This is a genomic window from Sphingomonas panaciterrae (assembly GCF_036890205.1).
Lineage (GTDB): Bacteria > Pseudomonadota > Alphaproteobacteria > Sphingomonadales > Sphingomonadaceae > Sphingomonas > Sphingomonas panaciterrae.
Genome location: NZ_JAKNQR010000001.1, coordinates 897,512 through 952,006, shown reverse-complemented (window position 1 = coordinate 952,006; position 54,495 = coordinate 897,512). Strand labels below are relative to the sequence as shown.

General features: G+C 67.7%; 59 protein-coding genes and 1 tRNA gene (2 of these 60 only partly in view). 41 read left to right on the top strand and 19 right to left on the bottom strand.

The window, feature by feature from the left end; translation table 11 throughout:
- The 3 genes from L8F96_RS04710 to L8F96_RS04700 form a co-directional block, all read left to right on the top strand.
- Positions 1–223, top strand: the final stretch of a protein-coding gene (locus L8F96_RS04710; RefSeq protein WP_082102724.1) for a sigma-70 family RNA polymerase sigma factor. Its footprint begins 515 nt before the window's first position; only the last 223 of its 738 coding nucleotides appear in the window; the start codon falls outside the window, past its left edge; its stop codon occupies positions 221–223.
- An 87-nt stretch (positions 224–310) separates the two neighbouring features.
- On the top strand, positions 311–1,018 hold the full coding sequence (gntA, locus tag L8F96_RS04705) for a guanitoxin biosynthesis heme-dependent pre-guanitoxin N-hydroxylase GntA (protein WP_334655274.1): 708 nt from the start codon (positions 311–313) through the stop codon (positions 1,016–1,018).
- Complete coding sequence (locus L8F96_RS04700) at positions 1,011–1,607, top strand: urea carboxylase-associated family protein (RefSeq protein WP_334655272.1); 597 nt, start codon at positions 1,011–1,013, stop codon at positions 1,605–1,607. The genes gntA and L8F96_RS04700 overlap by 8 nt, the downstream gene beginning before the upstream one ends.
- Positions 1,608–1,893: 286 nt before the next feature.
- Here the strand turns inward: L8F96_RS04700 and L8F96_RS04695 are convergent, their stop codons facing one another.
- On the bottom strand, positions 1,894–2,769 hold the full coding sequence (locus L8F96_RS04695) for a flagellin N-terminal helical domain-containing protein (protein ID WP_334655271.1): 876 nt from the start codon (positions 2,767–2,769) through the stop codon (positions 1,894–1,896).
- A gap of 398 nt (positions 2,770–3,167) precedes the next feature.
- On the opposite strand from L8F96_RS04695, the gene L8F96_RS04690 reads away from it, so the two are divergent.
- The 18 genes from L8F96_RS04690 (at position 3,168) to fliS (ending at position 19,214) form a co-directional block, all read left to right on the top strand.
- The gene (locus tag L8F96_RS04690) at positions 3,168–4,448 is read left to right on the top strand and encodes a sigma-54 interaction domain-containing protein (RefSeq protein ID WP_145118195.1); all 1,281 of its coding nucleotides are present in this window, start codon (positions 3,168–3,170) and stop codon (positions 4,446–4,448) included.
- A complete protein-coding gene (gene fliE / locus L8F96_RS04685) occupies positions 4,445–4,807 on the top strand; it encodes a flagellar hook-basal body complex protein FliE (protein WP_125944169.1) in 363 nt (120 codons plus the stop codon). Before L8F96_RS04690 ends, fliE begins: the two co-directional genes overlap by 4 nt.
- Before the next feature lies 1 nt (position 4,808).
- Positions 4,809–6,527 (top strand): flagellar basal-body MS-ring/collar protein FliF, encoded by a 1,719-nt coding sequence (fliF, locus tag L8F96_RS04680; RefSeq protein WP_046407797.1) that lies wholly within the window; start codon positions 4,809–4,811, stop codon positions 6,525–6,527.
- The gene (fliG, locus tag L8F96_RS04675) at positions 6,524–7,534 is read left to right on the top strand and encodes a flagellar motor switch protein FliG (RefSeq protein ID WP_125944170.1); all 1,011 of its coding nucleotides are present in this window, start codon (positions 6,524–6,526) and stop codon (positions 7,532–7,534) included. The genes fliF and fliG overlap by 4 nt, the downstream gene beginning before the upstream one ends.
- A 73-nt stretch (positions 7,535–7,607) precedes the next feature.
- The gene (locus L8F96_RS04670) at positions 7,608–8,345 is read left to right on the top strand and encodes a FliH/SctL family protein (protein ID WP_334655267.1); all 738 of its coding nucleotides are present in this window, start codon (positions 7,608–7,610) and stop codon (positions 8,343–8,345) included.
- Between the two features lie 57 nt (positions 8,346–8,402).
- Entirely contained in the window at positions 8,403–9,731 is a 1,329-nt protein-coding gene (locus L8F96_RS04665; protein WP_334655265.1) for a FliI/YscN family ATPase, read from the top strand.
- Positions 9,724–10,140: a hypothetical protein gene (locus L8F96_RS04660; RefSeq protein WP_046407803.1), complete on the top strand. Its 417-nt coding sequence runs from the start codon at positions 9,724–9,726 to the stop codon at positions 10,138–10,140. Before L8F96_RS04665 ends, L8F96_RS04660 begins: the two co-directional genes overlap by 8 nt.
- A gap of 41 nt (positions 10,141–10,181) precedes the next feature.
- On the top strand, positions 10,182–11,957 hold the full coding sequence (locus tag L8F96_RS04655) for a flagellar hook-length control protein FliK (protein ID WP_334655263.1): 1,776 nt from the start codon (positions 10,182–10,184) through the stop codon (positions 11,955–11,957).
- Positions 11,958–11,977: 20 nt separating this feature from the next.
- Positions 11,978–12,568, top strand: a complete 591-nt coding sequence (locus L8F96_RS04650) for a flagellar basal body-associated FliL family protein (RefSeq protein ID WP_046407807.1) — start codon at positions 11,978–11,980, stop codon at positions 12,566–12,568.
- Between the two features lie 78 nt (positions 12,569–12,646).
- On the top strand, positions 12,647–13,513 hold the full coding sequence (locus L8F96_RS04645) for a flagellar motor switch protein FliM (RefSeq protein ID WP_314471631.1): 867 nt from the start codon (positions 12,647–12,649) through the stop codon (positions 13,511–13,513).
- Positions 13,510–13,812 (top strand): flagellar motor switch protein FliN, encoded by a 303-nt coding sequence (gene fliN / locus L8F96_RS04640; RefSeq protein WP_046407812.1) that lies wholly within the window; start codon positions 13,510–13,512, stop codon positions 13,810–13,812. The genes L8F96_RS04645 and fliN overlap by 4 nt, the downstream gene beginning before the upstream one ends.
- Positions 13,813–13,821: 9 nt before the next feature.
- Positions 13,822–14,091, top strand: coding sequence for a FliO/MopB family protein (locus tag L8F96_RS04635; RefSeq protein WP_046407814.1), 270 nt, complete (start codon positions 13,822–13,824; stop codon positions 14,089–14,091).
- Between the two features lie 2 nt (positions 14,092–14,093).
- A complete protein-coding gene (fliP, locus tag L8F96_RS04630) occupies positions 14,094–14,960 on the top strand; it encodes a flagellar type III secretion system pore protein FliP (RefSeq protein WP_417158943.1) in 867 nt (288 codons plus the stop codon).
- A 61-nt stretch (positions 14,961–15,021) separates the two neighbouring features.
- Positions 15,022–15,294: a flagellar biosynthesis protein FliQ gene (gene fliQ, locus L8F96_RS04625; protein WP_046407818.1), complete on the top strand. Its 273-nt coding sequence runs from the start codon at positions 15,022–15,024 to the stop codon at positions 15,292–15,294.
- A 60-nt stretch (positions 15,295–15,354) separates the two neighbouring features.
- Positions 15,355–16,128 carry a flagellar biosynthetic protein FliR gene (gene fliR / locus L8F96_RS04620; RefSeq protein ID WP_136450736.1) on the top strand — a complete coding sequence of 258 codons (774 nt, stop codon included), beginning with the start codon at positions 15,355–15,357 and terminating at the stop codon, positions 16,126–16,128.
- Positions 16,121–17,245 (top strand): EscU/YscU/HrcU family type III secretion system export apparatus switch protein, encoded by a 1,125-nt coding sequence (locus tag L8F96_RS04615; RefSeq protein ID WP_334655254.1) that lies wholly within the window; start codon positions 16,121–16,123, stop codon positions 17,243–17,245. Before fliR ends, L8F96_RS04615 begins: the two co-directional genes overlap by 8 nt.
- Positions 17,246–17,316: 71 nt before the next feature.
- On the top strand, positions 17,317–18,816 hold the full coding sequence (gene fliD, locus L8F96_RS04610; protein WP_334655252.1) for a flagellar filament capping protein FliD: 1,500 nt from the start codon (positions 17,317–17,319) through the stop codon (positions 18,814–18,816).
- Complete coding sequence (gene fliS, locus L8F96_RS04605; RefSeq protein ID WP_334655251.1) at positions 18,816–19,214, top strand: flagellar export chaperone FliS; 399 nt, start codon at positions 18,816–18,818, stop codon at positions 19,212–19,214. The genes fliD and fliS overlap by 1 nt, the downstream gene beginning before the upstream one ends.
- A 16-nt stretch (positions 19,215–19,230) precedes the next feature.
- Here fliS and L8F96_RS04600 read toward each other — a convergent pair whose 3' ends face one another.
- From L8F96_RS04600 to argH, 5 genes are read right to left on the bottom strand one after another with little or no spacing between them, the layout of a single operon-like run.
- Positions 19,231–20,181 carry a CorA family divalent cation transporter gene (locus tag L8F96_RS04600; RefSeq protein WP_334655250.1) on the bottom strand — a complete coding sequence of 317 codons (951 nt, stop codon included), beginning with the start codon at positions 20,179–20,181 and terminating at the stop codon, positions 19,231–19,233.
- Positions 20,178–20,954 (bottom strand): precorrin-2 dehydrogenase/sirohydrochlorin ferrochelatase family protein, encoded by a 777-nt coding sequence (locus tag L8F96_RS04595; protein ID WP_334655249.1) that lies wholly within the window; start codon positions 20,952–20,954, stop codon positions 20,178–20,180. Before L8F96_RS04595 ends, L8F96_RS04600 begins: the two co-directional genes overlap by 4 nt.
- Positions 20,951–22,207 (bottom strand): diaminopimelate decarboxylase, encoded by a 1,257-nt coding sequence (gene lysA / locus L8F96_RS04590; protein WP_046407831.1) that lies wholly within the window; start codon positions 22,205–22,207, stop codon positions 20,951–20,953. Before lysA ends, L8F96_RS04595 begins: the two co-directional genes overlap by 4 nt.
- Before the next feature lie 3 nt (positions 22,208–22,210).
- On the bottom strand, positions 22,211–22,447 hold the full coding sequence (locus L8F96_RS04585) for a hypothetical protein (RefSeq protein ID WP_046407832.1): 237 nt from the start codon (positions 22,445–22,447) through the stop codon (positions 22,211–22,213).
- Positions 22,444–23,811: an argininosuccinate lyase gene (gene argH / locus L8F96_RS04580; RefSeq protein WP_334655635.1), complete on the bottom strand. Its 1,368-nt coding sequence runs from the start codon at positions 23,809–23,811 to the stop codon at positions 22,444–22,446. Before argH ends, L8F96_RS04585 begins: the two co-directional genes overlap by 4 nt.
- A gap of 184 nt (positions 23,812–23,995) precedes the next feature.
- On the opposite strand from argH, the gene L8F96_RS04575 reads away from it, so the two are divergent.
- Positions 23,996–24,433: a TlpA family protein disulfide reductase gene (locus L8F96_RS04575; protein ID WP_334655248.1), complete on the top strand. Its 438-nt coding sequence runs from the start codon at positions 23,996–23,998 to the stop codon at positions 24,431–24,433.
- A gap of 12 nt (positions 24,434–24,445) precedes the next feature.
- On the opposite strand, the gene queA is transcribed toward L8F96_RS04575, so the two are convergent.
- The 4 genes from queA to L8F96_RS04555 form a co-directional block, all read right to left on the bottom strand.
- Positions 24,446–25,471 (bottom strand): tRNA preQ1(34) S-adenosylmethionine ribosyltransferase-isomerase QueA, encoded by a 1,026-nt coding sequence (queA, locus tag L8F96_RS04570; RefSeq protein ID WP_334655247.1) that lies wholly within the window; start codon positions 25,469–25,471, stop codon positions 24,446–24,448.
- Positions 25,472–25,605: 134 nt separating this feature from the next.
- The gene (locus tag L8F96_RS04565) at positions 25,606–27,351 is read right to left on the bottom strand and encodes an N-acyl-D-amino-acid deacylase family protein (protein ID WP_334655245.1); all 1,746 of its coding nucleotides are present in this window, start codon (positions 27,349–27,351) and stop codon (positions 25,606–25,608) included.
- A 101-nt stretch (positions 27,352–27,452) separates the two neighbouring features.
- Positions 27,453–28,337: a beta-keto acid cleavage family enzyme gene (locus L8F96_RS04560; protein ID WP_334655244.1), complete on the bottom strand. Its 885-nt coding sequence runs from the start codon at positions 28,335–28,337 to the stop codon at positions 27,453–27,455.
- A gap of 1 nt (position 28,338) precedes the next feature.
- Positions 28,339–30,090, bottom strand: coding sequence for an N-acyl-D-amino-acid deacylase family protein (locus L8F96_RS04555; protein ID WP_334655243.1), 1,752 nt, complete (start codon positions 30,088–30,090; stop codon positions 28,339–28,341).
- 94 nt (positions 30,091–30,184) lie between these two features.
- On the opposite strand from L8F96_RS04555, the gene L8F96_RS04550 reads away from it, so the two are divergent.
- The 13 genes from L8F96_RS04550 to L8F96_RS04490 all read left to right on the top strand — a co-directional run bounded on the left by L8F96_RS04550 (position 30,185) and on the right by L8F96_RS04490 (position 41,917).
- Complete coding sequence (locus tag L8F96_RS04550; protein ID WP_082102720.1) at positions 30,185–30,910, top strand: nitroreductase family protein; 726 nt, start codon at positions 30,185–30,187, stop codon at positions 30,908–30,910.
- A 113-nt stretch (positions 30,911–31,023) separates the two neighbouring features.
- Complete coding sequence (locus L8F96_RS04545) at positions 31,024–31,923, top strand: heme o synthase (RefSeq protein ID WP_125944185.1); 900 nt, start codon at positions 31,024–31,026, stop codon at positions 31,921–31,923.
- Positions 31,920–32,054, top strand: a complete 135-nt coding sequence (locus L8F96_RS04540; protein ID WP_269430559.1) for a hypothetical protein — start codon at positions 31,920–31,922, stop codon at positions 32,052–32,054. Before L8F96_RS04545 ends, L8F96_RS04540 begins: the two co-directional genes overlap by 4 nt.
- Positions 32,054–32,599: a cytochrome c oxidase assembly protein gene (locus L8F96_RS04535; protein WP_046407844.1), complete on the top strand. Its 546-nt coding sequence runs from the start codon at positions 32,054–32,056 to the stop codon at positions 32,597–32,599. The genes L8F96_RS04540 and L8F96_RS04535 overlap by 1 nt, the downstream gene beginning before the upstream one ends.
- 40 nt (positions 32,600–32,639) lie before the next feature.
- Complete coding sequence (locus L8F96_RS04530) at positions 32,640–33,560, top strand: cytochrome c oxidase subunit 3 (RefSeq protein WP_046407846.1); 921 nt, start codon at positions 32,640–32,642, stop codon at positions 33,558–33,560.
- Between the two features lie 142 nt (positions 33,561–33,702).
- The gene (locus tag L8F96_RS04525) at positions 33,703–34,311 is read left to right on the top strand and encodes an SURF1 family cytochrome oxidase biogenesis protein (protein ID WP_136450725.1); all 609 of its coding nucleotides are present in this window, start codon (positions 33,703–33,705) and stop codon (positions 34,309–34,311) included.
- Positions 34,312–34,410: 99 nt separating this feature from the next.
- Positions 34,411–35,808 carry a threonine synthase gene (gene thrC, locus L8F96_RS04520; protein ID WP_334655242.1) on the top strand — a complete coding sequence of 466 codons (1,398 nt, stop codon included), beginning with the start codon at positions 34,411–34,413 and terminating at the stop codon, positions 35,806–35,808.
- A 120-nt stretch (positions 35,809–35,928) separates the two neighbouring features.
- The gene (locus tag L8F96_RS04515) at positions 35,929–37,455 is read left to right on the top strand and encodes a peptide chain release factor 3 (RefSeq protein WP_046407851.1); all 1,527 of its coding nucleotides are present in this window, start codon (positions 35,929–35,931) and stop codon (positions 37,453–37,455) included.
- Between the two features lie 59 nt (positions 37,456–37,514).
- A complete protein-coding gene (locus tag L8F96_RS04510; RefSeq protein ID WP_046407892.1) occupies positions 37,515–37,694 on the top strand; it encodes a hypothetical protein in 180 nt (59 codons plus the stop codon).
- Positions 37,695–37,754: 60 nt separating this feature from the next.
- Positions 37,755–38,891, top strand: a complete 1,137-nt coding sequence (locus L8F96_RS04505; RefSeq protein WP_417158942.1) for a BaiN/RdsA family NAD(P)/FAD-dependent oxidoreductase — start codon at positions 37,755–37,757, stop codon at positions 38,889–38,891.
- 133 nt (positions 38,892–39,024) lie between these two features.
- Positions 39,025–40,899: a signal peptide peptidase SppA gene (gene sppA, locus L8F96_RS04500; protein ID WP_334655240.1), complete on the top strand. Its 1,875-nt coding sequence runs from the start codon at positions 39,025–39,027 to the stop codon at positions 40,897–40,899.
- Positions 40,896–41,342: a hypothetical protein gene (locus L8F96_RS04495; protein WP_334655239.1), complete on the top strand. Its 447-nt coding sequence runs from the start codon at positions 40,896–40,898 to the stop codon at positions 41,340–41,342. Before sppA ends, L8F96_RS04495 begins: the two co-directional genes overlap by 4 nt.
- Positions 41,339–41,917: a GNAT family N-acetyltransferase gene (locus L8F96_RS04490; RefSeq protein ID WP_334655237.1), complete on the top strand. Its 579-nt coding sequence runs from the start codon at positions 41,339–41,341 to the stop codon at positions 41,915–41,917. Before L8F96_RS04495 ends, L8F96_RS04490 begins: the two co-directional genes overlap by 4 nt.
- A 3-nt stretch (positions 41,918–41,920) precedes the next feature.
- Here the strand turns inward: L8F96_RS04490 and L8F96_RS04485 are convergent, their stop codons facing one another.
- Together L8F96_RS04485 and L8F96_RS04480 are read right to left on the bottom strand one after the other, a co-directional pair.
- A complete protein-coding gene (locus tag L8F96_RS04485) occupies positions 41,921–42,547 on the bottom strand; it encodes a trimeric intracellular cation channel family protein (RefSeq protein WP_046407856.1) in 627 nt (208 codons plus the stop codon).
- 75 nt (positions 42,548–42,622) lie between these two features.
- Positions 42,623–43,207 (bottom strand): hypothetical protein, encoded by a 585-nt coding sequence (locus tag L8F96_RS04480; protein WP_136450719.1) that lies wholly within the window; start codon positions 43,205–43,207, stop codon positions 42,623–42,625.
- A 108-nt stretch (positions 43,208–43,315) separates the two neighbouring features.
- Between L8F96_RS04480 and glpX the strand changes: the two genes are divergently transcribed.
- Entirely contained in the window at positions 43,316–44,287 is a 972-nt protein-coding gene (gene glpX, locus L8F96_RS04475; RefSeq protein WP_046407859.1) for a class II fructose-bisphosphatase, read from the top strand.
- A 41-nt stretch (positions 44,288–44,328) separates the two neighbouring features.
- The gene (locus L8F96_RS04470; RefSeq protein WP_334655234.1) at positions 44,329–45,096 is read left to right on the top strand and encodes a CPBP family intramembrane glutamic endopeptidase; all 768 of its coding nucleotides are present in this window, start codon (positions 44,329–44,331) and stop codon (positions 45,094–45,096) included.
- Between the two features lie 88 nt (positions 45,097–45,184).
- Here the strand turns inward: L8F96_RS04470 and nusG are convergent, their stop codons facing one another.
- The 5 genes from nusG to L8F96_RS04445 all read right to left on the bottom strand — a co-directional run bounded on the left by nusG (position 45,185) and on the right by L8F96_RS04445 (position 49,661).
- The gene (gene nusG, locus L8F96_RS04465; RefSeq protein WP_046407860.1) at positions 45,185–45,721 is read right to left on the bottom strand and encodes a transcription termination/antitermination protein NusG; all 537 of its coding nucleotides are present in this window, start codon (positions 45,719–45,721) and stop codon (positions 45,185–45,187) included.
- A 21-nt stretch (positions 45,722–45,742) separates the two neighbouring features.
- Positions 45,743–45,940, bottom strand: a complete 198-nt coding sequence (gene secE / locus L8F96_RS04460; protein ID WP_046407863.1) for a preprotein translocase subunit SecE — start codon at positions 45,938–45,940, stop codon at positions 45,743–45,745.
- Between the two features lie 252 nt (positions 45,941–46,192).
- Positions 46,193–46,269: transfer RNA gene (locus L8F96_RS04455), tRNA-Trp, on the bottom strand.
- A gap of 37 nt (positions 46,270–46,306) precedes the next feature.
- Entirely contained in the window at positions 46,307–48,622 is a 2,316-nt protein-coding gene (locus L8F96_RS04450; RefSeq protein WP_334655230.1) for a putative bifunctional diguanylate cyclase/phosphodiesterase, read from the bottom strand.
- A 127-nt stretch (positions 48,623–48,749) separates the two neighbouring features.
- Positions 48,750–49,661: a glutathione S-transferase family protein gene (locus tag L8F96_RS04445; RefSeq protein ID WP_334655228.1), complete on the bottom strand. Its 912-nt coding sequence runs from the start codon at positions 49,659–49,661 to the stop codon at positions 48,750–48,752.
- A 120-nt stretch (positions 49,662–49,781) separates the two neighbouring features.
- Here L8F96_RS04445 and L8F96_RS04440 point away from each other — a divergent pair, with 120 nt between their 5' ends.
- Positions 49,782–50,942 (top strand): serine hydrolase domain-containing protein, encoded by a 1,161-nt coding sequence (locus L8F96_RS04440; protein WP_334655227.1) that lies wholly within the window; start codon positions 49,782–49,784, stop codon positions 50,940–50,942.
- 4 nt (positions 50,943–50,946) lie between these two features.
- Here L8F96_RS04440 and L8F96_RS04435 read toward each other — a convergent pair whose 3' ends face one another.
- The gene (locus L8F96_RS04435; RefSeq protein ID WP_334655226.1) at positions 50,947–52,014 is read right to left on the bottom strand and encodes a phosphotransferase family protein; all 1,068 of its coding nucleotides are present in this window, start codon (positions 52,012–52,014) and stop codon (positions 50,947–50,949) included.
- Between the two features lie 132 nt (positions 52,015–52,146).
- On the opposite strand from L8F96_RS04435, the gene L8F96_RS04430 reads away from it, so the two are divergent.
- Positions 52,147–52,854 carry a TetR/AcrR family transcriptional regulator gene (locus L8F96_RS04430; RefSeq protein WP_222119801.1) on the top strand — a complete coding sequence of 236 codons (708 nt, stop codon included), beginning with the start codon at positions 52,147–52,149 and terminating at the stop codon, positions 52,852–52,854.
- On the opposite strand, the gene L8F96_RS04425 is transcribed toward L8F96_RS04430, so the two are convergent.
- On the bottom strand, positions 52,829–53,905 hold the full coding sequence (locus tag L8F96_RS04425; RefSeq protein ID WP_334655225.1) for a GNAT family N-acetyltransferase: 1,077 nt from the start codon (positions 53,903–53,905) through the stop codon (positions 52,829–52,831). The two genes, L8F96_RS04430 and L8F96_RS04425, sit on opposite strands and share 26 nt — an antisense overlap.
- An 80-nt stretch (positions 53,906–53,985) precedes the next feature.
- Here L8F96_RS04425 and L8F96_RS04420 point away from each other — a divergent pair, with 80 nt between their 5' ends.
- Together L8F96_RS04420 and L8F96_RS04415 are read left to right on the top strand one after the other, a co-directional pair.
- A complete protein-coding gene (locus L8F96_RS04420; RefSeq protein WP_186314001.1) occupies positions 53,986–54,435 on the top strand; it encodes a DUF2721 domain-containing protein in 450 nt (149 codons plus the stop codon).
- A 21-nt stretch (positions 54,436–54,456) separates the two neighbouring features.
- Positions 54,457–54,495, top strand: the 5' portion of a protein-coding gene (locus L8F96_RS04415; protein WP_334655634.1) for an MBL fold metallo-hydrolase. The gene runs 1,122 nt beyond the window's last position; the window shows 39 of its 1,161 coding nt (coding positions 1–39); its start codon is at positions 54,457–54,459; the stop codon falls past the right edge of the window.

The window sequence follows — 54,495 nt, the reverse complement described above, 5'->3', positions numbered from 1 at the left end:
GCCCAACGCGTTCGACCAGCTCGCCGAGGGGCAGCAGCGCGAGCGGCTGATTGCGGCGATCGCGGCGTTGCCGGAACGCGAACAGCTGGTGATCCAGCTTTATCATGTCGAGGAATTGAACCTCGACGAGATCGGCGAAGTGCTCGGTGTCGGCGCCGCGCGGGTGTGCCAGATCAAGAGCGCGGCACACGCGCGGCTGAAGAAGACGCTGCTGCGCGGCTGAGGGAAGGAGCCGCCACGAGGCGGATCTTGATCGATATCAAGCGGTTCGCCGGGAACACTCCCGCCGGGCTGAGCGTATCTCGGGCCCATGCCTCAGCCCGCTACACCGTTGTTTCCCTGGCGCCACGAGGATCAGGATCGATTCGAGCGCCTGCTTCAGGTCCATGTCGAGGATCGGCTATTTCCCTGCGTCGGTGCCAAGGCGGCGCTGGCCAAGGGGACGCTGAACGTCCTGGCCTGCAACCGCATCGACAGCGGGTGGGACGACCTGCGCATCCATGATGGTCTGTTGCGCTTTGCCTCCGCCTATCGCGAGGAGCCGGCACTGTTCCGCAGCTTTGCCGTGGTGTTCAACGGCCCCGAGGATCTCGACGAGCCGGCGTTCGAGCAGGCGCTGTGGGATCGCGTGCAATCCTTGTCTGACAAGGACGTGTGGCGCGGCCAGGAATATGACCATCGCGTCAGCCATGATCCGGAGGACCCGCATTTCTCGCTGAGCTTCGGCGGCGAGGCGTTCTTCGTCGTCGGACTTCACCCCCATGCCAGCCGCCCCGCCCGCCGCTTTGCCAAGCCGGCGCTGGTGTTCAACCTGCACGACCAGTTCGAGATCCTGCGCGCCGAGGGCCGGTACGAGGGGATGCGCGAGAAGATCCTGGTGCGCGACGAGGCGCTGGCCGGATCGCGCAACCCGATGCTGGCGCGCCACGGCACCGCCAGCGAGGCGCGGCAATATAGCGGGCGGGTGGTCGATGACGCCTGGGCCTGCCCTTTCCACTATCGCGGTGCTGATGACTGAAGCGACACGGATTCCCGAACGAAGCGGCACGGCCTTTCGCCTCGACAAGGGCGCCATCCTCGAAGTGATCGACCCGATGGGAGTGCAGGTGTCCGACCTGCTCGCCTTCAACGCCGATGACGTGGGGGAGGCGATCTCGTCCGGGCGGACGTTCGATTATGCCGAGACGATCTATCTGACGACCGGCCACACGCTCTATTCGAACCGTTCGCGGCCCATGCTGGAGATCGTCGCGGACGATGTCGGCCGCCACGATTTCCTGCTGACGCCGTGCAGCTACGACACGTTTCGGCATTTCTATCCCGACAAGCCGCTGCACCGCGGCTGCTTCGGCAATCTCGCCGCAGCGCTGGCGCCCTATGGCGTGACCGAGGACATGATCCCGTGTGCGTTCAACTGCTTCATGAACGTGCCGGTCAACGGCGAGACGGGAAAGCTCGAGGTGTTGCCGCCGATCAGCAAGGCCGGCGACAAGATCGTGTTCCGCGCGGCGATGGACCTCGTCATCGGCCTGACCGCCTGTTCGGCCTATTCGTCCAACGGCGGCAGCTTCAAGCCGATCGACTATCGGGTGATCGCGGAGGCCTGACCCGGCCGCGAGTCATCCCGGACATGTGCGGGACACCGCACGACCGTCATCCCGGACTTGATCCGGGATCCCGCTTCTTCTTCTCGACCGTCGCACAGATAGCGGGACCCCGGATCAAGTCCGGGGTGACGATGCTTTATATACGGGCGCCAGCTTTCCTTCCCATCCGCTCCACACGCCGAAAACCCGGCGGCACGCGGCCACCGGGTTCCTCCGTCTGTCTCTGCTACGCTGAGCGGAGCGGCACCGACACCCATTTGGGGGCGATGCCGGTGCCGCCGACGGATTAGCCGAGAAGCTTCATCACGCCCTGCTGCGACTGGTTCGCCTGAGCCAGCATCGCGGTGGACGCCTGCGACAGGATCTGCGCCTTGGCGAGGTTGGTCGATTCGGCCGAGAAGTCGGCGTCTTCGATCCGGCTGCGTGCGTCGGAGAGGTTGGTTGAGTTAGTCGTCATGTTGTTGACAGCCGATTCAAGCTGGCTCTGCGAGGCGCCAAGGCTTGCACGAACCGTAGCGATCGCACCAAGTGCAACGTCAATCGTACCAGCGCCGGTGCCGGAGGTCGTACCATCACCGAGAACAGTGTCAGCGCTGAAGCCCGTAGCCGACAGGTCAAGCTTGCCTGTGCCAGAAACCAGCGAAACCACCTCCGACAGGCCGCCCTTCTTCAGCGTGACCGTATCGTCCTTCGTTGCGCCGACCTGAATTTTAACGTCATCGCCACCAGTTGCTGCATCTTTGGTCTTGTCGAACAAGGCGACGCCATTGAACTTGGTGTTTTCAATGATGCTGGTGACCTGCGTCTGCAGAGCGTCGACTTCCTTCTGCATGTTGCTCTTGTCGTCGGCGCTGTAGGTGCCCGACGCTGCCTGCGTAGCAAGCTCACGCATGCGCTGCAGCATGTTGCCGACTTCATCCAGCGCGCCCTCTGCCGACTGCGCCATCGAAATGCCGTCGTTGGCGTTGCGGATGCCCTGGTTCATGCCGCGGATCTGCGCGGTCATCGAGCTGGCGATGGCGAGGCCGGCGGCGTCGTCCTTGGCCGAGTTGATGCGCTTGCCGGTCGAGAGGCGCTCCATGGCGGTCGAGAGAGCCGACTGCGCCTTGTTCGAAGCGTTGCTGGCGCGCAGCGACGAGATGTTGCTGTTGATCACGGTCATCGTACGTTCCTTTGTGGTTACGACCGCCCCGCCGCCCCCAGAGCGGAGGGCCGAGCCGTCGCCATACGAAACGGCCAAGGCACGGAAGCTTTTAGAACTTTTTTGCAGGCCATCGGGACGGCGGGAAATGCGGCGCGCGCGCTCTGACGATCGGGGGCGATTGCCGGCAGCCGGCAAGAGTTGGCCGGCATTCCGGCAAGGCGGCAAGCGGCTGCCAGAGCCGCCTTCCTCGCGCGCGGGTCCGGGCAGGAGCGCGCCCGTTTGGGTGCGCGCGGCGCGTTCGGGCGCATTTGCGCGCGCGATGCGCACCCGGAAAAATTCTGCCGGCCGGCTGCCGGCTCAAGAGGTCGTTAACCAACTAATGCCTAGAGACAGGATCATTCCGTGGGGGAAAAGTTTTGCGCTCGATCGTTCCGTCCGCTGCTGTTGCCGATACGCATGTCACGCTGGTTTCCTCGCTTCGCGCGCAGGGCTTTGTCGTTGCCGCGCCGTCCGGGCGCCCGCAGCCGGATACTGCGTGGCTGGTGGCCGAGGGCGAGGCCTCTCCCGTGCCGGCGCGCACCGTCATCCTGTCGCGCGGCGCGCCGCAGGTGACGCCGTTTCGCGATGGTGCGCCGGCGCGGCTGCGGTTCGATCATGCCGATTCGGTGGTCGGCAATGCCTTTGCCCGCGCACTGGCGGGCGGCCCCGAGCTTCCCACCGCCGCCGATCCCGAGACGCTGGCGCTGTTCGCGCTGGCCGAGCGCGTTGCCGCTGCCGACATCACGGTCCTGATCAACGGGCCGACCGGTACCGGCAAGGAAGTGCTGGCGCGTGCGATCCATCGCAACTCGGGGCGCGCGGACGGCCCGTTCATTGCGATCAATTGCGCCGCGCTGCCCGAAACCATGCTGGAAGCGATGCTGTTCGGCCATGTGAAGGGCAGCTACACGGGCGCCTCATCGGGGGGCGAGGGCTTCTTCCGCGCGGCCAATGGCGGCACGATCGTGCTCGACGAAATCGCCGAGATGCCGCTGCCGCTACAGGCCAAGCTGCTGCGTGTCCTGCAGGAGCGCGAAGTCGTTCCGATCGGCGCGACGCATCCGGTGCCGATCGACGTGCGCGTCGTCGCCTGCGCCAACCGCGACCTTCAGGAAGAGGTGGCCGCCGGCCGCTTCCGCGCCGACCTTTACTACCGCCTGTCGGTGTTTCCGCTCACCACGCGGGCGCTGGCGGATCGTGCGCAGGACGTGCCCGCGCTCGCCGCGACGATGATCCTGCGTCATGCCGGCGTTCGCGCCGTGGTTCCCTGGCCCTCACATGAGGCGATCGCCAAGCTGGTCGCGCATGACTGGCCCGGCAACGTCCGCGAGCTCGAGAATGTCATCCAGCGCGCCCTGCTGTTCTGCGGTGGCGAGACGATCGAGGCCGATCACATCGTGTTCGATCGCGCCAGCGCGCCGCGCCCGTTCGTCTTTGCCGATGAGCCTGCGGCACCGGGCGCCACGACGCTCGGGTCGGTCGTTCAGCTGTCCGAATTTGCCGCGATCCGCGAGACTTTGAAGGCGTGCGGCGGAAATCGTATCGAAACTGCCCGCCGCCTCGGCATTTCGGAACGAACCTTGCGTTACCGTCTCGCGAAGGCGCGCGAGCAGGGTGAAGAAATTGCCGCGCCGCATGATCGGAGACTGACGGCATGAGCGGTGTTGGTGGTGTAGGCGGGGTCGACCGGGTGATGGCGCTGCGTGCCCAGATCCTGGAGCGCAACGCTGCGCTGAGCCGGGCGAATGCGACCGTCGCGGTGGCGGAGAGCGCGCCCGCTTCCGGCGCGCAGCAGGCGGGAAGTTTTGCCGCGACGATGGAAAGCGCGCTGCAATCGGTGAACGCGCAGTCGCAGAAATCCTCCGCGCTGACCGAAGCCTATGAGCGTGGCGAGACGGTCGACATCGCCAAGGTGATGCTTGCCCGGCAGGAGGCCTCGGTCGGCTTCGAGGCGACGCTGCAAGTCCGCAACAAGATCCTGTCCGCGTACAAGGACATCATGAGCATGCCGGTCTGATATGGCTAACGCACTTGCCCCTACGAACCCCGGCCAGCCGAACTCGGTGATCCCGGAGCGCTTCGCGAACCCGCTGAAGCAGATCCAGGGCGTGTTCGCACAGCCCGCGGTGCGCCGTGCCGGCCCGATGGCGCTGATGGTCAGCCTGATCGGCGCCTCGGCGCTGGCATGGTCGGCGCTGTCCACGCCGCCGCAGAAGATGCTCTATTCGGGGCTGCCGGACGCCGACAAGGCGGCCGTCACCCAGGCGCTGTCCGCGGCGAGCATTACCAGCCACATCGACGAAGCGACCGATGCGGTGACGGTGAACGAGGAGGATTATTCCCGCGCGCGCCTGCTGCTGGCGGGCCAGGGCCTGCCCAAGGCAGCGCCGGGCGGCTACGCTATCCTCGATCAGTTGCCGATGGGCGTCAGCCGCGCCGTCGAGGGCGAGCGGCTGCGCCAGGCGCGCGAAACGGAGCTGGCGCGATCGATCCAGGAGATCGATGTCGTGACCGAGGCGCGCGTTCATCTGGCGATGCCGGAATCCAGCGTGTTCGTGCGCGACAATGCCCAGCCTTCGGCCTCCGTGGTGGTGAAGCTGCAGGGCGGCCGTGCGTTGAGCGAGGCGCAGGTGCAGTCGATCATCAACCTCGTCGCCTCATCGGTGCCGGGCATGAAGCCCGAGGCGGTGACCATCGTCGACCAGATGGGCGGCCTGCTCTCCAAGCCCGGCGGCATGGGGCAGAGCGGCACCGAGCAGCGGATCGCGCTGCAGCGGCAGGTGGAGGAAAAGTACCGCACGCAGTTGATCCAGCTGCTGACGCCGCTGGTGGGCGCCGGCAACTTCACCGCCGAGGTGCAGGCCGACGTCAACATGGACGAGACGTCCGCGACCCGCGAAAGCTACGAGAAGGAAGGCGCGCTGCGCGCCGAAACCGGCAATTGGACGGGCAACCAGGCGCCCGACAGCCAAGCACCCGGCGGTATCCCCGGCGCGCTGAGCAACACGCCGCCGCCCGCCGCAGCATTGCAGCAGCCGCAGGCCGCGACGGGCGCGAACGGTCAGCCCGTCGCCCCGGGCCAGCCGGTCGCTGGCGGCCCGGCGCCCAATCCGAACAAGCAGTCCGATCAGTTCGCCCGCTCCTACGATCTCGGCCGCGAAGTATCGGTGACGCGGGCGGCGCCGGGCGGGGTCAAGCGCCTGTCGGTAGCGGTGCTGCTGCGCGAGCCTGAACAGGGCAAGCGCACCGCGATGGAGATCAACCAGATCACCCAGTTGGTCCGCTCCGCGGTTGGCTATGATCAGGGGCGCAATGATCAGGTGACGGTGATCAGCCGCAAGTTCGCCGGTGAAGGCGAGGGCGCCAGCGATGGTCCCGCCTGGTACGACAATAGCTGGATGCCGGTGATTGCGCGCAACGTGACCGCGATCCTGATCGCGCTGCTGGTCCTGCTGCTGGGCGTGCGCCCGCTCGCCAAGGCGCTGATGAAGAAGAAGGAAGAGGCGGAGGCACCGTCGCGCGCGATGCTTGCCGCGGGCGGCGAGGGCAGCGGTGACGGCATGGAGGGCACGATTGGCGCCGCCGAGATCGCCGTGGCACCGCCGGTGACGCTGGACGAAATCGAGGCGAGCCGCAATTACGACGAGCGGATCGGCAAGGTTCGCGGCTTCACCCGCGACAATCCGGCGCGCGCTGCGCTGGCGGTGCGTGACATGATGAAGGCGACCGCGCAGTGAGCGAGATCGCGCTGCGCACTTTTACCGGTACCGAACGTGCCGCGGTGCTGATGATGCTGGTGGGCGAGGAGGAGGCCGCGGCGATCCTCCAGAAGCTCGAGCCCGACGAGGTGCGCGAGCTGGGCCGTGCGATGTACACCGTCGCCGATGTCAGCGAGGCGGACGTCGAGGGCGTGCTGGACGATTTCGTCGGGCGCGCGCGTGAGCGGACCGGCATCACCTTCGACCCCAAGCCCAAGATCGAGGCGGTGATGCACCGCGCGCTGGGTCAGGAGAAGGCGGAAAGCGTGCTGGCGCGCATTACCCCGCCGGAAGCGGCATGCGAGATCGAGCTGCTCGACTGGCTGGACGCGACGGACATCGCGGCGATGATCGAAAAGGAGCACCCGCAGGTCTGCGCCTTGCTGATCGCCAACCTTGATCCGGCGGTCGGGGCGCAGGTGCTGGAATTGCTGCCCGACGCGGCGCAACCCGAGATCCTGCACCGGATCGCCAAGCTTGGCCCGATCACGCCGGAAGCGGTCGAGACGCTGAAGACGATGATCGGCAGCCGCGCGGTGAGCGCTGCGCAGGGCACGCAGGTGAAGCTGGGCGGTACGCGCGAGGCGGCGAAGATCCTGCAGGGTGCACGCAAGGCGACCGAGCAGCGCGTCATGCCCAAGCTGTTCAAGCTGGACAAGGAAACCGCACGGGCGATCGAGGAGGCAATGTTCGTCTTCGACAATCTGCTCGACATGGACGACAAGAATTTGGGCACGCTGATCCGCAACATCGACAGCGACATCCTGACCCGCGCGTTGAAGGGCGTGGATGAGGCGGCGCGCAACCGCTTCCTCGGCTGCATGTCTGCCCGTGCGGCCGACGGCATCCGCGACGAGATGGAAGCGCGTGGCCCGATGCGCCTGTCGGAAGTGCTCGATGCGCAGAAGGCGATCATCGCCATCGCCCGCACGCTCGCCAAGGATGGCACGATCATGATGGGTGGGGGCGAGGACGATTATGTCTGAGGCAGCCAGGTCGGGGACGGCCACGTCGGGGACAACCACATCGGGGACAGCCACGTCGGGGACAGGGGCCAATGTGTTCGTCGCCGGCTTCGCGCCGCGCCAGGATGATGCCGCGCTTCGCCTGCAGAGGGTGTTTGCCGAACGCGCGCCGGGCTTCTCGCCCGGTGACATGATCGCGCGGATCGAGGAGGCGTTCTGCGCCTCGTCGCAACCGCATGGCATGGCGGATGGGGCAGAGGATCACGCCGAGGCAGCGGCTGCTGAGGCTCTGGACGAAACGGCGCACATCGATCCGGTCGTCGCCGCGATGGCGGACGTGCCGATGATCGATCGGCTGGCAGAGGCGCATCAGGCCGGTTTCGATGCCGGCTATGCTGCTGCGCGGGCCGAATATGCCGCGTCGGTCGAGCGTGACTCGGCGCTGGTGCAGGGGATCCTTGCGGCGCTTCGATCTGATCAGCGCGTCGATCGCGAGCGGACCGCCGCGCAGCTGCGCCAGACGGTGTTGCACCTTGTCAGCGGGCTGATCGACCAGGTCGGCATTTCGGGCGATCTGCTCGCCCGGCGGGTGGAAGCGGCGTCGGATCTGCTGGCCGACCAGTCGGAAAGCGCCATCCTGCGCGTGCACCCGGACGATGTCGCGCTGCTGGACGGACGCCTTCCCGACACGATCTTTTCCGTCGGTGACGCGTCGCTTGGGCGCGGGTCTTTCGTGCTCGAGGCGGCTTCCACCATTGTCGAGGATGGCCCTGACCTGTGGCTCGAACAGTTGACCAGCACGCTCGAGAAGGTTGCCGTTCCCGCGCTCTGACCCGTCCGCTCGCTGGCAGCGACCATTTGGACGGGCCGCTTTTTTCCAGGATAGTAGATGCTCCACCGCTTCACTGCCGATTATCTGGAATCGCTGGGCAATGCCGATTTCCGGCCTGCGCCGAAGGTCGCGGGGCGGCTGGCGTCCTATGACGGCCTTTTGATGGAGGCGGTCGGGCTGACGCTGCCGGTCGGCACGGTCTGCCGCATCGGTGATGCGGGTGTCGGTGTGGAGGCGGAGGTAATCGGCTTTCGCAATGGCCGCACCCTTCTGATGAACCTTGGCGGCCCCGCCGCGCTGCTGCCGCAGATGCCGGTGCGCCCGACCGGCGCGCCGGGCGAGGCGGAAGTGGGCGAGGCGCTGCTCGGCCGGGTGGTCGACGGCGCGGGCAATCCGATCGACGGGCTGGGTCCTATCCGCGGCGCCGGCCGCTGGCCGCTGGCCGGCAAGCTCCAGTCGCCGCTCGATCGTGGCCGCGTGCTCGAGCCGCTGGATGTCGGCGTGCGCGCGATCAACGGGCTTCTCACCATCGGCAAGGGCCAGCGTGTCGGCATCATGGCGGGCTCGGGGGTCGGCAAGTCGGTGCTGCTGGGCATGATGGTGCGGGCGGCCAAGGCGGACGTGATCGTCATCGGCCTGATCGGCGAGCGCAGCCGCGAAGTTGCCGACTTCCTGGAAACCAAGGTCGCGGGCGAGGCGCGCCAGCGTTCGGTGGTCGTCGCGGTGCCGGCCAATCATTCCCCGGTGCTGCGCATCCGTGGCGCCCTTCGCGCGACTGCGATTGCGGAGGCGTTTCGTGACGAGGGCAAGAACGTGCTCCTCATCATGGATTCGCTGACCCGTGTGGCGCATGCCGGGCGTGAGATCGGGCTCGCGCTGGGCGAGCCGGCGTCGGCGCGCGGCTATCCGCCGTCGGCGATCGCGATGCTGCCGAACCTGATCGAGCGCGCCGGGACCGATGTGAACACCGGCGGTGCGATCACCGCGATCTACACGGTGCTGGCCGATGGCGATGACGGCAATGATCCGGTGGTCGATTCCGCGCGTTCGATCCTCGACGGCCATATTGTGTTGAGCCGCGCGCTGGCCGAACATGCCGTCTATCCCGCGATCGACGTGTCCAAATCGGTCAGCCGCGTGATGACCGACATTGCGGCGAAGTCGCATGTTCAGGCCGCGCGCGTTCTGCGCCGGCATTTGGCGACCTATGAGGAGAATCGCGATCTGGTGCTGATGGGGGCCTATCGCGCTGGCGCCGATCCCGCGATCGATGCGGCGATCGCCTATCACCCGGCAGTGATGGAGTTCATCCGGCAGGATTCTGACGCCAGCGTCTCGCTGGACGATGCGGTGACCGAGCTGACCGGCGTCTTCGGCGATGGATAACAAGAAGCTCCAGCGCCTCCACCGCGTGCGCACGCTGCAACTGGGCATGGCGCGGGCGGCGGAAAGCCGTGCGCATGAGCAGGTCGCGAGCGAGACCGCGCTGTCGCAGCGGATCGCACAGCTCGCCTCCGCCGTGGCGCCGGGAGAAGGGCCGGGCGCTGCCGTCTCCTTTGCGGCGATGGCGCATTATCGCGAGAAGCTGCACCGCAATGCCGAGGTGATCGAGAACCGCGTGCGGACGGCGGCGGCGGAAGCGGACCGCGCGAGCGAAGCCACGCGATCGGCGAAGCGCGACCAGAGTGCGGTCGAAAAATTGATCGCGCGTGGCGAGGCAGAGGCGGCGCTGCGCGCCATCCGGGCGCTGCAAGATGCGCCTCCGACGCGCAAGGTTCGGCACGATCCTTGCTGATCATTAGGTCGGTTCTTCACGACGAGTGACCGACTGCCGCGATGACGTTGATCTCCTTCCATTCTCAGGCTCCAGTGGCTGGCGCGCTGTCGGTGCCGATAGCGGGACGGGGCGCGGCGATGCCGGCTGAGGCGGCGCTGTTCGCGTCGTTGTTGCAGATGGCGCCGATGATCGAACCGGGTACCGGCGGCACGCGGCAAGCCGAGGCGGCAGGCGGCAAGACCTTGCCGGCAAGCCCCGGCAGCGAGGATCTGTCGCACGGCGAAGCGCTTGCGCCGTGGCTCGCGATGCCAATGTGTGACGTGTTGCCGCCGTCGTTCGATGCGGCAGGGGTTGAGCCGCCGGTGACCCGTGGCGCTGCTGCGACGGCCGCGATTGCAGCGCCGCTGCCGTTCCTGATGTGTGAGCCTGACGAGGTTGATCCGATTGAGCTGCCGGGTGCGATCCCCGGTGCCGGAGATGTTGACACCGCCGCCACCACCGTTGGGGGCGTCGCCGCGTTGCCGCAACGCGCAGCGCCGTTGGCGAGCGAGGCGGCTCCTACGCCCGACTTGCCCGCGATTGCAGGCGACGGCGGTCAGATGGCTGCGCCCACGCTTGCCAGTGGCAGGGCGTCGCTCATGGCGTCGGTCGCTCTTCCCGCCGTGGAGCTGCCGCCGCTGGTTGCGCATGCCACTGCCTCGGTGCTTCAAGATGCGGCGTTGCATGAGGTGGGCCGCGACGATCCCTTGAAATCGACGGACCACATGGTCGCTGCACCTCAGGTCAGCGAGGGGCATGCCGCGTCGGACGCAGATCCGGTGATGGCGCCGTTGCTAGCTGATCGTCCGGTGATTGCCGCGAACGCGACGCCAGCCGTCCGCGGCGCTCTGATGGTCGGGGCAGCAGACACCGAGAACGTCGAACCACTGGTTGGCAGGCCGGCGATTGTTGACGCGGTCGTGACCCCGCGGGCGGCCACGGTCGAGGCAAGTCCGGCTTCGGGCGATGCGTCTGTCACGCGTTCAACGGCGCCAATCGCTGCGGCCGCCGTTCCTCGCGCCAGTTTGGGCGCAGCAGGCGAGCCGCCGGTCACTGTCGGTGTTCAATCTCCGGAGAAGGTGGCCCTCGAGAGCGACGCGCCGTTTCTGTCGCCAGTCACCATCATCTCGGACCGCGCGGGCCAGGCGGGGCGCGGTTCAGCTGTGACCCCGACGGCTCCGGTGGTTCAGGTGCCATCGCTCGCGCCTCAGGCCGTGCCGCAACCTGCAGCCGTGCCCGCGATCGCGCCCGCGGCGCAGGTGTTCGCCGCTGCCATTCACCAGGCAGTGCGCGACGAGCGCCGCCTTGATCCTGCGGAAGGACTGATCGCATCGGTGGGCATTGCTTCGTCGGCCGCAGTCGGAAGCGACCTTATGGCGGCTGCGCCGATCGTCATGACCAGCAACGACTGGCCAATGAAGATGATCGGCCGGATCGAGATGATCCGCGACGCGCTGGACGCTGTGGATACCAGCATCCGGCTGGTGCCCGACAAGCTCGGCGCGATCGACGTGTCGCTGCGCCGCGAGGGTGATGCGGTCGCGGTGCAGATGATCGCACAGAGCCCCGAAACCCGGCAGATCCTAGCCGAGGCACAGCCGCGGCTCGTCGAGCTTGCGGAGGCGCGCGGGCTGAAGCTGTCGGCGCATCTCGGCGATGGCAGCAGCACCGGGCAGCAGCATCAGCAGCAGCCACAGGCGCAGCGCACGCCGACCGGCGCGCCAGCCACATCCAACCGTTCGACCCATCTCGCCACCAGCGATGCCGGTGGCGGGGACGACGACCGAATCGCGTGAACACCAGGGACGTTTGACCAATGAGTGACAAGGAACAGGCCGAGGGCGCGCCCAAGAAGAAGGGCAAGCTGGGCAAGATCATCGTGATGGCGGTCGGCGGCCTCGTGCTGGTCGGCGGGGGGGTCGGTGCCGGCCTCTATGCGGCCGGATCCGGCCTCGTCGGCGCTGCCCATGCGGAAGATCCGAACAAGCCCAAGCTGGTGCCCAAGGGTGCGCAGCCCGCGCCAGAGGGCGACGAAGGCGGGCATGGCGGCGGCGAGGAAAAGCCGACGCCGGAAGGCGCGGCGGGCCCCTACGCGTCCAATTATTACGCGTTGGAAAAGGAGTTTACCGCCAATCTCCAGGATTCGGTGCACTTCATCCAGGTCGGAATCGCCATCTCGACGCCGTATGATGAGAAGGTCATCCAGAACCTGAAGGCGAACGATATCGCGATCCGCTCCGCGATCCTGATGACGCTGGGCGACACCACCGAGGACCAGGTCTTTTCCTCCGCCGGGAAGATGGCGCTGGCCAAGCGGCTGGAGGGCGCAATCAACACGACGTTGAAGCAAAAGGAAGGCTTTGGCGGCGTTGGTAACGTCTACTTTACCAATTTCGTTGTTCAGTGAACGTGCATGGTTAACGCCACGTCCTCTCCTCCGCGCGAACGGCGCGAGCGATCCCGCGCACGGCCGGTTCAGGCCGGCGTGCTCGGGCAAGCAAAGCTCAATCCGTTCGGCGACCTGCACACGCTGCAGCATCTCTCGGCGCGTCTCGCCCGGGGGATGCGCGGCGTGTTCGAGCCGTTGCTGCGCGAAGAGGTGCGGGCCTGGGCGGAGCCGCTCGCGGTGCAGCGGTTCGCCGATTATCGCGCGGAGCGCCCTGACCGGCTGACTGCGTGGCTGCCGATGGGGATGGACGATCGCACCGCGCTGCTGGTGCTGGACGGCGAGTTCGTGCTGGAGCTGCTCGACCTGTTCTTCGGTGGCACGGGCGCCGCGCCGGCCGACATGCCGCGCGAATTCTCACCCGCGGCGGAGGCGATGGTCGCGCGGCTGGGCGACATGATCGCGCGCCCGCTGACCGCCGCCTGGGAGCCGCTGGCCCGCGTGTCATTCTCGATCGGGCGGTGCGAGGCCAATGCCTCAATGCTCGCCGATTTCGACGGCGATGACGCGATGATCGTCACCCGGTTCGGTATCGCGCCGGGACAGGAAAAGCCGGCCTTTGTCGACATCGTCTATCCCGTCAGTGCTCTGAAGCCGCACGGCACCGCGCTGACCGGCAAGGTCGTGGCGAAGGCGGCGGCCGAGGATGCCCTGTGGCAGACGGCGCTGACCCGCGCGGCAATGAACATCCGCTTCCCGGTGCGCTCGGTCCTCGCGGAACCGACGATTCGCCTGTCCAAGCTGATGTCGCTTCAGCCCGGTGACGTGATCCCGATCAGCTTCGGCCAGGACGTGCCGGTGATGGTCGGCAACGATCGCCTCGGCACCGGCACGGTGGGGACGTCGAACGGCCATGCGGCGATCAAACTGACCTCGCTCGCTTCTCTCGAAGGATTGACCCAGTGAACGACATGAGCGGCGGCTTCCCGCCAAAGGACATGGGCGATGGCGCCCTCGCCGCGAATTTCCGCCTGCTGCAGGACGTCGACGTCAAGCTGACGGTCGAGATCGGCTCCACCCAGCTGACGCTGCGCGAGCTGCTGGCACTGGGTGAATCGAGCGTTATCGAGCTGGATCGGCAGGCGAACGAGTTGCTCGACGTGTTCGTCAACGGAACGCTGATCGGCCGGGGCGAAGTGGTGACGGTGGGCGACCGCTTCGGCGTGCGCATGACCGAGCTCGTCAATCCCGACAAGCGCGGCTGATCATCTGCGATGATGTGGTCCTATATCCTGAAGCTGATCGTGTTGCTGCCGCTCGTCTGCGGTCTGATGATCGGCTGCCTGTACCTGTGGCGGCGGCTGGAAAGCCGCATGCCGGGACGTACCGATACGCGCCTCATCAACGTCAAGGAGACGATGATGATCTCGCCGGGGCTGCGGCTCGCGGTGGTGGAATTTGAAGGCAAGCGGCTGCTGGTGTCGGTCGGCCGCGGCGGGGTGACGCTGGTCGATCGTGCCGACGCGCCGAGGACCCTTTCGTGAGCGTGACCCGCGTCGGCAACGGCCCGGCCCTGTTCCGCGATGTCGAGCACCGCCGCCCGGTGGCGTTCCCGTGGGGCAAGGTGCTGTTGATCGCCTTTGCCTTCCTGGTTGCGGTGCTGGTCGCCATGCCTGCGCTGGCACAGGGCGCGCCGGTCGCGCCGGCACCTGCCGCACCGGGAGCAGGGGATGCGGTGGATCGCGCGCTGGGGCAGCTTGGCGGCGGGCCGAACGGCTCGGGCTCGATGTCGCTGTCGCTGCAGGTCCTTATCATCATGGGCCTGCTCAGCATTCTGCCGGGCATCCTGCTGATGATGACCAGCTTCACCCGGATCATCATCGTGCTGTCGATCCTGCGCCAGGCGATGGGCCTGCAGCAGACGCCGCCCAACCAGGTGCTGATCGGCCTCAGCCTGTTCCTGTCGCTGTTCGTGATGGCGCCCGTGATCAGCCAGATCAACACCACTGCGATCCAGCCTTATGCCGCCGGGCAGATGGGCGGCACCGACCTGATCAAGACCGCCGGTGCACCGCTCCATGCCTTCATGGTGAAGCAGACGCGGGTGAAGGATGTGACGATGTTTGCCGAAATGGCAAAGTCGGGCCCCTATGCGACACCCGATGACATTCCCTATTCGGTGCTGCTGCCCGCGTTCGTGACCAGCGAGTTGAAGACCGCGTTCCAGATCGGCTTCCTGATCTTCCTGCCGTTCCTGGTAATCGATCTGGTGGTTGCCACCGTGCTGATGGCGCTGGGCATGGCGATGCTCAGCCCGACGATCATCTCATTGCCGTTCAAGCTGCTGTTGTTCGTGCTGGTCGATGGCTGGGCGCTGACGATGGGTAGTCTGGCCAACAGCTTCGCCACGTAGCGCGATCACGCAAGCCGCGCCGACCGAGCGCATGGTGCAGGTGAGAAGTCGGACATTCAGCATGGTAGACGCAGATTATTTCCTCACCGTAGCGAACCAGACGCTCTGGGTGCTGGCGCTCGCCGCGGCGCCGATCCTGATCCCTGCGCTGGTTTCCGGCCTGATCCTGGGCATGATCCAGGCGGCGACCTCGATCCAGGAACAGACGTTGAGCTTCGTGCCCAAGCTGATCGTGGTCGGCCTGTCGCTGGTGATCTTCGGCGCGATGATCCTGGGGCTGCTCAGCGATTTCACCGTCTCGATCTTCGAACGCATTCCCGACCTGGTTCGATAGGCCGGTGACGAGGGTTCTCGACCTGCACGCGGCGGCAATGGCCGGCCGGGCGGCGCGGCGATGCTAGGGCTGGGCCTGTCGATCGAGCCGCAATTGTGGGCGCTGATCTTCGTCATGGTGCGCGTCGGCGCGGCCTTTGTCGCGGCGCCGGTGTTCGGCAATGTCTCGGTCCCGGTACAGGTACGCGTCGTCCTGGCCGGCGCCGTCGGCGTGCTGGTGCTGGGGATGCATGACGTGACACCGCCGCCGCAGGTGTTCGCCGTCGCGACCTTTCTGGCGATTGCGGCCGAGGCGCTGGTCGGGCTGGCGCTCGGCTTCATCCTCCAGATCGCCTTTGCGGCGCCGCTGATTGCCGGCGAAGTCATTGGCGGTTCGATGGGCATCGGCTTTGCCAACATGGTCGATCCCAATACCGGCCGCTCCTCCCCCGCGATCGGCCAGTTTCTGTCGATCCTGCTGACGCTGCTGTTCCTGTCGGTCGACGGGCACCTTGTCCTCGTCGATACGGTGGCGCGCAGCTATACCGCGCTGCCGCCCGGTGCTGCCTGGCTCGCGCCCGGCCAGCTGCGCGATATTGCGCTGTTTGGCGGTTATGCGTTCTTTGCCGGCCTGCTGCTCGCGCTGCCGGTCGGCTTCCTTTTACTCTGCCTTAATCTGGTGGTCGGTATGATCTCGCGGTCGGCACCGGCGCTGAACCTGTTCTCGATCGGCCTGCCGGCGAGCCTAGCGGTCGGCGTCATCGCGATGGCGGCGGCCTTCCCGGCGATGGGGGATTACATGCTGGTCGTCGTGCGCGAGGGCCTGGAAGCGGCACGGAGCCTGGTACTTGGCTGACGAGTTCGGCGAAAAGACAGAAGCCCCGACACCCAAGCGTCTGAAGGACGCGCGGAAAAAGGGTGACGTCCTCAAATCACGTGAGTTCGCAACGGCGCTCGTCGCGCTGGCGGGGGTGGCGTGGCTCGTCTTCTTCGGGCCGATGCTGATCACCGCGTGCAAGGGCGTGATGGCCGAAAGCTTTCAGTTCACCCGCGGCGACGTGGAGGATTTCCAGCCGTTTCGCCCGCTTGCCGCGGCCGGGTGGAAGCTGCTGCCTGCGTTCGGGACGCTCTTCGCGATCGTGATGGCGGCTGGCGTTGCCAGTTCGGCGGCGCTCGGCTCGCTCCAGTTCAACGCCGGGCTGTTGGCGCCCAAGGGCAATCGCATCAATCCCGCCTCCGGGTTGAAGCGCATTTTCGGCATGAATGGCTGGATCGAGCTGGGCAAGTCGCTGCTCAAGGTGGCGCTGCTGGGATCGATCGGCGTGTGGCTGCTGATGAGCAGTGCGCGCACGACGCTGGGGCTTGCCCGATCGGACCTTGGCGCTGCGGTTGATGCGCTGGGCGGTACGCTCACCACCTTGATGATCGTCATGTCCATGGGGCTGGTCGCGATCGCGCTGCTCGACGTACCGCTGCAGATGTTCCAGCGCATGAAGAAGCTGCGCATGTCGAAGCAGGAACAGAAGGACGAGCACAAGGAGAGCGAGGGCAATCCCGAGGTGAAGGCGCAGATCCGCTCGCGCCAGCACGCGATGCTGTCCCGCTCCACCCGCGGTGCGGTTGCCGAGGCGCATGTCGTGCTGACCAACCCGACGCATTTTGCGGTGGCGCTGCGTTACGATCGCGGACGCGACCAGGTGCCGGTGGTGGTCGCCAAGGGCCGCGGCGCGACCGCGCTGGCGATCCGCGAGCTGGCGAGCGAGATGGCGGTGCCGATCCTCGAATATCCCATGCTCGCGCGTGCGGTGTATTACACCAGTCGCGAGAACCAGGAGGTGCGCGATGACCTTTATATGGCGATCGCGACGGTGCTGGCGTTCGTCTTCAATCTGAACGCTGGCGGTGCGCCGCTGCCGCCGATCGACGTTCCGCCCGGCGCGCGCTTCGACGAGAATGGCGTCGCGCTGCACTAGGGCAGGGAACAGCCGCCGGTCCGGCGCAAAGCGCTAAATCTTTGCGGCGCGCGGCCGTTTAGTCTGACGTCATGACCACCGTCTCGAGCAGCGGCGCCACGCCGACACCGACCCCGACGCCCAGCACGACGAGCGTGACCAAGTCGGCGGCGAGCGCGCTGCTGACCTCGCTCAACACCGGATCTGGCGTCGATACCGACACGCTGGTCACCAGTCTGGTTCAGGCGCAGTTCGCCGCCAAGAATGCGGCGATTACCGCCCGGTCCGATAAACTGACCGCGCAATTGTCCGGCGTGTCGACGCTGAAGAACATGATCACCGATTTCACGACGGCGCTCGAGACGCTGGTGAAGAGCGGGACGCTCCAGTCGCAGCCGGTCAGCTCCAGCCCGGGCGTGTTGACCGCCACACCGATCACCGGTGCGAAGTTGACGGGGCTCAGCGCTAGTGTCGGTGTGGAGCAGTTGGCGACCGCACAGGCGGCGGTGTCCAAGGCGAGCGTCGCCAGCAAGACCGAGGTCCTGGGATCGGGTACCTTCGTGCTGAAGGTCGGCAGTGCGGTGCTCGATCCTGTCACCGGCGAGATGACGAGTGTGGACGCGGTGGGCGATCCGATCGAGATCGAGGTGAAGGACGCCTCGATCACCACGATCGCCGCCGCGATCAACGCGCGCAAGGCGGGCGTCACTGCGTCCGTCGTCACCGATGCCGATGGCCGCGCCTATCTGTCGCTGAAGGGGGACACCGGCAGCGCCAAGGCGTTCACGCTGGAAACGTCGATCGACCCGTCGACCAAGCTGTCGCAGTTCGCGGTCGGCCCGACCGGCAGCGGCATGCAGATCACCAGCACGGCCGGCAACGCCGTGCTGACGGTTGATGGCATTCGGGTGGAGCGCGCGTCCAACACCATCACGGACCTGGTCGAGGGCGTGAAGCTGGACCTGCTGTCGACCTCGACCGCGCCGGTGTCGCTCACCTCGTCCACGCCGACCGCGGCGCTGACCAACGCCGTCGAGGACTTCGTCTTCACCTACAATCAGGTGTTCGCCGAGTTGAAGAAGCAGACGGACCCGATCACGGGCGAACTGCGCAGCGACACCGGCGCCAAGAACATGCTGAGCAGCCTGAAGTCGCTGTCGCTGCGTGACCTCCTGCCGAACGCCGCGCCGGGTACGCCGCGCACGCTCGCCGAGATCGGAGTCGGGACTAACCGCGACGGCACCCTGTCGGTCGGCACCGACCGCCTGACGCAGGCGATCAACCAGTTTCCCGGCGCGCTGGAGGCGATGTTCTCCAACTCGTCCGATGGTACCGGCGCGCTTGCGGCGATGAACTCGATCAAGCTCAATGCCACCAGCACCCTCTACGGCCTGGGTGCGTCGACGACGCGCTACAATCAGGCGAAGAGCGACCTGGTCGATCAGCAGGACAAGCTGACGCTGCAGCAGGAGAAGATGACGACGCGGCTGACCCAGCAATTCGCGTCGATGAACGCGCGCGTCGCCGCTTACAAATCGACGCAGACGTTCATGGAAAACCAGATCAAGGCGTGGACCAAGAGCGATAATTGATGGCCTATGCGTCCGCCCTGTTGCGCGATCCGGCGCAGACGTACCGTCGCATCGACCTGGCCGGCCGTACCGCCAACGCGGATGGCCCCGCGCTGGTGCAGCTGCTCTACGACGAATTGTGCCAGGCGCTGCGCGTGGCGGCCTGGGCGGCGGAGAACCGCAAGTTCGCGGTCAAGAGCGAGCGGGTGACGCGTGCCACCGCGATCCTGTTCGCGCTGGAGGCGAACCTGGATTTCGAGCGTGGGGGCGAGGTGTCCGTGACGCTCGCCCGCCTTTACAGCGGCGCGCGCAAGCAGGTGATCGAGGCGAGCCTTGGCCAGGATGGCAAGCCGTTTCGCGAGGTGGCGGATACCCTGTCGGAGATCGCAGAAGCGTGGCGGGCGGCACGCGCGGCCTGACCGGCAGGGGTAGGGCCTAGCGCAGCCAGTGCCGTCCGGCGAACCAGGCGACGACCACGATCGAGATTGCCGCGCACAACGCGACGATGGCGTTGAAGGACCAGGGCTCCTTGGCGAGCCACAGACCCTCCACGTTCATGCCGTATAGACCGGTGATGAACGTGAGCGGCAGGAACACCATTGCTGCGATCGAGATCATCAGGCTGCGCTGATCGAGCTGCTCGGCGCGCAGATCGGTCAATGCCTCGTGCATCAGGCTTGACCGTTCGCGGATCGCCTCCACCTCCTCCGCCATCCGCGCGGCACGATCGGCGGCAGCGAGCAGGTGGGCGCGGTCGTCGGGTTGCAACCAGTCGCCGTCCATCTTCGCCATCTGCTCCAGCGCGGCGCGCTGCGGGTTGAGGAAGCGCCGGTAATTGATCGCTTCCACCCGGACCCGCGTGACGTTGCGGCGGAGGGCGAACACCTTCTTGGCGTCCAGCTGCTGCTCGCAATCGTCGAGATCGTCGCCGAGATCGGCGACTACCGGGTCGAGATCGCCAGTGATGGCCGTTGCGAAGGCTGCGATCAGGTCACCGGGGTCGCGCACCCGGCCGCCCGCCACGTCGCGTTCGACCACGTCGGTCGCCAAGAGATGCTTTCGCGTGACCGAGATCACACGCCCCTTGGTGGCCCAGATCCGGACCGAGGCTAGCATGTCGGAGGAATCGAGCTCCTCGTCGGTGCGGCCGCGCAGGTTCAGGAAGGCGCCCTCGTCGATCGCATCGCACCGCGGACGCGTTTCCTGCGCCGTCAGCGGATCGACGATATAGTCGGGCAGCCTTGCCTCATCACGCAGCCACGCCTGCGCATGTTCCGCCGTATCGGTCAGGTGCACCCACACCATCGGGGCATCGCTGGCCAGCGCGTCGCGGACCGAAACCTTCTCCGCCTCGTCAGCACCGACGCGATAGCCAAAGCCGCTCACGCCATTCTCACATCGACGGTGAGGCCGGGCAGATCGACCGGGGGGACGGCGCATGGCAGCCGGTCGGCATCGGCGCGGGCACGATCGAGAATCGCCGCCGGCACGTTCGCGCCGTGAGTCACCCGGTCGGCATTCGCCAGCAGCCGAGCCTGGCGTAGCGTCAGATCGTCGGGTTCGGGGGAGGTGAGGACCATGCGCTCGACACGACGTTCCCCGCCATCGGAAGGTTCCCGCGTGGGCGGTAGTGCCTGATCATCGGCGAAGTCGCGCAGCACATCGAGCGTTCCGCCGGGCGCGAGTGCCGCAGCGATGGCCCGGCGCCGGGCGGTGGCATCCGGAAAGCGCCCGCGCCACACGCCGCGCGCCGCGTACAGGGCGTCAGCCAGCCGGCCAAGGTTCATCGGTAGCAGCGCCTCCAGCCGCTGGCGCAGCGCTGCCGCCAGCCCGGCCGATGCGCCGCCCGTCCCGATCGCCACCAGGACCGGGTTGCGATCGACGATCGCCGGCAGGGTGAAGTCGCACAGCTCGGGGCGATCCACCGCGTTGACCAGGATGCCGCGCGCCTTCAGCCGCGCGACGGCCGGCTCATCATCCACGACGATGGCCAGTCGCGGATCGTCGCCAGGCGATGCCGGGCGCTCGCTCTCGGTCAGAATGACGGCGCCGGCGCGTTCCAGCAGCCGCCGTTTGGCGGCCGCCGCCTCTCCCTCGCCCACCAATATCACCGCCCGGCCGCTCAGCCGGACGAAGATCGGCAGGCTGTGGAGCGTCACAGCCAGTCCGGCACGCGCTCGGCAGCGAGGATCGTCTCGGCCGAAATCCGGTCCGCCACGACGGCGTACCGGTCGCCGTCGACCAGCACCTCGGGCACCAGCGGGCGCGAATTGTAGGTCGACGCCATGGTCGCCCCATAGGCGCCCGCCGTGCGGAAGATCGCCAGATCGCCGGACTTCACCACGTCGATCTCGCGGTCGCGCGCGAACGTGTCACCCGTCTCGCATACGGGCCCCGCGATATTGGCGACCATCCGCTCACCCGTGGGATGAACGGCCGCGAAATCATGCCAGGCATCGTAGAGGGCCGGGCGGGCCAGATCGTTCATCGCCGCATCGACGATGACATAAGGGTTGGTGACACCCGGCTTCACCCAAATGACTTCGGTCAACAGCACGCCGGCATTGCCCGCGATGACACGGCCAGGCTCGAACATCAGCGTCACGTCCCAGTCGCGCGTGATGCGTGCGACCATCGCGCCGAAATCGGCCGGGTCGGGCGGCACGTCGCCGTCCTTGTAGGTGACGCCCAGGCCACCACCGAGATCGACATGAGTGATCGTGTGCCCGGCGGCGCGCAGCTCGGCGACGAAGGCGCCGATCCGCTCAAAGGCCGCCTCGAGCGGTGCGAGGTTCAGCAGCTGAGAGCCGATGTGGATCGCGACGCCGCGCAGGTTCAGCCCGTCGAGCTGCGACAGCCGGCCGAAGATGCCCGCGGCCTCGTCGATCGCGACGCCGAACTTGTTCTCGCGCTTGCCGGTCGAGATCTTGGCGTGGGTGCCAGCGTCGACGTCTGGATTGACGCGCAGCACCGCGCTGGCCGTCTTGCCGCGCGCTGCCGCCAACTCTGCCAGGACGACGCCTTCCTCTTCCAGCTCGATATTGAACTGGCCGATGCCGGCCTCGATCCCCTTGACCAGCTCCGCACGTGTCTTGCCGACGCCGGAGAAGACGATGTCCTTTGCCGGCATCCCCGCGGCGAGCGCGCGCGCCATTTCACCGCCGGACACCACGTCGGCGCCATAGCCTTCACTCGCCAGCACCTTCAGCACGGCGATGTTCGGGTTCGCCTTGATGGCGTAGGCGAGATGGACCCTCGCCACGTCTTTCAGGCCATCACGGAAGCGGCGGGCCTGGGTGCGCAGGGTGTTGGCGGAATAGACATAGACCGGCGTGCCCACCTCTGCAGCAATGCGCGAGAGCGGGACGGCTTCACAGTGAAGCTCGCCGTTGACGAGTGCGAAATGATCCATTGCTTACCTTGGCGGGAGGTCGAATTCGTCGCTGCGGCGCTGTTCTGAATTGCGCAGCACTTCGTCGCTGCGGCCGGGACGGGCTTGCGGCGAGGGGGTGAGAAGGTCGGCCGGGGTTGGCGTGGCGGTCGCGCCATAAGGAGCGACGGGCAGATGTTCTCCCTCCGCCGGCCGCAACCCGCGCGACGAGCCACAGGCCGCCAGCAGGAGTGTGCCGGCGAGGAGAACGACTGCCTTCATGCCAATGCCTCGCGTGCTTCACGGATCGCGGCGCGCACATTGTCGGGTGCGGTGCCGCCGAAACTGGTTCGGCTGGCCACCGACGCATCGACCGACAGCACGTCATAGACGCGCGCGTCGATCCGCGGATCGATGGCGGTGAGATCCTCGATTGGCAGCTGGTCGAGCCGGACGCCCGTCGCTTCCGCCCGGGCGACCGCGCGGCCGGTGATGTGGTGCGCCTCGCGGAAGGGAATACCCGCCTCGCGCACCAGCCAGTCGGCAAGATCGGTGGCGGTGGCAAAGCCGCTTTCCGCCAGCGCGCGCATGCGATCGGTGCGGAAGGTCGCGCTTTCGACCATGCCGGTCATCGCCGCAAGGCAGAGGCCGAGCAGGTCGTGGCATTCGAACACCGGCGGCTTGTCGTCCTGCATGTCCTTTGAATAGGCCAGCGGGAGCCCCTTCATCGTCACCATCAGGCTGACGAGGCAGCCGGTGATCCGCCCAGCATGGCCGCGCACCAGCTCGGCCGCGTCGGGATTGCGCTTCTGCGGCATGATGGAGCTGCCGGTCGACCATTGGTCGCTGAGCGCGACGAAGCCGAACGGCTGCGAGGCCCAGAGGACGAACTCCTGCGCCAGCCGCGACAGGTGAAGCGCGCATTGCGCCGCGCAGGTCAGGTACTCGATTGCGAAATCGCGATCCGAGACGGCGTCGAGCGAGTTGCGCGTCGGCCCATCGAAGCCGAGCACCGCCGCGGTGGCATGACGATCCACCGGGAAGCCGGTGCCGGCAAGCGCGGCCGAGCCGAGCGGCGACAGGTTCATCCGCACCCGCGCGTCTGCAAAGCGGCTGACGTCGCGGCGCGCCATTTCGACATAGGCCATCAGATGATGGCCCAACGTCACCGGCTGCGCCGACTGAAGGTGCGTGAAGCCGGGCATCACGCTGGCGGCATGTTCCTCGGCGCGGTCGAGCAAGGCGCGCTGGAAGGCAGTGAGCGCGGCGAGCGTCTGATCGATCGCGTCGCGCACCCACAGGCGGAAATCGGTCGCCACCTGATCGTTACGGCTGCGCGCGGTGTGCAGCCGGCCGGCGGTGGGGCCGATCGCGTCGGCCAGCCGCGCCTCGGTCTGCATGTGGATGTCTTCGAGCGCGAGATCCTCGGCGACGCCGGCCTGCTCGTAATGTGCCTCGACCGTCTCGAGCCCGCGCGCGATCGCCGCGGCGTCATCGGCGCCGATGATGCCCTGTTTGGCGAGCATCGCGACATGCGCCTGGCTGCCGCGGATGTCCTGCCGCCACATTCGCTTGTCGAAGGGTATGGAGGCATTTATCTCGCGCATGACCGCGGCCGGCCCTTCGGCAAATCGTCCGCCCCACATCTGGTTGGAACCGCTCATGTCATCGCGCTCGGGAACTGTCTTTCTCCTTGCGGCTGCGCTCGCAGCCTCGGCTTGCGATAAGCAAACGCCCGCCGGTGAGCAAGCGAACGTCGCAGGGGCGGGCGATGCCAGCCCCGATGAGGTGGCGCCGGATGAGGTGGTGGGGAGCAAGTCGGCAGCCAGCATGGCTGGCAAGGTCGACCGCTCGCATCAGGGCGAAGCGGCGCCCGCCGTCACCTTCTTCGATGCGAGCGGCAAGAAGGTGAGCCTTGCCGATTTCCGCGGGAAGCCGGTGCTGCTGAACCTGTGGGCGACATGGTGCGCGCCGTGCATCAAGGAAATGCCCAGCCTCAACGCTGCGGGGGCGATCGCCGGGGACAAGGTGCATGTGCTCGCGGTCAGCCAGGACATGCAGCGCGAGAAGGTCGCCCCCTTCTTCGCCGAGCAGCGGCTGACGCGGCTGGTGCCCTATGTCGATCCCGAGCTCGGCCTGAGCCTGGCCTACAAGGCGAACCTGCCGATGACGATCATGCTCGATGCCAACGGGCGCGAGCTGTGGCGGGTCAGCGGGGCGCGTGACTGGGCCGATGCGGAATCGACGGCGTTGATCGCGGCGAGCTGATCCGCCCTGCGGTCAGGGCAGGAGCAGCGAGGCGTCGCCGTAGGAATAGAAGCGGTAATCGTTTGCGATGGCATGCGCATAGGCTGCCTGCATCCGATCCAGCCCCATCAGCGCCGATACCAGCATGAACAGTGTCGAGCGCGGGAGGTGGAAGTTGGTCAGGAGGCCGTCGATCCCGCGGAAGCGGTAGCCGGGCGTGATGAAGATCGATGTGTCGCCTTCGAACGGCTGAATGATTCCGTCGCTGTCGGTGGCGCTTTCGATCAGGCGAAGCGAGGTGGTGCCAACGGCGATGACCCGGCCGCCTGATGCGCGGACCGCGTTCAACCGATCGGCGGTCGGCGCGTCGATCCTGCCCCATTCCGCATGCATCTGGTGATCGGCGGTGTCCTGCGCCTTCACCGGAAGGAAGGTGCCCGCGCCGACATGCAGCGTGAGCGTGGTGTGGGCGATCTTTGCTGCGTCCAGCGCCGCGATCAGGTCAGGCGTGAAATGCAGCGCGGCGGTGGGCGCGGCGACGGCGCCGGCTTCGCGCGCAAACATCGTCTGGTAATCATCGGCATCGCGCGCATCGGTGGGTCGCTTGGCCGCAATATAGGGTGGCAGCGGCATTCGGCCGGCACGTTCCAGCAGCAGTTCGACCGGCTCCTCGCCGGCGAAGTCGAGCGCGAAGCTTCCGTCCTGCGCGCGATCGCTCGCGGTGGCCGAAACGTCTGCGCCGAAATCGATCGTGTCGCCGGGGCGAAGCCGCTTGGCGTTGCGGATGAAGGCGCGCCAGCGACGCGGCCCCTCGCGCTTGTGCAGCGTGGCGCCGATCCGCGCCTCGCCGCGCGTTCCTTCGAGCTGGGCCGGGATCACGCGCGTATCGTTGAAGACCAGAATGTCGTTGGCGCGCAATTCGCTGGGCAGATCCGCCACGATCCGGTCGCGGGTTGCGGCGCCGTCTAGCACGAGCAGGCGCGCGGAGTCGCGCGGTGCCGCCGGCCGAAGCGCGATCCGTTCCGGTGGAAGATCGAAATCAAAAAGGTCGACGTTCATATCTGGCGGCGCTGTCCAACATGGCGGGTGGCGGCGATCATGGCCGCGTGACGAGCCGCACGCCGGCGCGGCATGGCCGGCAGCAGCTTCGCCGCCCGCCTATGCCGGCCATCGGCCAGAAGGCAAGGGGCGGCTCAGCTCAGGCTGCGGGCGCCGCGTACCAGCCGGCCGGGTGTGCGGCCGGTCCATTCGCCGCGGGCGAAGGTCGGCACGCCGGACTTCACCGTCCATTTGTAGCCGCGCGGCTGTTGCAGGAGGCGGGTGCCGCCGGCGGGCAGATCCTGCACGATCTCGGGCGGGGCGAGCGCGAGGTCGTCGAGCGCGATGACGTTGAGGTCGGCGAGATAGCCGGGTGCCAGAACCCCGCGATCGTGCCAGCCGACGTGCGCGGCGTTCTTCTGGCTGTAGCCGTGCACCAGCGATTCGATCGGCGTGCTGAGGCCGGCCTTGTTGCCGCGTGACCAGAGCGCGAGCGTGGTGGTGGGGAAGCTGCCGTCGCAGATCGTGCCGCAATGCGCGCCGCCATCGGAGAGGCCGTAGAGCACATGATTGCCGGTCATCATGCCGTGTACGTCGTCGAGGTTGCCGCGGGCATAGTTGATCAGCGGCATGTAGAGGAGGCGGCGGCCGCCTTCCTCCATCAGTGCGTCATAGACATAGGCGGCGGGATCGACGCCGGCGCGGGCGGCCTCGGCGGCGATCGACTGGCTTTCGTGCGGTTCGTAATCGACCGGATCGGTCATCCGGAACATGCGCGAAAAACCGCGTGTGATCAGGGCGATAAAGCCTTCGCTGGCGTGGAAGCCGGCATGTTCCGCGAGGATCGCCGAGCGCACGGCCGGATCGGCCAGCGCCTCCAGCCGTGCGTCGACCTTGGCGCTTTGCGCGGCGATGCGGCGGTAGGTGGGGGCGACGACGAAGGGGTTGGTGGTGGAGGCGAAGGAGAGGATCGCGCCGATCGGGCGGGGGGCGACCTGTGCGCTGACGGGGAGGCCGTCGGCGACCATCTGATCGATCTCGCGATAGATGCTTTTCCACCGGTCGGGCGCGTCGTCGGTCTGCTGCACGGTGAAGGAGACTCGGCGGCCGCTGGTGGTGGCGAGGCGGCGGATTAGCTGGAGTTCGGCGGCGGCGAAATCATCGTCGGCGGTGAGATAAGCGTCGGAAATCAACTGGATGACGCCCTTCCCCGTCTGCCGCAGCGCGGCGGCGATGCCGAGCAGTTCGGGATCCTCCGCCGTCAGCGTGCCGATGTTGAGGCCATCGCGGCTGCGGTGCGCATGGGTGCGCGAGGTGGAGAAACCGAGCGCGCCGGCCTCCATCGCCTCGGCGGTGAGGGTGGCCATGCGATCGACCTCGCCCTGCGTCGGGCGGGCCAGATGGTCGCCGCCGCGGTCGCCCATGACGTATGCGCGAAGTGCTGCATGGGGCATGTGGGCGCCGAGATCGATGGTATATTCACGCTCGCTCAAGGCATTGAGATAATCGGGAAAACTTTCCCAATTCCACGTCAGCCCCTCCGCCAGAGCGGTGCCGGGAATGTCCTCCACCCCCTCCAGAAGCTGGATCAGCCAGTCGTGCTTGTCGGCGCGGGCGGGGGCGAATCCTACGCCGCAATTTCCCATCGCGGCGGAGGTGACGCCGTTGATCGAGGACGGGGCGAGAATCTGGTCCCAGGAGACCTGGCCGTCATAGTGGGTGTGGATATCGACGAAGCCGGGGGTGACGATGCAGCCGTCGGCGTCGATGGTTTCACGTGCCGTTCCAGACACTTGGCCGACCGCGACGATCCGGTCGCCCTGCACCGCGACATCGCCGCGGAAGCGGGGGGCGCCGGTGCCGTCGACGACCGTGCCGTTCTTCACCAACAGATCGAACATGTGGCCTCTCCTGGAATTGTAATGGGGTCAGTCCGGCCTGTTGCCGGAGAACATTGGCCTGTCTGCGGAGACGATTGGCCACGTCTGACACGGGGCTGGCCTCATCGCGGCAGACCGAGAATCTTGGCTGCCTGTTCGGGTGTGGCGACCGCGCGGCCGGCCTGTTTCGCCAGCGCAACGACCTCCGCGATCAGCTCCAGGTTGCCGGGCTGACGCTCGCCGCCGAAATCCTCCAGCCCGACGCGGACATGGCCGCCGCGTTCGATCGCGAGCTTGGCAAGGCCGGTTTCCACGACGCAATCGCCGATCGCGGCGACTGCCCAGGGGAGCGACGAGCCCTCAAGCATTTCGAGATAGGCGTCGAGCGCCTTCTCCGTTGGCGGAAGCCCGAAGGTGACGTTGCTGCGCTTGCCGTCGAGGAAATTGTAGCGGCCGCCGAAATAGAGCTTCACGAAGGTGCCTGCGGGGAGGCGGCCGGCCTGTTCATAGGCCAGCGTAGTACGCAGCCAACCGGGTTCGTAGATGGCGATCGCCGGGCCGAGTTTTTCCTGTTCGTGCAGGTCGGCAAGCCAGGCGATGTCGCGATAGGTGGTGGCGTAGAGGACCGAGGCACCGGGCAGGCCGTCGGGGCCGTGCGTGCCGAGATTGACCGAGCCGGGATCGAATGCGCCCATGCGAACGCCGGCGCGGGCGAGGCCGCGATAATGGCTGAAGCGCGCCTCCACATCGGGGCCGGTGGCGACGGTGCCCCAGAGGATCGCGTCGGGCCGCGCCGCCAGCACGGGGGCATAGGCCGCCAAATAGCGATCGACCGCGGCGTCGCCGGTCATGTCCATCCGCTCGATATGCGTGTGGACGATCGCGGCGCCGGCCTCCATCGCGGCCAGCGCCTCGCTGGCGAGTTCGTCCGGGCTGACCGGCACGTTGGGATTGCGCGATTTCGGCGTCGCGCCGTTCAGCGCGGCCTCGATGATGAGCGGTGGCATGTCAGGCAGCAACCGCCTGTCGGCCCGCGCCAGCGGCAGGGGCGGGGGCAGGCTGGCGGCCGCGGATCAGCTTGCCGGGCAGGGCATCGGTCGGCTCGCCATCCTGATAGATGACCTGACCCGACTTGATCGTCGCCACATAGCCCTTCGCCTTTTGCATCAGGCGGCGCGCGCCGGTGGGGAGGTCGTAGATCATGTACGGCTTGCCGAGTTCGAGCTGGTCGAAATCGATGACATTGACGTCGGCGAGATAGCCGGGCGCGAGCAGCCCGCGGTCGGCAAGCCCGACGGCGAGCGCGGTGTCGCGGGTCTGCTGCTTCACCGTGTCGGCAAGGTCCAGCAGAGGCCCGCGCGTGCGATCGCGGCACCAGTGGGTCAGCATGAAGGTGGGCAGGCTGACGTCGCAGATCGCGCCGACATGCGCGCCGCCGTCCGACAGGCCCGAGAGCGTGTTGGGATTGGTGATCATCGCGTGGACGTTGTCGAGATTGCCCTCGACGTAATTGTGCATCGGGAAGAACAGGAAGGCGCGGCCCTCGTCCTCGAGCAAAGCATCATAGACGAGTTCATCGGGGTGGACGCCGAGCCGCTCTGCCTCCGCCGCGAGGCTGGTCGAGGGATCGGGTTCATAGTCCACGCGGTCGGTGATGCGGAACATCTTGTGCTGCGCGCCGGCGACCGAATTGACGAAGGGATGATCCTTCATCGGTGCCTCGGCGATGAGGCGGGCGCGGAACTCGGGATCGCGCATCCGGGCGACCTTCTCCGCCAGCGGCAGGTCGGCGATCTCGCGATAGCTGGGCCGGCTGATGAAGGGGTGGACCGAGCCTTGCAGGCCGAGCATCAGCCCGACCGGGCGGCCGGCGATCTGCGCCTTCAGCGGATAGCCTTCCGCGACGGCGGCATCGAGGCGCTGGGTCAGTTCGCGCCACTGGTTGGGCACGACATCGGCCTGAACCATCGAGAAGCTCAGCGGCTGGCCGGCGATCTTCGTGAGGTCGCGGACGAGGCTGAACTCCTCGTCCATTTCCTGGAAATCGGAGACCCATTGGAGGACGCCCGAGCCAGCGTCGGCGATGCCGCGGGCGATCGCCTCCATCTCCTCGCGCGCGGCGCGCACGGTGGGGGTGAGATCGCCGTCGGCGGTGCGGTGGACCATCGTGCGGGTGGTGGAGAAACCGAGCGCGCCGGCGCGGATCGCCTCCGCGGTGAGGCGGCGCATTTCCTCATTCTCCTCCGGCGTCGCCGGATCGCGGTTCGCGCCGCGCTCGCCCATCACGTACACGCGAAGCGCGCCGTGCGGCACCTGAACGGCGACGTCGATGTCGTGCGGGAGCTGGTCGACGGCATCCATATATTCGCCGAAGCTTTCCCACTGCCACGACAGCCCTTCGTGCAGCGCGGCGCCGGGAATGTCCTCCACGCCCTCCATCAGGCGAATCAGCGTGTCGTGATCCTGCGGGCGGACGGGGGCGAAGCCGACGCCGCAATTCCCGACGACGACGGTGGTGGCGCCGAGCGTCGAGGAGGGGTCCATGCGCGAGGCCCAGGTGATCTGGCCGTCATAATGGGTGTGGATATCGACCCAGCCGGGGGTGACGAGCTTTCCCGTGGCGTCGATTTCGCGGCGGGCCGGGCCGCTAACGGTTCCGATCGCGACGATGCGATCGCCGGAAATCGCCACATCGCCGCGGGTCGGGGCCGCGCCCGATCCATCGACGATCGTGCCGCCCCGAATGATCAGGTCGTACATCGTGCCTCTCCATTTTTACGTCTTTTGCCGGCGATGGTGACTTCGCGGCGGCAGTGAGGCAAGGAGATTCGAACGAGTGACTTAGGAGTGGGTGATGGCGACGACAGCAGCGGCGGCAAGAAACGAGCAGGCGGGCGCGCAGGCAAATGCCCCGTCCGGCGACAGTGCGACGCTGGAGCGGCTGCTGCGCGAGCGGCGTTCGGTGCGCGGGTTCAAGCCCGATCCGGTGCCCGCCGAACTGCTGGAGCGGGTGATGGAGATGGCGCAGCTGGCGCCGTCCAACTGCAACGTCCAGCCGTGGACCGCGCATGTCGTGTCGGGGGCGTCGGCGGAGCGGATGCGCACCGTGCTGCACGATGCGGCCAAGAGCGGCACCAAGATGACGCCTGATTTTCCGCTGACCGGCGCCTATCCGGGCCATTATCGCGGGCGGCAGATCGATGCGGCCAAATCGCTGTTCGCGGCGACCAATGTGGCGCGCGAGGATGTCGCGGCGCGGACCGAATCGTTCCTGCGCAATTTCCGCTTCTTCGACGCGCCGCACGCCATGTTCCTGTTCATCCCGGCCTGGGCGGGGATGCGCGAGGCGGCCGATTGCGGCATGTATGCGCAGTCGTTCATGCTGGCGCTGACCGCCAATGGCCTGGCATCGTGCGCGCAAGGGGCGCTGAGCCACCATGCCGAGATCGTGCACCGCGAACTGGGGGTCGGCGATGACCACAAGCTCCTGTTCGGCATCGCCTTTGGCTATGAGGATCCGGCGCATCCGGCGAACAGCGCGCGTACCGTGCGCGACAAGGATCACGTGCTGCACGGCTGATCGCCGGCAGCAACGCGCGCCGCACGGGTGATCCGCCAGACGTGATCGCCGGCGCGTGCGCGCATCCGCACTTTCCCCAGGCGCGACAAGAGACTATGCCCGCCCCCAGTTCCATGACTCCAGCAAGCCCCCTTTTGCCGCCTGCCGACTGGCGGGACTTCCTCGCGCTGACCAAGCCGCGCGTGCTGACCCTGGTGGTGTTCACCGGGCTGTGCGGCATGCTGGCGGCGCCAGTGACGATCCACCCGGTGCTCGGCTTCACCGCGATCCTGTGCATCGCGCTGGGCGCGGGCGCGGCGGGGGCGCTCAACCAATGGTATGAAGCGGACATCGATGCGGTGATGAAGCGCACGATGGGCCGGCCGCTGCCCGCCGGGCGGATGGATCGCCAGTCGGCGCTTCATTTCGGGGTCGGGCTGGGCGCGTTCTCGGTGATCCTGATGGGGCTGGCGCTGAACGTCGCGGCGGCGGCGATCCTGACCATCTCCATCCTGTTCTATGTCCTGATCTATACCGTCTGGCTGAAGCGCCGGACGCCGCAGAACATCGTCATCGGCGGGGCGGCGGGCGCGTTTCCGCCGCTGATCGGCTGGGCCGCGGCGACGGGCGATGTCGCGCTGCTGCCGCTGCTGTTGTTCATGTTCGTGTTCCTGTGGACGCCGCCGCATTTCTGGGCGCTCGCGCTGTTCGTGAAGACCGATTACGCCAATGCCGGCGTGCCGATGCTGCCCGTCGTGGCGGGCGAGAAGGTGACGCGGCACCAGATCGGCCTCTACACCATCCCGATGGCGATCGTGGCGGTCGCGCCGTGGCCGCTGGGGCTGACCGGCGCGATCTATGGCGTGGTGTCGAGCGTGATGACGGCGTGGTTCGGCGTCCTGGCGTGGCGCGTCGCGCGGCGCACCACGGCCGCGGACGACAAGATGCTGCCCGAAAAGGCGCTGTTCAAATTTTCCGTATTGTACCTGTTTGTGGTGTTTGGCGCGCTTGTCGCCGATCGGTGGATTGCATGATTGATGATCGGGACCTCATCCGCCGGCGCCAGAAGAGCCGCGCGGTCGTGATGGCGGTGTTGCTGGGCGCGTTCGTGGTGCTGGTGTTCGCCATTTCCATCGTGAAGATCAGAGAGGGTCTCGCGCACTGATGTTGGCACGTATTTCGGGCAAGGGGCGTACCGCTGCCTTTGCCGTGCTTGGCCTCCTGTTCATGACCGGTCTCGCCTTCGCCAGCGTGCCGCTGTACCGCCTGTTCTGCCAGGTGACCGGGTTCAACGGCACCACGCAGCGCGGGCTGGAGGCGCCGGGCGCCGTCGCTGGCGAGATGAAGATCGACTTCGACGCCAACACCAACGGCAAGCTGCCGTGGCGCTTCACGCCCGAACAGCCCAACCAGCGGGTGGTGATCGGCGCGCGCAACATGGCGTTCTTCACCGCGACCAACCGCGCCGCCGTGCCGACCACCGGCACCGCCACGTTCAACGTGACGCCGGGGCAGGCGGGGCAATATTTCACCAAGATCGAATGTTTCTGCTTCACCGAACAGACGTTGAAGCCCGGCGAGACGATGCGGATGCCCGTCATCTATTTCGTCGATCCGAAAATCCTTGAGGATCCCGACACGCGGGATATCGAGACCATCACGCTCAGCTATACGTTTTACCCGGTAGATTCGGGCAAGCCGTCCAGCTAAGCGAACGCAAAACACAGGGTACCAACAGGGGAAGAGCCCGATGGCCGGCGCCAAGAACCACGATTACCACATTCTCCCACCCGATCCCTGGCCGATCATCAGCTCCTTCTCGGCGCTGGCGATGGCGGCTGGCGGCATCATGTGGATGCACGGAGGCCATGTCGACAAGCCGAACGGCGGCGGCTGGCTGTTCTTCGCCGGCCTGGCGGCTGTGCTGTTCTCGATGTTCTGCTGGTGGCGCAACGTCATCCGCGAAGGCCGCGCGGGCGATCACACGCCGGTCGTGCAGCTGCATTTCCGCTATGGCATGATCCTGTTCATCGCCTCCGAGGTGATGTTCTTCGTCGGCTGGTTCTGGGCCTATTTCGATTTCGCGCTGTTCCCCGATGCGATCGTCTTCGTCGACGGCGCGGTGGAGCGCGTGACCGAGGGTGCGGCGCTGGCCGCGCAGTGGCCGCCCAAGGGCATGGAGGTGATCAACGCCTTCGAACTGCCGCTGCTCAACACGCTGATCCTGCTTTTGTCGGGCACCACCATCACCTGGGCGCACCATGCGCTGATCCACAACCAGCGTGGCGGCGAGAAGACCGGCCTGTGGGGCATGATCGGCGTCGGCAACCGCGACGGCGTGCTGAAGGGCCTGTGGGTCACGGTCGTCCTCGGCCTGATCTTCAGCATGATCCAGGCCTATGAGTACATGCACGCCCCGTTCCCGTTCAAGGGACTGAACTATGGCGCGGCGTTCTTCATGGCGACCGGTTTCCACGGTTTCCACGTCATCGTCGGCACGATCTTCCTGATCGTCTGCCTGATGCGCGCCTATAAGGGCGACTTCACGCCCAAGGCGCATTTCGGGTTCGAAGCCGCCGCCTGGTACTGGCACTTCGTCGACGTGGTGTGGCTGTTCCTGTTCGTCTCCATCTACATCTGGGGTGGCTGGGGCGCACCGGTCCACGGCTGACCGACGACCCGATCCACTGGATCGACAAGCAAGCGGGCGTGGCTCCACCGGAGCCGCGCCCGTTCGCGTTTGGGGATGCCACCAGCCCCGCCATGCGATGTGACCTTGCCAGCGGGGGCGGCGGCAGGGCAGGGCGGGCGGCATGAGGCGGCTGCCAATCCTTCCCACCATCATCGTCGCGCTGGCGGTTGCCACGATGATCGGCCTTGGCCTGTGGCAGTTGCGCGTGCGCCTGCCGCAGAAGGAGGCGCAGCTGGCGCAGCTCGCCGCCAACCCGTCGCGGCCGGCGGTGCCGTTTCCGCGCAGCCCGGACGATTCGCTGCTGTTCCGCGCCAGCGTCGCCGAATGCGCGCAGGTGACCGGGATCACCCGCGCAGGCGCGGGCAATGCGGGCTATCGCCTGATCGCCACTTGCCTGACGCCGGGCGGGGGCGTGCCGATCAAGGTGCAGCTGGGCACGACTCGCGACCCGACGAAGATGGTCGAGTGGGGCGGGGGCGTGGTGCGCGGCTGGATCAGCCATGCGCCCGACCAGACGCCGCTGATCGCCACGCTGTTCCGCGCAGCGCCCAAGGAGATGCTGCTGGTCGCGGCCGAGCCAGCCGCGGGGCTGACCGCCAACAGCCGGCCAGACATCGGCCTCGTCCCCAACAATCACCTGGCCTATGCCGGGCAATGGTTCTTCTTCGCCGCGGTCGCCGCGCTGATCTACCTCGTCGCGCTGCGCCGGCGGCTGGCAAGCCGCGCCTGACCCGGCCACGCCGCTGACCGACAGCGCGAAGCTGAGCTAGGCGGCGGGCAAGGAGGGCGCGGTTGCGAGGGGGCGGTCGCCGGGCTAACGCGCACGTCCATGCGGTACATCAGCACTCGCGGGGCAGCCCCTACGCTTGACTTTCGCGGCGCGACGCTGGCGGGGCTCGCGTCGGACGGCGGCCTGTACGTGCCCGATCACTGGCCGACGCTGAGCGCCGACGAGATCGCGGGGCTGGCCGGCCTGTCCTATGTCGATACCGCGGTGGCGGTGATGGCGCCGTTCATCGGCGACTCGCTGAGCCGGGACGAGCTGCGCGCGCTGTGTGAGCAGGCCTATGGCCGCTTTTCGCACGCCGCGGTCACGCCGCTGCGCCAGCTGGACCACGACCAATGGGTGCTGGAGCTGTTTCACGGCCCGACGCTGGCGTTCAAGGACGTGGCGCTGCAGCTGCTGGGTCTGTTGTTCGAGCGGTTCCTGAAGGATGACGATGGCGCGCCGCTGACCATCGTCGGCGCGACCAGCGGCGATACCGGGTCGGCGGCGATCGATGCCGTTGCCGGGCGCGAGAAGATCGACATCTTCATGCTCCACCCCGCCGGCCGCGTGAGCGACGTTCAGCGCCGGCAGATGACGACGGTGCGCGCGCCCAACGTCCACAATATCGCGATCCGCGGCGATTTCGACACGGCGCAGGCGCTGGTGAAGGCGATGTTCAACGACCCCGCCTTTTCCGGGCGATTCCGGCTGAGCGCGGTCAATTCGATCAACTGGGCGCGGCTGATGGCGCAGGTGGTCTATTATTTCCACGCCGCCGTTCGGCTGGGCGCGCCGGGGCGGCCGATCGCGTTCAGCGTGCCGACGGGCAATTTCGGCGACGTCTTCGCCGGCTATGTCGCCGCGCGCATGGGGCTGCCGATCGAGCGGCTTATCGTCGCCACCAACGTCAACGACATCCTCCACCGCGCGCTGTCCGCCGGGGATTATTCCTCCGCCACGGTGGTGCCGACCGCCACGCCGTCGATGGATATCCAGGTGTCGTCAAATTTCGAGCGGCTGCTGTTCGACCTGGGCGATCGCGACGGGGCGGCGCTGGCGGCGCAGATGCAGGGGTTCGAGGCGTCGAAGGCGATGCGGCTGACCAATGCGCAGCATGGCGGCGCGGCGGCGCATCTGGCGAGCGCGAGCGTCGATGCCGACGGCATGGCGCTGGCCATGCGCTGGGCGCATGAACATGCCGGCGCGCTGATCGACCCGCATACCGCGATCGCGCTGTCGGCCGCGCGCAGCGCCGCGTTCGATTGCCCGACGGTGACGCTGGCGACCGCGCACCCGGCCAAATTCCCCGAGGCGGTGGAGCGGGCGACGGGCCTCAGCCCCGCATTGCCGGCGCGCGTCGGCGACCTGTTCGAGCGCGAGGAAGCGTTCGTGACGCTGGACGCTACCTTTGACGCGGTGAGTGCCTATATAGCCGAGCGCGCGACTCCGCGTTCCTGACCCTTCTGCCGTTCGCATGTTGAAGGGGCGTGCCAGCCACGCTCCGATCGGCTGCGTGCCACGCGGGGTCTGCCCGAACCGCAAAGTCGAAGCGCGCCCTTACGTTCGCAGGATTCATTGATGCCATCCCCCCGCCGTACCTTCGCGATCATCTCGCACCCTGACGCCGGCAAGACGACGCTGACCGAAAAGCTTCTGTATGTCGGCGGCGCGATCCACCTGGCGGGCGAAGTGAAGGCGCGGGGGCAGAACCGGCGCGCGCGATCGGACTGGATGAAGATCGAGCAGCAGCGCGGCATCTCCGTCACGTCCTCCGTCATGACGTTCGAGAAGGACGGCGTGTTCTTCAACCTGCTCGATACGCCGGGCCACGAGGATTTCAGCGAGGACACGTATCGCACGCTGACCGCGGTCGATTCGGCGGTGATGGTGATCGACGCGGCGCGCGGCATCGAGGCGCAGACGCGCAAGCTGTTCGAGGTGTGCCGCCTGCGCAATGTGCCGATCATCACCTTCGTCAACAAGGTCGATCGCGAGGGGCGGCCGGTGTTCGAGCTGCTCGACGAGATTGCCGACATGCTGGCGCTGGACGTGTGCCCGATGAGCTGGCCGGTCGGCATGGGCGGCACGTTCCAGGGCGTGCTTGACCTGAAGACCAACCGCATCAGCCGCCCGGATGGCGACAGCCGCACGTTCCAGGGGCGGGTCGAGGATGCGCCCGAACTGCCGCCCGAGATCGCCGAGGAGATCGAGCTGGCGCAGGCGGGCTATGCCGCGTTCGACCCCGAGGCGTATCGCGCCGGCGACCTGACGCCGGTCTATTTCGGGTCGGCGCTGAAGGATTTCGGCCCCGCCGAGCTGATCGCCGCGCTGGCCGAATACGCGCCGCCGCCGCGCCCGCAGCCGGCCGAGCCCGCGCCGGTGCAGCCCGACGAGAAGGACGTCACCGGCTTCGTCTTCAAGGTGCAGGCGAACATGGACCCGCAGCACCGCGACCGGATCGCGTTCATGCGGCTGTGCTCGGGCACGTTCAAGCGCGGCATGAAGCTGACCCCGACCGGGCATGGCAAGCCGATCGCGGTCCATTCGCCGATCCTGTTCTTCGCCCAGGATCGCGAGATCGCCGACGAGGCGTTTCCGGGCGACATCATCGGTATTCCCAACCACGGCACGTTGCGCGTCGGCGATACGCTGAGCGAGAAGCCGGGGGTGCGGATCACCGGCCTGCCGAACTTCGCGCCGGAAATCCTGCGCCGCGTCGCGCTGAAGGATCCGACCAAGACCAAGCAGTTGCGCAAGGCATTGGATGACCTCAGCGAAGAAGGCGTGATCCAGGTGTTCTATCCCGAGATCGGATCGAACTGGATCATCGGCGTCGTCGGGCAGCTTCAGCTGGAAGTGCTGCTGTCGCGGCTGGAGGCGGAATATAAGGTCGCCGCCAATCTGGAGCCATCGCCGTTCGACACCGCGCGCTGGATATCCTCGGACGATCCCGCCGCGCTGAAGGAATTCACCGATCTGAACCGCGGCGCGCTGGCCAAGGATCGCGACGGCAATCCGGTGTTCCTGGCGAAGAGCGCGTGGGAAGTCGGATATATCGCCGATCGTTATTCCAAGGTCACCTTCGCGGCGACTCGCGAGCGGTGACAGGCGCCGCTCATCCCGCGCGGGATGACGGTGGACGCTGGATAGAGTAGGATATGGCCATGGCCGAACGCTTTGAACGACATCGCCAGCCGTGGAAGCCGGACGAAATCCAGAAGCTGCACACGCTGGCCAAGAAGGGCATGGCGCTGAAGGCGATCGCCAAGGCGCTGACCCGTAGCGAGGAATCGGTGAAGGAGCAGGCGAAGCGCGACGGATTGTCGATCGCCAAGCTGCACTGACCGGACGTGACCGCGCAGGATTATGACGCCATCGTGCTGGGGGCCGGCGCGGCGGGGCTGATGTGTGCCGCGGTCGCCGGGCAGCGCGGGCGGCGCGTGCTGGTGATCGACCATGCCGAAAAGGCCGGGAAGAAGATCCTGATCTCCGGCGGCGGGCGGTGCAATTTCACCAACATCGGCACCGCGCCCGACCGCTTCCTGTCGGCCAACCCGCATTTCGCGCGATCGGCGCTGGCGCGCTACACGCCCGCCGACTTCCTGGCGCTGGTCGAGCGATACGGGATTGCCTGGCACGAAAAGACGCTGGGGCAATTGTTCTGCGACGGTTCCGCGCGGCAGATCGTGGCGATGCTGCTGGAGGAATGCGCCAGGGGCGGGGTCGATTTCGCGCTTGGCCGGCCGGTCGGCGGGGTCGAGCATGGGGCTGACGGGTTTCGCGTGGCGATCGGCGGGGGACGGAACGTTCCGTTCACGGCGCGCGCGCTGGTGGTGGCGACGGGCGGGCCGTCGATCCCCAAGATGGGCGCGACCGGTTTCGCCTATGACCTGGCGCGGCAGTTCGGGATGAAGGTGGTGGAGCCACGCCCGGCGCTGGTGCCGCTGACGCTGGGCGGGGACGATCCGTTTCGCGCGCTGGCGGGTGTCGCGACCCCGGTCGTGGCGCGGGCGGGGAAGGCGGCGTTCCGTGAGGCGATGCTGTTCACGCACCGTGGGCTGTCGGGGCCGGCGATCCTTCAGGTGTCATCCTATTGGCGGCATGGCGACCCGATCATCGTCGACCTCGTCCCCGATCGCGGGGAGGGCTGGCTGCGCGAGGCGAAGCGGGCGACGCCGCGCGCCGGCGTCGGCAAGCTGCTCGCCGGGGCGTTGCCGCAGCGGCTGGCGGATGCGTTGGCGGAGATGCTGGGGCTGCGCGGGGAACTGGCCAATTTGTCCGACGCGAAGCTGGCGGCGGCGGAGCAGGCGCTGGCGGCATGGCGTTTCGTGCCCAATGGCAGCGAGGGGTTCGCCAAGGCGGAGGTGACGGTGGGCGGGGTATCGACCGCGGACCTTTCGTCACAGACGCTGGAATCGCGCAAGGTGCCGGGGCTGTATGTGATCGGTGAGGCGGTGGACGTCACCGGCTGGCTGGGCGGATATAATTTCCAATGGGCCTGGGCGAGCGGCTGGGCGGCGGCGCAGGCGCTTTGGCCCTGATGCTGTGACCCTGATGCTGTGACCGGGGACGTTCCGGGCCGGGACGCGCGGCGCGCGCGCTAAGTGAGGGCGCGTATTGCTGATGCCATACACCATCGGCTAGATCGATCGACGATTATCCCGGGAAAACATGATGAAGCTGGTTCGCGGCGCGTGGAAATTGCTGGTCGGCATCAAGGACGCGCTCGTGCTCGTCGCGATGCTGCTGTTCTTTGCGCTGCTGTTCGCGGCGCTGAATTCGCGGCCGAGCGCGCCGTCGATCAAGGACGGCGCGCTGGTGCTGGCGCTGAACGGCCCGATCGTCGAGCAGCCCCAGGAAGTGGACCCGCTGGCATTGGTGTCGGGGCAGCAGATCGGCCAGCAATACCGGCTGCGCGACGTGGTGCGCGCGATCGACGCGGCGAAGGATGACGCGCAGGTCAAGGCGATCGTCCTCGATCTCGACCGGTTCGGTGGCGGCTATCCGGCGACGCTGGCCGAGGTTGCCGATGCGCTGCTGCGCGCGCGGCAGGCGGGGAAGCCGGTGCTGGCATTTGCCACCGCCTATACCGATGGCGGCTATCGCCTGGCGGCGGCGGCGAGCGAGATCTGGACAGCGCCGCTGGGCGGGATCGCGCTGTCCGGTCCGGGCGGCAGCCGGCTGTACTACAAGGGGCTGATCGACAAGCTGGGCGTCGACGTCCACGTGTTCCGCGTCGGCAAGTTCAAGTCGGCGGTCGAGCCCTATACCCGTACCGACGAGAGCGCGGAATCGCGCGCGGCGTCGGAGGCGCTGTACGGATCGCTGCTGGACCAGTGGAAGGACGGCGTCGCCCGCGCCCGGCCAAAGGCGCAGATCGCCCGCTGGCTGGAGCAGCCGGCCGAGCTCGCCCGGTCGGCACAGGGCGACATCAGCAAGGTGGCGCTGGCGACCGGCATGGTCGACAAGATCGGTGATCGCCTGGCGTTCGGCCGCCGCGTCGCCGAGCTGGCGGGTACTGAGAGCGGCAAGCCCGCCGGGTGGTTCAACCAGATCAAATATGCCGCCTATGTCAGCGCCAATCCGGCGCCCAATGGCGGCGAGATCGGCGTCGTGACGGTGGCGGGCGAGATCGTCGATGGCAAGGCCGCGCCGGGCACCGCCGGCGGCGAGACGATTTCCAAGTACATCCTCGACGGGCTGGCGCAGAACAAGCTGAAGGCGCTGGTGGTCCGGGTCGATTCGCCGGGCGGGTCGGTGATGGCGTCCGAGCAGATCCGCGCCGCGGTGCTGCAGGCCAAGCGGCAGGGGCTGCCGATCGTCGTGTCGATGGGCGGGCTGGCTGCGTCGGGCGGATATTGGGTGTCGACCCCGGCCGACGTGATCTTTGCCGAGCCGCAGACGATCACCGGATCGATCGGCATTTTCGGCCTCGTCCCGACGTTCGAGCAAACGCTGGCCAAGATCGGCATCACCACCGATGGCGTGAAGCTGACGCCGCTGGCCGGGCAGCCGGACCTTCTGGGTGGGTTGAACGAGCAGACCGACATGGTGCTGCAATCGACCATCGAGCATGGCTATCGCGAGTTCGTGCGGCTGGTGTCGCAATCGCGCAAGCTGCCCGTCGCGCGGGTCGACGAGATCGCGCAGGGCCGCGTGTGGGATGGCGGCACGGCGCGGCAGATCGGGCTGGTCGATCGCTTCGGTTCGCTGAACGACGCGATCAAGGAAGCGGCGCGCCGCGCGAAGCTGGACCCCGACACGGCCAAGCCCAACTACCTGGAGAAGAAGCCGACCTGGGCGAGCCAGATCGTGCAGCAGATCGGTAGCCGCGAGGAGGACAGCGGCGCAGCGCCGGCCGACGCCTTTGCGCGGATCGGCTGGGTCCAGCGCCAGGCGATGGCGCAGGCGGCGGGCGACCTGCGGCGGCTGGCCGCGGGCGGCGGCGTGCAGGCACGCTGCCTGGAGTGCGGCGGGCTGGGGCCGCAGCAGGCGACGGCGAGCGACGCACGGCTGATGGACCTGCTGCTGGCGCGGCTGGGTCTGTGATCGTCGGCCCTGTAACCATGATGGGTGCGGCGCTGTTGCTGGTGCAGGCGGCGGCGCCCGCCGGCGGCGCGCCGGAGCCGGCCGCGGCAGTGACGGTGCAGGCGGCCTCGCCCCGCAGCCTGTCGGGACGGTTCACCTGCGGTACCGTGACCTATGAGTTGCAGCTGACCGCCGCGCCGGCGACGGGCAATCCGGTGATGCTTGACCGGCTGACGGCGGGCGGCAAGCCGGTCGATGCCGGCGTGCTGGCGGAGGTGCGGCGGATGGCGGCGCGACTGGCCGATGCGCAATCGCTGGACGTCCGCTGCCGCAGCGACGGCACCGGCGAGCTCAGCATCTATGGCACGCAAGGCGTCGCCGGTGCCGCACCGCGACGCGCGCGGGTGCGCGGCATCCTGGAGGGTGGGCGGATCAGCGCGCTGACGGTCGCGGTCCAGCGGTGACGCTGGCGATCCGCGCGGCACGGGCGGGAGACGCCGCTGCGGTCGCCGCCATCTACGCCCCCTTCGTCACCAGTGACGTCGTGTCGTTCGAGACCGAGGCGCCCGACGAAGCGCAGATGGCGCTGCGCATGACGGGCACGGACGGGCTGTATCCCTGGCTGGTGGCGACGGTGGCCGGGCCGGCGGGCGAGACGATCGCCGGCTATGCCTATGCCGGCCGGTTCCGCGAGCGTGCGGCCTATCGCCATGTGGTGGAAACGTCGATCTACCTGTCGCCCGAGGCGCGCGGGCGCGGCATCGGGCGGTGGCTGTACCAGGCGCTGCTGGAGACGCTGCGCGTGCAGCATTTCACCCAGGCGATGGGGGTCATCACGCTGCCCAACGACCGATCGGTGCGGTTGCACGAGGCGGTCGGATTTCGCCCCGTCGGCGTGCTGGAGGCGGTGGGCCACAAATATGGCCGCTGGATCGACGTCGGTCTGTGGCAATGCGCGCTGGGCGAGCGCGATGCGCCTGCCGCCGACATATTGCCGTTCACCGAGGCCGGGGTGCGGTTGCCGGGGGGCGGCAACTGAGGATCAGCGCCGGCCGCGATAGGCGGGAAGGTGGATCTGCCAGTGGATCGCCGCGGCGCGCAGCGCGAAGCCGGCAGAGGCGGCGATCATCGCCGCTGCCCAACCGGGGAGCGCGACATAGGTGAGGCCGACGTAGAGCGCGGCGGCGAGCGCGGCAGCCGTCACATAGAGTTCCGGCCGCATCAGGATCGAGGGTTCGTTGGCCAGCACGTCGCGGATGATGCCGCCGACGCAGCCGGTGACCACTCCCATCACAAAGGCCGGAACCGGCGGCACGCCATAGCCGATCGCCTTGGCCGCGCCGTAGACGGCATAGGCGGCGAGCCCGACGGCATCGAACCAGTCGAGCGCCTGGCCGCGCCACCAGCGTTCGGGCGTGACCCAGATCAGCAGGCCGACGCCAAGGCACACGGTCGACGCGCGGCTGTCGACGATCCAGAACACCGGCGCGCCGATCAGGAGATCGCGCATCGTGCCCCCGCCGACGCCGGTGATGAGGGCAAAGAAGAGCAACGTCACCAGCGTCTGCGCGCGCCGGGCCGCGGCCAGCGCGCCCGAGGCGGCGAAGACGGCGAGCCCCGCAAGGTCGAACCAGGCGGCGAAGGCGGGAAGGATCGTGTCGCTTTCCATGATCGCGCCGGTGCTAGCAGGGGGCGGGGGTAGGGGTGAGGGGCGACGTCGCGGGCGACCCGGCATCACTGGTCATCATGGCTCGCGCCATTGATCGAGCGCGGCCTCATACGCCTCCCGTGCGTCGATGCGGCGGCGATCGAGCCGGGTGCGCTCGGCGGCCTGCGCCTTGTCGAGCGCGCGGCGTTTGGCGGCGAGCGCCTGTTCCTCGCGGCGCAGCGCCTCGCGTTCTGCCTTGTGACGCGCCTCGGCCGCGGCGAGGGCGGCGTCGGCCTGGTCGAGTCTGGTGCGCTTTGGCTTGGGTTTCGGTTTTGGCTTAGGCTCCGGCTTGGGCTTGGGCTTGGGTGCTGCCTTGGGCTGCGGCCGGCCCTTGGCCCTTGCGGCGGGGGTTTCCGGCGCGCTCGCTTTCGACGGGGCGCGCGTCGATCGGCGGGGTGGGGGCTCGTCGGCGTCGTCCATCGTGCGGGCGACGCGGATCACCTCACCCGGGTGATCGAGCGGGGCGGCCATCAGCGCGGGGTCGGTCACTTCCTCCGCGATGCCGCGCGCGAAGAGATTGGCATCACTGCCCCATGCCGCGAGCGCCGCCTTCTGGCTGGTCGCCGCGACATAGGCGTCGTGAAAGCCAGCGGGGGTGCGATAGACCTTCAGCTTCGCCATGCGGCCACTTGTCGCTCGGCGACGGCGGGCGGGCAAGCGGCGTCTCGACACGGTCGCGGTTGATGCCTATCGCATCGGCGAAACAACGATTTTTCTTTGGGGGATTGAATGCCGACACCCAGCAAGGTGCTTGATCGCGTTCTGGTGCTTGAAATGGTTCGCGTGACGGAAGCGGCGGCGATCGGCGCCTCCACCCTGATCGGGCGCGGCGACGAAAAGGCTGCCGACGCAGCCGCGGTCGAGAAGATGCGCGAGGCGCTCAACACGCTCGACATCGACGGCACGGTCGTGATCGGCGAGGGCGAGCGCGACGAGGCGCCGATGCTGTACATTGGCGAGAAGGTCGGCGCGGCGCAGGGCACCGGGCCGAAGATCGACATCGCGCTCGATCCGCTGGAAGGCACCACCATCTGCGCCAAGGCTGGCCCCAACAGCCTGGCCGTGCTGGCGATCGGCGAGGAAGGCTGCCTGCTGAACGCGCCCGACGTGTACATGGAAAAGCTGGCGGTCGGCCCGGGGCTGCCCGAGGGCGTGATCGACCTCGACAAGTCGCCGACCGAGAACGTCAAGGCAGTGGCCGCGGCGAAGGGCGTCGAGCCCAACGAGATCATCGTGTGCGTGCTGGATCGCCCGCGCCACGAGAAGATGATCGCCGAGCTGCGCTCGATCGGGTGCGGCGTGGTGCTGATCGGCGACGGCGACGTCGCTGGCGTGATCGCGACGACCGATCCCGACACGACGATCGACATGTACATGGGGTCGGGCGGGGCGCCGGAAGGCGTGCTGGCCTGCGCGGCGCTGCGCTGCGTCGGTGGCCAGTTCAAGGGGCGGCTCTTGTTCCGCAACGAGGACGAGCGGGCCCGGGCGCGCAAATGGGGCATCACCGACCTCGACAAGCAATATGACCTGACCGAGCTGGCGAAGGGCGACTGCATCTTTGCCGCGACCGGCGTGACCGACGGGTCGCTGCTGGAAGGCGTGAAGCGCAAGGGCAAGATCATGACCACCGAGAGTGTCGTCATGCGCGCCTCGTCGGGCACGGTGCGCTGGGTACGCGGCGAGCACCGCCTGAACCGCTGATGCGGCGGGCGTGACCGGGCCGCGGTGAACCGGCCGCGCTGATGCTGGCGGGGACGTCGGCGGGCATGTCGGCGGGGGTGCTGCCGGCCCTGGCGCTGTTGATCGGGGCGATCGCGCTGATCGCCCATGCGCTGCGCAGCCGGCGCAGCATCGCCGCGCGGATCGCCGACGCGGTGCGCGGCGCTTCCCCCTCGCGGCCGCGCGCCTCGCTTGGCTGGGCGGCGGGGATCGCGGGCATGTACGGCGCGACCTCGCTGGTGGCGCTGGCGCTGATCGGGCGGGTCGAGGCGGTGGCGGTGTTGCCGCCCGAGCTGCACGGCGCCTTTGGTATCCTTCCCCTTGATGGCGTGGCGCTGCGCGAGACGGCGCTGGCGATCGGCGGCGGCTTCCTGCTGGGGGCGGGGCTGCTGGCGGTATCGCTATGGCGCAAATGGCGCGTGATCGGGCCGACGTACCGCTCACCCGCGATCGCGCGCACGCGTCAGGAGACCGGCGCCGCGTTCGTGCTGGCGGTGACCGCAGGGGTGGCGGAGGAAATGTTCTTCCGGCTGACGGTGCCGCTGCTGGCGGCGATCGTGACCGGGAGCGCGGCGATCGGCTGCGTGCTGGGCTGGGCGCTGTTCACGCTGGCGCACCGCTACCAGGGGCGCGGCGGGATGATCGCGGTTGGCCTGGTCGGCGCGGGGCTGGGGTGGCTGTATCTGTCGACCGGGCTGTTATGGGCCGCGATGCTGCTGCATGCTGTGGTCGACGTGAATGCGCTGATCGTCAGGCCGTGGCTGGAGCGGCGCTTTGGCCGCGGCCGATGACGGCGGTGGCGGCAGGGCAATGAGCGCCGCTGCGTGACGGCGCTCTCCCTCCCGGCCGGATGGCGGGAAGGAGAGCGGAGCCGTGCGATTACTTGCTGCGTTCGACCTGTTCGAAGTCGAGTTCGACCGGGGTGGCGCGGCCGAAGATCGACACCGACACCTTGACCTTGGCCTTGTCGAAATCGAGTTCCTCGACGGTGCCGTTGAAGCTCGCGAACGGGCCGTCGAGCACCTTGACCGAATCGCCGATCTCGAAATCGACCTTGATCTTGGTCTTCGGCGCGGCGGCGGCCTCTTCCTTGCTGTTGAGCATGCGCGCGGCCTCCGCCTCGCTCACCGCCTGCGGCTTGCCCGAGGAACCGAGGAAGCCGGTGACCTTGGGCGTGTTCTTGACGAGGTGATAGACCTGGTCAGTCATCTCGAGCTTGGCAAGCACATAGCCCGGCATGAACTTGCGCTCGACCTGGACCTTCTTGCCGCGACGCGCTTCCTGCACCGTCTCGGTGGGCACTTCGATCCGCTCGACCAGCTGTTCGAGGCCCATGCGGCTGGCCTCGGCCATGATCGCGTCGCGAACCTTGCCCTCGAAGCCCGAATAAGCGTGGATAATGTACCAGCGTGGCATGTTGCGGGCGCGTCCTTTTTCTTACTTGGCCAGGCTGAGCAGGGCGTTGACGATCGCGTTGAAGACCGTGTCGACGCCAAGGAAGAAGAGCGCCAGGATGGTCGTCATGATCATCACCATGACGCCGGTCATGATCGTTTCGCGCCGGCTCGGCCACACGACCTTCCTGGTCTCGGCACGAACCTGGTTGATGAACTCGATCGGGGACGTCTTCGCCACGTGCGTTAGCCTTTTAATCGTTCGATACCGCGAGCGGGGCATGTGCCTTCTACCGCGTCCCCGGGGGGAAACGATGAAAAAGCCGTCCGCGCTGTCGGATGCGTCCAGCGAAATAGCGATGCGCGCCGTCAAGAGCAAGGGCGCACGGCATGCCGCGCAAAAGGGACGGGTCGTGAGGGGCGGCAGGGCGCGCGGGAGATCGTGGCGCCGGATATGTCCGCCGGATCGTGCGGCCTGGCCGCACCGGATGCTTGGCAGGGGAGCTCGGATTCGAACCGAGGGCCTTCGGTTTTGGAGACCGACGCTCTAACCAGCTGAGCTACACCCCTGCAGCGACACGGCCCTTAGCGGCCCTGGCGCAAAGGTTCAAGCGGCACGAAACGCGGGGCCCGTCCGGCCAGCCAGGGCGCGTGCCTCGCTCACCGGGAGCGGGCGGCCGAAGTAGAAACCCTGGATCTTGGAGACGCCGAGCGCGCGTACGAGCGTCAGTTCGTCGGAGGTTTCCACCCCCTCTGCCGTCGTCGCCATGCCGAGGCTGCCGGCGAGCGCGACGACCGCGCGGATGATCGCCAGCGCCTCCGGCACGCCCTTTGCCGCGGCGGTCACGAAGCTGCGGTCGACCTTGATCGAGGAAAAGCGCGTGCGCGACAGATAGCCGAGCGATGAATAGCCAGTGCCGAAATCATCGAGGCTGAGCCGCACGCCCAGTTCGAGGATGCGGTCCAGCACCTTCACCGCGCCGGTCCCCTCGCGCATGAACACGCTTTCGGTGACCTCCAGTTCCAGCCGGTGCGGCGCGAGCTTCGTGCTGGCGAGCGTGCGGGCGACGACCGCGACGAAATTGGGGTTGTGCAGCTGTTCGGGCGAGACGTTGATCGCGACGCGCACGTCATCGGGCCAGCGGGTCGCCTCCTCGCAGGCGGTGCGCACGACCCATTCGCCGATCGGCCCGATCAGCCGGGTCTCCTCCGCCAGCGGGATGAATTTCGCGGGCGAGATCGTGCCGAATTCGGGATTGTGCCAGCGCAGCAGCGCCTCGAAGCCGGACAGACGCTCGCTCGTCGCATCGACGACGGGCTGATAGTCGAGCTGCAGCTCGCCGCGGTCAAGCGCCTTGCGCAGCGCCATTTCGAGCACGCGCCGCTCCTCCGCATCGACATGAAGCTGCGGCTCATAGGCGTGGAAGACGCCGCCGCCGGCGTCCTTTGAGCGATAGAGCGCAAGATCGGCCGAGCGGATCAGCGTTTCCGCAGTGCGGCCGTCACGCGGCGAGGTGGCGACGCCGACCGAAGCGCCGATGTAGAGCGTGTGCTGATCGACCTCATAGGGTTGCGACAGCGTGTCGATGATTGTGCGGGCGAGCGATTCGACCCGCGCCGGATCAGTCGCATCATTGACGACGACGGCGAATTCGTCGCCGCCGAGCCGGCCGATCAGCTCGTTTTCGGTGATGAGCTGGCCGAGCCGCTCGGCAACGCGGCCCAGCAGGCGATCGCCGATCGGATGGCCAAGCGTGTCGTTCACCGCCTTGAAGCGATCAAGGTCGATCATCATGAACGCGGCGCGGCTGCCCCAGCGTTCCGCCTCCGCCAGCGCGCGCGCCAGCGCCTCGTTGACGTAGAGCCGGTTGGGAAGGCCGGTGAGCGCGTCGAAGCGGGCCAGCCGGTTGATCTTGTCGGCCGACGTGCGCTGTTCGGTGACGTCGGAGCCGACGCCGCGGAAGCCGACGAAACGGCCGCTTTCGTCGTGGCGCGGGCTGGCGGTGATTTCCCACCAATGCTGCTTGCCGCCGACGATCACCGGCAGCACCAGATCGCGGAACGGCTCGCGCCGTTTCAGCTTGTCGGCGAGCAGGCGGAGCCCGGGGCTGAAATCGCCGGTGTCCCAGCTGGGGCCAGCGAGCGCCTGGAGCAGCGACATGCCCTCCAGCTGATCGGGGGTGTAGCCGAGCGCACTGGCAACCCGAGTGCTGACGCGGCAGAGCCGCCGCTGCGCATCGGTTTCCCACAGCCAGTCGGCGCGCGAATCCTCGAACTCGCCGAGCAGCAGGCTGACGGTTTCATTGCTGTCGGAGAGGTTCAGCTCGATCGCGCGCAGCATGACATGGAACCGGGCGCGCGTGATGCAGGCGGCGACCAGCAGCGCGGCGAAGATCAAGGTCGCGAGCGCCGGGATGATCGCTTGCTGGAGCAGTAGCAGGAGGATCGCAGAGGCCGCGACGCCGCCGATGAAGCTGAGCGCGGCAAGAACCAGCGGCGCCATGGCGAAGGCAGCCGCGGTCATCAGCACCGACAGGATCATCCACAGGTCGAAGGTCGCCGCCGGCGCGGTGGCGGCGAAGACGAGCGGCGGGAAGCTCCAGATCGCGGCGAGCGCGAGCCCTTCGAGCGCGGTGTCCCGCATCTCCTGCAGCGAGGCCTGCCCCTCCGCCAGATGCCGCGTGTTGAGGCGGCGAAGGGTGATGAGGGTCGATACCGCGACCAGCCCGACGAACCAGGTCGCGAGCCACCAATGCGGTACGCGCCCGTTGAACAGAATCGACACCGCAACCGCGCCCGACAGATTGGCGGCGAGCAGGAACAGCGCGAGTCGGCGGCCGACAAACAGCTGAGTCGCGCGCAACCGCCCCCACAATTCCGGGTCGTCACCATTCCGGATACCCAGCAGCTGCCATAAAGGCACGGGGACCGGACCAGGGCTGAACGGCAGTTTCACGACACCCGGATGACACGCTCAGGGTTTATTTATCGTTTCCATCGCCGTGATGCGCGCATCCTTTCCGCTGTGTACCGCGGAAATGGCGCAACAATCAGTGGGCGGGTGTTAGCGCGAAGCCGAGCCGGGGCAGGTGGACGACCACCGATCCCGCGCGGTCGTCATCACGCGCGATCGACCAATGGTGCGGCGATGATCCGACGAGTCGGCCCGCGACCGGATCACGACCGTAATCGGTGGCGGCGACGGTGACGGTGCGGCCGGCGAGCGCCTGATCGGCGGGATCGACGCTGGCGGGGGCGGGCGTGGCGTCGCGCGCGGCCGCGATCGCATCCTCCCGCGTGGCCGCGCCGCGATCACCATGGCCGATCGCCACCACCCGGTCATACCAGGCGGCGAGGCCGGGCAGATCGAGGAAGGCGTCTGCCGCCGGGGCGTGGAAGGAACGCACGAACCACAGATTGTAGAAGGCGTTGGTATCGGCGAGGCCGGGGCGGTCGCCGGTGAGGAAGGCGCGGCCGTCGGCAAGTTGATCGCTCACCAGCGCGGCGTGGCTGCGCAGCTGCGCGGCCATATAGGGGACGGCGGCGGCCATCGCCTCCGGGTTGAAGGGCGCGCCGCTCAATTTCTCGCGATCGGCGCGGAAGGCGGGATCGACCTTGTCACCCAAGCCGCCGAAGATGACGCCGACCGCCGCCTGGAAGAACGAGCGGTCGGTCCATTGCGCCAACGCCTGATCGAGCCCGGTGCTGCCGGTGGGAAAGAGCGAGGGGCTGGGAAAGCGGCGTTCCAGCTCGCGCACGATCAGCACGCTGTCGCAATAGATGTCGGCGCCGATCTGCATTACCGGGATTCGGCGATAGGCGCCGGTGAGCGCCAGCAGATCGGGCTTGGGCATGATCACCGGCTGGTCGACCGCGGCCCAGGCGAGCTGCTTGATGCCGAGGCAAACACGCACCTTTTCGGAAAAGGGCGAGCTGTCATACTGGTGCAGCAGGATGGTCATGGCGGTCCTCTTCCGGTCGCTGCTCGTGGGCGGCAGCATGAGCGGGAGGATTACCGTTGTGCACAATTAAGTCGATCGTTTTCTTTCGGGCGGGCGATCGAGGGGGTGAGGGGAATGGTGATGCTGCTGATGATGCTGGCCGCTGCGAGTGCGCCGATGGCGAGCGTCCGGGTGGCGTTCGACCGCGACGGCGTGACGACGGTCGACAGCCGCGGGTTGGCAGACGCCGCAAGCGGCCGGGCGGTGACGGCGGATGATCCGGTGCGGATCGCCTCCATCTCGAAGCTGGTGGTGGCGATCGGGGTGATGCGGCTGGTGGAGCAGGGGGTGCTCGACCTTGATGCCGATGTGTCCGAGCGGCTTGGCTGGCGGCTGCGCCACCCGAATTATCCCGATGTGCCGATCACGTTACGCCTGCTGCTGTCGCACCGTTCGGGCCTGACCGATCATGCCGGCTATCTGATCGCGCTGGGCGAGGGCATCCAGGGCGCGGTGGCGGAGCCGAAGGCGTGGGATGACGCGAACCCGCCGGGGCGGTTCTTTCGCTACACCAACCTCAACTTTCCCGTGGTGGCGAGCGTGATGGAGCGGGCGACGGGTGAGCGGTTCGACCGGCTGATGGAGCGGCTGGTGCTGGCGCCGCTGAAGCTCGACGCCTGTTTCAACTGGGCCGGGTGCAGCGCCGAGGCGAAGGCGCGCGCGGTGGTGCTGTATGACGAGGGAAAACCGGTGCGCGACGAACAGGCGTTCATCGCCGGCTGTCCGGTCACGCCCGCAAAGGATGGCAGCTGCGACCTCACGACCTGGCAGGCGGGGCGCAATGGCGCGCTGTTCTCGCCGCAGGGTGGGCTTCGCATCTCGATGCGCGGGCTGGCCAAGATCGGGCGACTGCTGCTGAGCGACGGGTCGGTGGATGGCGTGCGATTGTTGTCGCCGGCGTCGATGCGGGTGCTGACGACGCCCGAATGGACGTTCGACGGTAGTAATGGCGTGCAGAATGAGGAGGCGGAGAGCGGGGTGCGCGCGGGCGGCTTCAACTGCCGCTATGGCCTGGCGGTCAGCTTTACCGCGACGCCGCTGCCGGCCTGCCGCGATGATCCGGTGGGCGACCGGCGGCCACGGATCGGCCATGCGGGCGAGGCCTATGGCCTGCGGTCGGGCCTGTGGGTCGATCGCGCGGCCGGCACCGGAATCGCCTATTTCGCGACCAACGTGACGCCCGAGCCGGGCGCGCGATCGGCGCTGACGCTGACCGAGGAGCGGCTGGCGCGGGGCGAGTGAGGCCCTAGAGCAAAGGCTTGTCGATGCGGCGCAGCGCGCGGTCGAACAGCGAGATGGTATGCGCGTGGAGCGCATCGCCGATCGGTTTTGGGGTCAGGCCGGCGCAGGCGCGGGCGTGGCTTCCCTCCAGGATCGCACCGAGCTTGAACGGGGCGAGGACGGTGTACCAGCGCGCCTCCGCCGCGGTGCGGCCGGTGGCGGCGAGATAGCGATCGGCGATTTCGGCCAGCGTGGGGAAGCCGTCCCACGGCGTGACCGACAGCCGCGGATTGGCCTCATCGGGGTCGCGCCACGTCGCCGTCAGCCAGCCGAGATCGAGCAACGGATCGCCGCGGCTGGCGAGTTCCCAGTCGACGATCGCGGCGAGCGCCGGCGAGTCCGGCCGGTACATGACGTTGGAGAGGTGATAATCGCCGTGGATCAGCCCAGGGCGCATCGTCGTCGGGCGGTTCGCCTCCAGCCAGGCGCAGATCGCATCGACATCGGGCAGCGCGTCGAGCCCGGTCCAGCCGTCGAACTTGGCATAGCCATCCAGTTGCGCGCGCCAGCGCGGCACCTGCCGTTCGAGCCAGCCGTCGAGCTTCCCCAGATCGTCCAGCCCCGCCTCATGCGGGTCGACCCGCGACAGTGCGACCGCGCCGTCGACGATCGCCTCGCCCATCTGGCGGCGCACATCGGCGCTTTCGGCATGGAGCGGGGGCAGGCCGACGGTGGCGTTGAAGCCGTCGATCGGCTCCATCAGGTAGAAAGCGGTGCCCAGCACGGCCGGATCACCCTCACCGGCGATGAAGCCGGGGTGGGGCACGGCCGATCCGGCGAGCGCGGCGAGCACCTTCATCTCGCGGCGCATCACCTCGTCGCTTTCGGGGCGCGGGCGGCGCGGCGGGCGGCGCAGGACATAGGTGCGGCCGGCCCGGTCGAAGCGCAGCAGGATGTTCTGCGTGCCGCCGCCCAGCGTCTGCGCGCCGGTGATCGGCCCGTCGCCGAGCCCCTGGCGATCCATCCAGCGCGCGAGCACGTCGAGATCGATGAGTTCCGCCCATGCCTCACGATCATGCGCCAATGCCGCCATCTCTCTCCCGCTCCGCCGTTGACAGGTCGCCGCTTCTAAGTCGGTCGCCTTAGCATGGCGGCGGGGCCGGGATGCGTCAATCTAAGCCATGTGACTTGAACCGCAGGCGCGCATGGCCGATGGTCCCGCCGCATGAACATGGTGCGTCCCCCCTCCGCCGGCCGTGGCGGCTCCACCCGCAACGAGCTGAAGCGCGCCGCGCGCCGCCTGTTCGCCGAACGCGGCATCGCGGCGGTGGGCATGCGCGAGATCGTGGAAGCCGCGGGGCAGCGCAACGCGGCGGCGGTGCATTATTATTTCGGCAGCAAGGACGACCTGCTGCGCGAGCTGGTGGTCGAGGGCGCGGACCTGATCGACGCATCGCGCATGACCATGCTGGACGAGGCGGAGGCGAAGGGCGAGATGTCCTTGCGCGACGTGGTGCGTGCGCTGGTCGTGCCCAATGCCGAGCTGCAGGGCGAGACGGGGGAGGGCGAGACCTATTTCCGGTTCATGACCAGCATGCAGACCGAGCGGCGGCAGATGTTCGACGAATGGGCGGGCGGCGAACATTCCGAAGGCTATGTCCGCTGCCTGGCGCATTTCCACCGGCTGCTGGCGCATCTGCCGCATGCGCTGGTCAACCAGCGGCTGCTGTTCGCCGGCCTGTCGCTGCGGACCTTGCTGGCGGGGCGCGAGGCGGCGCGTGATGCGGGCGCCGGGCCGGATCATCCCTATTGGGGCGAACCGGTGGCGCTGGAGGGGATGATCGATGCGGTGGAGGCAATATTGATGGGGCCACCGCCAGCCGGCGAGGCATCGCGCCCCGCCGGCGCTAGTGTTTCCGCCACGCCAGCCTGAGGAGCGGCGCGAGCGCGGCGGACGCGCCCGGGCGGACCAGCAGATAATCGCGGATCGCCGGGCCGGGCGCGGCGCCGATCGTCCGTTTGTAGCCGCTGTCGCCGGCGCCCCAATCGACCCGGGTGATGCCGCGGTCGAGCGCGTCGACGAGGTTGCGGTAATAAAGCAGCTTGCCCGGCGAATGTTTGCCGAACGTCGGGTCATAGCTGTTGGCGACGGCATATTTCAGGTTGCCGGCGTCAATATCGAAGGAGAAGGCGGCGGGGCGGCCGTTGACCGTCAGCAGCGCGGCGCGGAACATGCCCGCCAGCACCGGATCGGCGGCGGCGGCACGCCAGAAGGCACCGTGGCCCGCGCGGGTGAATTTCGCGTCGCGCCCATCGGTGCGGCTGGCGATCCAGCTGGACCATTCGATCGCGGCGAGATCGTCGAAGGCGGCGGGCCAGTCAGCACCGGTCAGGAACGACCAGCCGAGCGTGCCATGTTCGGCGAGATGCTTTTCGTGGAAGCGGTTCTTGCGCAGCGTCGAATTGCGTGGCCAGACCCCATCGTCCCGTGCGGCCGCCATGTCGAGCAGGAAGCTGGTGGCGATGGTGCGGTCGATCACGCGCCAGCCACTGGCGCGCGCCGCATCGATCAGCGGCGTTGCGGCAGGATCGCCGTCATAGACCGGGCCGATGCGCAGCACGCGGACGGTGTGCGCGAGTGTTGAGAGCAGCGTGTCGAAAGCGGCGGGCGGGGTGTCCTCAGCCACCGGAAAGCTGCGGAACGGCCAGAAGCTGCCCGGCACGGCGGCAAGGCGCGCCAGCCTTGGGCCGACGGTGCGCAGCGGCAGCGCGATGACGGGCGTGTCCCCCGCCTCAACGATCATGGTGCGTACCGAGCCGCCATAGGTCTGCATCGCGGCGGCGAACCAGGCGCGGCGCAGAAAGCCATGGCTGGCAGGCGCGGCGGCGACGTGATCGATTGCCGAGGGCAGGCCCTCCGCCAGACGGACATGCCACGGCCCCGGCGCACGGTTGATTCGGGCACGCGCGGCATGGCTGGTCATGCTTCGTTGCCTATCCTGATCCAGGTTACCAAGCCATTGCTGCTTGTTGCGCCGCCCCGAACAGGCCAGACTCCATGACGATGCCCTATTCGCCCGAAGTCCTCACCATCGCGCAGACCATCCAATTGTCGGTAAGCCCGGTGTTCATGCTGGCCGGCATCGGCGCCTTGCTGAACGTGCTGGCGGGCCGATTGTCGCGGGTGGTGGATCGGTCGCGCAGCCTGCAGGCGCTGCATCCGCGCACTACCGGGCCGGAGCATGACCGGCATGTCATGGAATTGCGGCTGCTGGCGCGGCGGATGAACAACATCAACCATGCGCTGTTCCTGGCGGTATCATCCGCGGTGATGACCTGCCTGGTCGTCGCGCTGCTGTTCGTCGCGGTGCTGGCGGGGCTTCATATCGGCCAGTATCTGGCGGTCTGTTTCATCCTGGCGATGGTCCTTCTGATCGCCAGCCTCGTTCTGTTCATGGTCGAAGTTCACATGTCCATCCGCGCGATCCGGGTGCCTGACGAATTGCTGCGCTGAGGAGCCACCGGGTTGAAGACGATTTTGAAGGCGGCGGGGACAGGGTTGCTGTTCCTGGTG

Excerpts from the sequence above, each read along its gene's own strand:
- L8F96_RS04445 (WP_334655228.1), bottom strand. The coding sequence starts at position 49,661 with ATGACCATCCTGCTGCACCAGTATGACAGCTCGCCCTTTTCCGAAAAG.
- L8F96_RS04470 (WP_334655234.1), top strand. The coding sequence starts at position 44,329 with ATGCTGGCGGGGACGTCGGCGGGCATGTCGGCGGGGGTGCTGCCGGCC.
- L8F96_RS04435 (WP_334655226.1), bottom strand. The coding sequence starts at position 52,014 with ATGGCGGCATTGGCGCATGATCGTGAGGCATGGGCGGAACTCATCGAT.
- glpX (WP_046407859.1), top strand. The coding sequence starts at position 43,316 with ATGCCGACACCCAGCAAGGTGCTTGATCGCGTTCTGGTGCTTGAAATG.
- L8F96_RS04540 (WP_269430559.1), top strand. The coding sequence starts at position 31,920 with ATGATTGATGATCGGGACCTCATCCGCCGGCGCCAGAAGAGCCGCGCG.
- L8F96_RS04700 (WP_334655272.1), top strand. The coding sequence starts at position 1,011 with ATGACTGAAGCGACACGGATTCCCGAACGAAGCGGCACGGCCTTTCGC.
- L8F96_RS04525 (WP_136450725.1), top strand. The coding sequence starts at position 33,703 with ATGAGGCGGCTGCCAATCCTTCCCACCATCATCGTCGCGCTGGCGGTT.
- L8F96_RS04515 (WP_046407851.1), top strand. The coding sequence starts at position 35,929 with ATGCCATCCCCCCGCCGTACCTTCGCGATCATCTCGCACCCTGACGCC.
- L8F96_RS04510 (WP_046407892.1), top strand. The coding sequence starts at position 37,515 with ATGGCCGAACGCTTTGAACGACATCGCCAGCCGTGGAAGCCGGACGAA.
- L8F96_RS04535 (WP_046407844.1), top strand. The coding sequence starts at position 32,054 with ATGTTGGCACGTATTTCGGGCAAGGGGCGTACCGCTGCCTTTGCCGTG.
- L8F96_RS04425 (WP_334655225.1), bottom strand. The coding sequence starts at position 53,905 with ATGACCAGCCATGCCGCGCGTGCCCGAATCAACCGTGCGCCGGGGCCG.
- thrC (WP_334655242.1), top strand. The coding sequence starts at position 34,411 with ATGCGGTACATCAGCACTCGCGGGGCAGCCCCTACGCTTGACTTTCGC.
- L8F96_RS04430 (WP_222119801.1), top strand. The coding sequence starts at position 52,147 with ATGAACATGGTGCGTCCCCCCTCCGCCGGCCGTGGCGGCTCCACCCGC.
- L8F96_RS04530 (WP_046407846.1), top strand. The coding sequence starts at position 32,640 with ATGGCCGGCGCCAAGAACCACGATTACCACATTCTCCCACCCGATCCC.
- fliD (WP_334655252.1), top strand. The coding sequence starts at position 17,317 with ATGACCACCGTCTCGAGCAGCGGCGCCACGCCGACACCGACCCCGACG.
- L8F96_RS04635 (WP_046407814.1), top strand. The coding sequence starts at position 13,822 with ATGATGTGGTCCTATATCCTGAAGCTGATCGTGTTGCTGCCGCTCGTC.
- L8F96_RS04655 (WP_334655263.1), top strand. The coding sequence starts at position 10,182 with ATGACGTTGATCTCCTTCCATTCTCAGGCTCCAGTGGCTGGCGCGCTG.
- fliR (WP_136450736.1), top strand. The coding sequence starts at position 15,355 with ATGCTAGGGCTGGGCCTGTCGATCGAGCCGCAATTGTGGGCGCTGATC.
- fliF (WP_046407797.1), top strand. The coding sequence starts at position 4,809 with ATGGCTAACGCACTTGCCCCTACGAACCCCGGCCAGCCGAACTCGGTG.
- L8F96_RS04660 (WP_046407803.1), top strand. The coding sequence starts at position 9,724 with ATGGATAACAAGAAGCTCCAGCGCCTCCACCGCGTGCGCACGCTGCAA.
- L8F96_RS04585 (WP_046407832.1), bottom strand. The coding sequence starts at position 22,447 with ATGAAGGCAGTCGTTCTCCTCGCCGGCACACTCCTGCTGGCGGCCTGT.
- L8F96_RS04695 (WP_334655271.1), bottom strand. The coding sequence starts at position 2,769 with ATGACCGTGATCAACAGCAACATCTCGTCGCTGCGCGCCAGCAACGCT.
- L8F96_RS04545 (WP_125944185.1), top strand. The coding sequence starts at position 31,024 with ATGACTCCAGCAAGCCCCCTTTTGCCGCCTGCCGACTGGCGGGACTTC.
- argH (WP_334655635.1), bottom strand. The coding sequence starts at position 23,811 with ATGTGGGGCGGACGATTTGCCGAAGGGCCGGCCGCGGTCATGCGCGAG.
- lysA (WP_046407831.1), bottom strand. The coding sequence starts at position 22,207 with ATGGATCATTTCGCACTCGTCAACGGCGAGCTTCACTGTGAAGCCGTC.
- nusG (WP_046407860.1), bottom strand. The coding sequence starts at position 45,721 with ATGCCACGCTGGTACATTATCCACGCTTATTCGGGCTTCGAGGGCAAG.
- L8F96_RS04550 (WP_082102720.1), top strand. The coding sequence starts at position 30,185 with ATGGCGACGACAGCAGCGGCGGCAAGAAACGAGCAGGCGGGCGCGCAG.
- queA (WP_334655247.1), bottom strand. The coding sequence starts at position 25,471 with ATGAACGTCGACCTTTTTGATTTCGATCTTCCACCGGAACGGATCGCG.
- L8F96_RS04505 (WP_417158942.1), top strand. The coding sequence starts at position 37,755 with ATGTGTGCCGCGGTCGCCGGGCAGCGCGGGCGGCGCGTGCTGGTGATC.
- L8F96_RS04480 (WP_136450719.1), bottom strand. The coding sequence starts at position 43,207 with ATGGCGAAGCTGAAGGTCTATCGCACCCCCGCTGGCTTTCACGACGCC.
- L8F96_RS04555 (WP_334655243.1), bottom strand. The coding sequence starts at position 30,090 with ATGTACGACCTGATCATTCGGGGCGGCACGATCGTCGATGGATCGGGC.
- L8F96_RS04560 (WP_334655244.1), bottom strand. The coding sequence starts at position 28,337 with ATGCCACCGCTCATCATCGAGGCCGCGCTGAACGGCGCGACGCCGAAA.
- fliE (WP_125944169.1), top strand. The coding sequence starts at position 4,445 with ATGAGCGGTGTTGGTGGTGTAGGCGGGGTCGACCGGGTGATGGCGCTG.
- L8F96_RS04440 (WP_334655227.1), top strand. The coding sequence starts at position 49,782 with ATGCTGCTGATGATGCTGGCCGCTGCGAGTGCGCCGATGGCGAGCGTC.
- sppA (WP_334655240.1), top strand. The coding sequence starts at position 39,025 with ATGAAGCTGGTTCGCGGCGCGTGGAAATTGCTGGTCGGCATCAAGGAC.
- fliS (WP_334655251.1), top strand. The coding sequence starts at position 18,816 with ATGGCCTATGCGTCCGCCCTGTTGCGCGATCCGGCGCAGACGTACCGT.
- L8F96_RS04665 (WP_334655265.1), top strand. The coding sequence starts at position 8,403 with ATGCTCCACCGCTTCACTGCCGATTATCTGGAATCGCTGGGCAATGCC.
- L8F96_RS04420 (WP_186314001.1), top strand. The coding sequence starts at position 53,986 with ATGCCCTATTCGCCCGAAGTCCTCACCATCGCGCAGACCATCCAATTG.
- L8F96_RS04485 (WP_046407856.1), bottom strand. The coding sequence starts at position 42,547 with ATGGAAAGCGACACGATCCTTCCCGCCTTCGCCGCCTGGTTCGACCTT.
- gntA (WP_334655274.1), top strand. The coding sequence starts at position 311 with ATGCCTCAGCCCGCTACACCGTTGTTTCCCTGGCGCCACGAGGATCAG.
- fliQ (WP_046407818.1), top strand. The coding sequence starts at position 15,022 with ATGGTAGACGCAGATTATTTCCTCACCGTAGCGAACCAGACGCTCTGG.
- L8F96_RS04575 (WP_334655248.1), top strand. The coding sequence starts at position 23,996 with ATGGCTGGCAAGGTCGACCGCTCGCATCAGGGCGAAGCGGCGCCCGCC.
- L8F96_RS04650 (WP_046407807.1), top strand. The coding sequence starts at position 11,978 with ATGAGTGACAAGGAACAGGCCGAGGGCGCGCCCAAGAAGAAGGGCAAG.
- L8F96_RS04565 (WP_334655245.1), bottom strand. The coding sequence starts at position 27,351 with ATGTTCGATCTGTTGGTGAAGAACGGCACGGTCGTCGACGGCACCGGC.